The organism is uncultured Lacinutrix sp., from assembly GCF_947500605.1.
Classification (GTDB): Bacteria; Bacteroidota; Bacteroidia; order Flavobacteriales; family Flavobacteriaceae; genus Lacinutrix.
Map to the genome: position 1 here is coordinate 230,687 of NZ_CANMSJ010000001.1, position 57,671 is coordinate 288,357.

Below are 57,671 nucleotides of genomic sequence, written 5' to 3' on the forward strand. Positions count from 1 at the left end.
CTATTAATAAAACCACTACAGAGCTTATTACAGAACGTGTATTATTAGAAGCAAAACGATTAATTGTACATTCTAAAAAATCATTATCTATTACAGCTGAGACATTAGGATATAATGATTACGCACATTTTTCTAAATTATTTAAACAAAAGGTAGGAGTAACACCTTTAGATTTTAAGAAAAAATACGAGACTAATAGTTAACGTGTTTTATAATATTATTTATTACTTAAAATACTTTCCAAGGCGTAATACAATCTATTTTGAGCATTTTCTTGTGAGCCAAAAATAGATCGAAAAAGCTCACCTTTTTCAGAAATAAGCAACCATTGTGGTGTGCCTTCTGCATTAAATTGGTTATATACTTTATGTTGCTCGTCTATATAAATGGGAAACGGAACTTCTCCACTTGTAAAAATACTTTTAATGTTTTCTTTTGTGCCTTCTCTGTTTATAAAATCGGCATGGATGCCTGCAACTTGAATTGTTGGATACTCTTGTTGAAATTTATAAGCCAAAGGAATCGCACGACCCGTGCAACCTAAGCAATCGTTATTATAAATAATAAGTAATAGAATTTTATTTTTATAGGCTGCCATTAAGTCTACAGCAATACCATCTAAATTTTTAACCTGTATGTGTTGTATTGGTGTGTTCATTTTTGTCTTTTTTATTGGCTATTACTATTAGCAAATTTAAATGTAAAATTGAATGGTCTAACATTTTTTAAAATATTAATTAACTTAACTATTTTAGTTTCTTAAGGATAAAAAACGAAGTGCTCATAAATCGCGTATTTGAAAATTTATTTACAATGGCACGGAATATTAAAAATATAGCACTTAGGCTTATTTTCTTTTTTTGATGTAAAAACGTGTTGAAAACAATAGAAGTGTAGTGGCTTATTTTTTTATACCTTTAAAAACATTTTATGATTATTTCGATTACTATTGCCTAGAACATTTTATAAGATTTCGATTAAAATAGGTTCTATTATTATTCACTTTAAAAATAAAAAAATGAGAACGTATTTTATACTTGCTGTTTTATGTTTTAGTTCAATTATTGGTTTTGGTCAAAAACTAGAAATAGAAAGAGCGTCACCTTTTACTGCTGTTAAATGGGAAAATAATGAACCCATTGTTCAATTTGAAAATGAATGGTATCATTTTCAAAAATTGGATCATATTAATAAAAAAGAACTTTTAGATTATTGTAAAAAGGAGTTTGGAGATAAATGGCAAAAACGATTTTCTGAAGATTTAGTAGAAGTACTTACAGAAGGATTAAACTACAAACCTAATGTACAGGTTGCATTACAATTGTCTAAAGATGGTGTTACAAAAGAATTCACTGGATTTTTTACTTTAGAAAACAGACAACGTTCGCTTAAATATAATAGAAGCAAAGCTGTTTCTAAAACGAAACATTTATTACCTAAAAAATTAACAATAGTAGAAGCTATTGAAGATTTAAAAGCTTTCGAAAATATATTAGATAACAAATCGTCTTACGCACAACTTTCATCTTTTGATTATAAATCTGCTATTAAAGAATTAAAAGCTTCAATTGAAAATAGGAAAGGAGACATCGATATAAATGAATTTACTAACGCGATAAGTAAAATCATGTCGGAAATTGGAGATAGACATTCATCAATTAAAAATGAAGCCTTCCGTAAAGAAGATCATAAAACGTATAATTTAAGGCTTCCGTTTGGTGTTGCAGTTTTTGATGAACAAATTGTTGCAACAAAACAAGATGTAAATAATGAGAATTATAGTTACTATTATAATTCGTATCCCAATATAAAAAGCATAAATGGAATAACTATAGAAACAATAATAGATTCTTATAATTATAGAGACAAAAAAGCACCAAAGGATGCTAAAGTATATAGATCGAGTAGAGCAATTGAAAAATATGGTGAGCTATTATTTAAAAATAATATTGATTGTTTAGATAGTGTAAAAGTGGTTTTTAGTGATGGCATTACTGATAAAATTGAAGCCTTTAAATTAACCTCTGCTAAAAAAGGATACAATTCTAAGTTACTTAAAGCTAATTATAGTAATATGCTTAAGATGGAAAATGGAGATTTTAAAGGTTTAAGTAGAAAACTAGAAGACAATATTGGATATATTAATATTCCAAGAATGTACAATTATGATGAAATTGAAGGCTTAGAAAATGAAATAGAAAAAGCTCTTGAAAACCTATTGGATACTAAAGCTTTAATTATAGATGTTAGAAATAATCCCGGAGGTGGAAGAGCTATTATTCAAACTTTTGCAAATTATATTATACAAGAAAAACAGTCGCCTTGGGTTGCTAATGTTGCTTATTTAAGAACAGATAAAAAAGAAATTGAAGCTATAGAATCTATGAGTGCGCGTTATTTATATAGTTATAATTCTGAAAAATTAACAGACAACGACAGGCGAGCGATAGATGAGTTTAACAGAAGTTATAAACTTCAAAAAACGTTTGATGCTTCAAAATTCAGCAAACCATTTTATATGGTTTTACACAAAGGAAACAAAAGTTATACTAATCCAGTTTATACATTAGTTAATGAGAATAGTTTTAGTGCTGCATCTGTTTTTACTAGCGCATTTAAAAGTTTACCAAACGTAAAAATAGTTGGTGTAACAACCGATGGCTCTAGTGGTAACTCGAAAACAGCACATTTAAAATATTCTAACATACGTGTAAAAGTATCTACAATGTTATCGTTTCAAAGAAACGGAAAAACCTTAGATGGAAATGGTACTATACCAGATATTAGTATTCCTGCAAACGAATTACAAGTTTTAAAAGGTGTTGACAGTCAACTAAATAATTTAATTAAAATGATTAATAGAGGTTTGTAAAATTATCTTTTATTTAAACCAGCACCTCTATATTTTCTCCAACTTGTTCCTTGAGTACAAGGGCAATCGCTCATACCTTGTAAAAAGTCTATACCTATTGTAAGTGCATGTGTTCCAGAATTAAAACCAGATAAATCGTTAATTGTAATTTGGTAAGAGTAGCCTAAATAAAAACCTTTTTTCATAATTCCAGCCATTGGTCCAATATTTAAAGGTTTTAGCGCTTGGTCATTTAAAAAACGATACGATGCACCAATCCAATAATAATCTCCTGAACGATTAAATTTTCGATATTTAAAATTAATATCTGTACTAGAACGTCCATCGTTATTGTACCTCTGGTAAAATACAGAAGGTTCTATTTCTGTGTTTTTTGCCGTTTGAATTATGTAACCAGTATAGGCTTGATAGTTTAAAAGTTTACTAGGTTCTATTCCTGTAAAGTTATCAATATCTTTTTCTAAAATATTATTAGCGTTTAAACTTAAATAAAACATTTTATAGCGGTAGAGCAGACCCACATCAAAATTACTGTTATTAATCGAACGGTCGTCTGTAATGGTTGGATCTACAATTGGCATTTCTTCGGTACCTACAAAATCTTCAATATCAATTCTAAAACTATTAATATTATAAGAGAGACCAAAAGATAGATATTGCTGCGATTTATAATCTAAAACAATATGATGTGCAAAAGAGAATTTAACACCTTTTTGGCGAGTGTTTCCGTTCTTATCATTATAAAGAGAAACACCAACACCTGTTTGGTTTGCAATTCTAAAATCGGCATACAAAGCCTGATTATCTGGAGCGTTTTTTATGCCTACCCATTGTGTTAGTCCGTTAGCTCTAACTCTTAGGTTATCTCCAATTCCTGCGTAGGTTGGAGAAATAATAAAATCGTTATCTGCTAAATATTGTGTAAAAACAGGCAAGTTTAGTTCTTGCGCATAATTTAACGAAGTAATAAAAAGAACGATATATAGTGTGAATTTTTTCATGTGATTCGGTTTTTATAAATCTTTATTATTACCTGTAAAGTGTAAAATGTCCAACATATTCTTTGTCTAATAGTGAGCTATTCGTTTTCACTACGTACCAATAATCTCCTGTTGGTAATTCGGTTCCGTTATATCTACCATCCCAATATTGACCTACTTTGTAAGTAGCCACTTTACGACCATAGCGATCGAAAATATCGAAAGTTAAATTTGGAAAATCTTCAACACAACCTGGAGCCCAAGTATCTGTTATGCCATCTCCATTTGGTGAAAAGTAGTTAGACATACATGGACCTAATAACTCTATATTAATTTTTTCTTCTGCTTGACACCCATAACTATCTGTAACAATTATGGTATAAACTCCAGCTTCTGTAACTACATATTCGTTACTACTACCATAGTTAGTATTATTAAAAGTATAAGTATAATCTCCAGTACCACCTGTTGTTTGCGCTATAATCTCACCAGGTTCATCACCTTCGATTAAAATTAAACTTAGTGGTTGATAGTTTTCGATATTGAAAAATTCTGTGTACTGTACACAACCGTCTATATGGGAAACTTCTATAAAATGTTGAGCACCATTTGCACTATCAACATTTTGAAAGATATTACTAGTTTGAGAGCCAATACCATCTAAAGAATAAGTTAGTACACTTGTATCTGTAATACTTTCATCTACATAAACTGTAACAGTATTAGTAAGTACATCATTCTCGCATAAATATTCTATTTCAAAAGTAGGATTTATTCTTACCGATTCTGGGAAAGTTATATTCCATTGAGACTCACAACCAACAGCATCTGTAATATAAACTATGTGATCTCCACCGTTTAAGTCTGTAAAGTTAAATATTGTTTGTGTTGCTGTTCCAATAGTATAAGTTCCATTAAAATCGTCTAAGCTAACACTGTAAGGAAGACTTCCACCTGTTATATCTATACTAAAAGCACCATCAAGTTCTCCTTCACAAGTTTCAGCAAATAAAGAATCTGCTACAATTTGAATTAAAACAGGCTCTGGATCTACAATTGTAAATGAATCTGTATAATAACAACCTTGAGTATCTTGAGCAATAAACTGATAAGTACCAGCCGATAAGTTTTCGAAAACATTAGTTTCAAAGAACTGATTTAATTGTGGAGAGATAGCATATTTTATAATACCAGTTCCACCAGTAGCAGTAATTACTAAAACGCCATTATTGCTTCCGCTACAAGTAATATCTGTAGCTTCAAAATCAACTTGTAATGCATCACTAGGTTCTGTTATAGTAATTGTACTTGACTCTGTAATACAGTTATCACTTATTACATTAACTTGATAAGTACCAGCAAATAAATCTGTAAAACTAGCAGGACTATCTGTAGTTGTAGCAATAGTATTTCCAAGATTATCTTCTAAAGTATAAGTATAGTTACCTAAACCACCTTGAGCTGTAGCAACTATACTACCGTTATTATCTCCTGCACAATTAATAGTAGGATTATCACTTTGTAAATTAATAACTAATTCCGGAAGTGTATCGATAGTAATTTCATTAGAAACAATGGCGATACAACCATTGGCGTCTCTTACATAATACTCATAAGTTCCAGGAGTTACAGCAATTGTTGTAGAGGTATTAAAAGTTCCTAAAATATTAGCAAAATTACTTGTATCACTATAAGTATATATTCCTGTTCCTCCAGCAGCAGATAGTGTTAACTCGTAAGCTATTGGACAAGGCTGTGTACTAGAATTTACTAAACTTGCTTGTATTGGCGTAGGTTCGTTTATTATAATATTTACTGAAGTAGCTTCACAGTTATAACCATCGTTAATAGTTACAGAATAAGTTCCAGCAGCTAAATTATTAAAGACATTAGATGTCTGTGGTCCCGAATTAGTAACAGAAGGAGACGAACTATTTAATGTATAAGTATAATTACTACCTTGTCCGCCAGTTACATTACTAACAGTAATAGTAGCATCTTGATCTCCAAAACACAATAGTGTATTTGAACTAGCAGTGTAAGTTGCACTTATTGGCGTTGGTAATGCTAGAATTACAGTTTCTGAAACAATACAACCTTGTGCATCTCTAACGTTAACAGTGTAAGTACCTGCAGGTAGACCAGTAAATGTTCCATTTGTAGAGTAAGCTACAGTAGCATCTCCTGTTAATTCATATTCTATATTTCCCCAACCACCTGTTGCAACAGCATTAATAATACCTTGATTATTATCACAAGTTACGTTTGATGTTTCTGTAGCTGTAAGAGCTAGTGTTTCTGTAGGTCTTGTAATAGTGAAATTCTGACTTACTGTACAAAAAGGACTAGATGCTAACGTTGCATTGATAGTATAAGTTCCACCAACTAATCCTGTAATAGTAACAGGACCTGCATTGGCAGTTGTTCCTGAGTCTACTGTTGTACCAGAATTATCAACAATTGTATAGTTAAAAGGACCTGATTGATCTGGGTTTGTACTTGTAACAACCTCATCTACAAATGTTACATTAACACTACCATTGTTATCATCGAAACAAGTAACGTCGACAACAGAATCTACAATAAGGTTAAAAGTATTTGGATTGTTTACGTAGTGTACAGTTTCTAAAGTACAACCAGTATCTAAGTTTGTTACCGAAATAATATAGTTTCCAATATCTAATCCTGTAAATATTCCAGTTGTATTTGTTTCGCTGTAAATACCACCTGTTACGGTTCCACTTACATCTTCAACAGTATATTCTAAATTTGTAGCAGTACCACCTGTTGTAGTTGCTGTTACTGTAATGTCTTCTAAATTAGTACAAGTAATAGCATTATCTACAGTAGCATCTACAGTGTCTAAATCTATATATGGATTAATAGTTACTGCTGAAGCAGTTGTACCTAAACAACCATTATCATCGTATACATTTACAGTATAAGTTCCTCCATTTGCATCCGACTCTGTATAAACATTACTAGTACCAGACTGTACAACAGTTCCACTTTCTAAGAACTCATATATAGTATATGTTTCAGAACCTCCTGTAACACCGGTTACAGTAATTGATGCATAATTAATTGCATTAGTATCTGTAGTACAAATATATTGAGACACAGTAGGAGCAGAGACAACAATAATATTAGGCTCAGCTATTGTAATAGTATCTGTTGCAAAACAACCTCTACCAGAATTAACTTGTACTGTATAAGTACCAGCAGCCAATCCTGTAAATATATTTGAGTTTTGTGGTGCTACAATAATTGGAGCTGTAATTTCGTAAGTATAAATTGGATTATTATTACTAGCAGGTAAGTCTACGGTAATTGTACCATTAGATTCTCCATTACAAGAAACATCGTTACTTGTAGCAGTAAATGTTACTGGAGTTGCAGTGTCTAAAGTTACTGTTTCATCTTTAGTACATAATGTTGTTGTATCTGTAATAGTAACAGTATAAGTTCCTGATGGTACACCAGAGAATACATTTGCTGTTAATGTTATAGAACTAGGATTTGGGTTTATTGTATAAGTATAGTTTCCTGTTCCTCCATAACCTGTAACAGTAATTTCACCATCATCATCACTACAACTTGGTGATACAGCAGCTAGTGTTAATGCTACTGGATCTTCAATAATATAGGTTGTTGTATTTGTACAACCACTTGCATCTTGAACTGTTATGTTATATGTACCAGGAGCGTTTACTGTAAACGTTGGACTTGATTGAAAACCATTACCAATACTATATTCGAAAGGTGTAATACCTGTTGCAACATTAACTGTAAAAGAGTAATCGTTTGTTGCACTTGGACATTGAGAGCCGGTAACTGTTAATCCAGTTGGAATAGGATCTGTATCGATAGTTATTGTTAAAGGTGTTGAAATAACACAACTGTTAGTATCTTGTACATAAACATCCCATGTAGTTGATACTGCAGGATCCAGAACGGCTGTATTTGAACTAGAATATGTTCCTGCTGGTGTTCCGCTTACTACAAATGAATAACTGTAAGAACCGTTACCACCAGAAGCTGTAACGCTTACTTGAGCACCAGTATTACAATTAGCATTAATAAAAGGATTAGCGACTAAACTAAGTGGTGCAGATTGCTCTACATTTATAGCTGTGGTTGCTGTACATCCAGTTGCTTCATCTGTAACAACAATGGTTTGTGTACTTGCACCAGTTAATCCGGTAACAGTAATTGTTGAATTGGTTTGTCCCGTAACATCTGTACCACCATTAATAGAGTAACTGTATGTTCCTTCAAAATTAGCTACAGTAAATAATACTTCACCATTTGCACCTGGATTACATGTAACATCGCTTATTAATTGACCGTTAACATTTATGTTTTCAACATCATTTAAAACATATAATTCTTGGTAAGTACATCCATTAGCGTCTATAACTTGAAATGTATAACTATCTGCAGTAAGTCCTGTAAAAATACCATTTGTAGCACCTGTAGTGTTTGCTGTTGCAGATGCTGGCGCTATTATCTCATATGTTAATGTTGAAGAACCTCCCGTAGCAGTTAAAGTAATATCTGCTGTATTAACTAAACAAGTAATTGCAGTTGCAGAGAAATCTAAATCTGAAGGAGAATCTAATGGATTAACTGTTACAGATCCTGTAACCTCACATCCATTTGCATCTCTTACTGTATAATTAATAGTTTGTATGCTACCATTATTGTTAACAATATACGTGTTTGTTGTAGAAAAACCAGTACCATTAAAATCGTAATAGTATTCACCAGACGGAGTAGGTGTACCATCTTGACCTAATACAGTAATAAGTGTTTCAATATCACAAGTAGTAGTAGCTAAAACAGAATTTGTAGCAGTTAATGCTAAAGGTTCGCTTATTGTAATTGGTCCACTTGAGATAGTACAAGAATTAGCATCTATAACAGTTATAGTATAGGTTCCTTGAGATAACCCGTTAAACACATTAGAACTTTGTGGAGTTCCTGAGTCTAATTGATAAGCAAAAGGACCTGTTGAAGATGTTGTAGTTACTGTTATAGAACCATCACTACCACTATTACAGCTTACGTTAGTTTCTGCTGTAGTAAAAGTTGTAGTTGGAATTGGATCTAATACATAAGTTGTAGTAGAAGTACAACCTGAAGCATCTGTAACATTAAAAGTATATGAACCTGCTGTTGAAGTTGTATAAACATTCGAAGCCATTGTACTATATGTAGTACCACCATCTGTAGACACTTCATAAGAATAAGAAGTAGTGTTACCTCCCGTAGCTGTTAAAGTAATTTCAGCATCTGGTGTTACTGTACAATCTAAAGCACTTGTTAAAGCTGCATTTAATAATAATTGATCATTTACTATATACGGCGTTGAAGCTACACAACCATTTCCATCTTGAATATATAAAGTATACGTTCCTGGAGAAGATATAGTGAAATCTGGATTTGATACAAAAGTAGTTCCGTTAATACTGTAAAGCGGACTACCTATTGTAGTAGTACCACTAATAGTTACTGTTATTGGAGTGCCAACATAACAAGGTGCAGTTTGTGCATCTATTGTAGGTTCTGCATCTCTAATCAAGGTAACGTCAAAATCTCTAATACAACCGTAAGCATCTATGGCATAAACAGTATATCCATTTGCAGCTATAGTAAAAGTGTTAGGTGATGCCCAAGCAGTACTTGAAGCTAATGGTGCTGGATCGGTATCTAATAAAATTTGATATTGATAAGGTGCTGTACCATCACTTGCTATTGCAGTAATTACTCCTAAATCATTACAATTTTCATTTGAAGAAACAGAAGCTGTTAAGTTTAAAAGGAAAGCAGACTCTGTAATATTAAATGGAGAAGTACTTACAATACTACAACCAGTATTAGCACCTGAAGTTTCAGTAATTAAAACATAATAGTTTCCAAAAGGTAAAGGACCTAAGTTGGTAACAGGAAGAGAGCCTCCTGCAGGTACTGTTCCGTTACCATTTACACCTGTTGTTACTTGCGATAATGAATCAAATATTTCAAAATTAACGTCAATAGCACTAGTTTCTGGATTGTTTATAGTAAAAGAAACATTTCCATCTGCACTTCCTGTACAAGTAATATTATTCGAGCTTTCTGAACTTACAGTTAAAGTCGAATTTGTAGGAATAGGAGTGTCGGCTGTCTCAAAGTATGTACAACCTGTAAGAGAATCATAAACAATAAAAGTATAAGTAACACCAGTAGTTAAACCTGTAAAAGTTATTGAACCAGGTGATGTTTCTAATTGCCATGTTCCTCCTGGTGGAGGAGAAGGGATAGTACCATTATAGATATCAAAGTAAAAAGGCCCTGAACCAGCTAATGCTGTATTTACGGTAACAACAGCTTCTCCACCAATAGTACAGTCTGCAGTTGTGTTAATATTAATATCTAAATCATCTGGAGGAGAAGCTACCAATACATCTTGTATTAATACCGAACATCCATTAGTGTCCACAACATTAATTTGGTATAAACCAAAATCAACAACGTCGAAAGTAGTAGATGTGTCTCCAATGTTATTAAGTTCAACCTCATTATAACCATTTGTACCAGTTACAAAATAGTTGTAAGGTCCAGTACCACCTGAAACACTGTCAACAATTACAGATCCTTGAGATATACCGTTTGTAGTATCACAAGTAATTGGAACTGTTGAATGGTTAACAATAATTGCGTCTGGTTGTGCTATAATAATAGTTTCTACTTCAGTACAACCTCTTGCATCTGTTACAGTTATAGTGTAATTGCCTGCAGGTAATCCCGAAGTTTGAGAACCATAAGAAGTAGAAGTTGTTGTATTAAATATTTCAAAAACAAATGGTGCTTGACCAAGTGTTGTATCTGGTGTTATAGAAATAGCACCTGTCTCTTCTCCATTACAATTAATAAATCCAGTTTGGGTTACAGTAATATCAGGGCTTACTGCTGGAGTAATTTCTATAGGAGTTATTGTTGTAACTGTACAAGAATTAGCATCTGTAACCATAAATAAATAACTTCCTGAAGTATTAGTGTTTAATACATTAGTAGGCATGTTTGTATAAGTGGTACCACCATTAGTAGAATATGCATAAGTATAAGTAGTTGCATCTCCACCTGTAGCTGTTAAAGTTACTTGAGCTTCTTCTGGTAAAACACAAGTAATATCTTTATCTAAAATAGCAGAGAGCGTTAACTGCGGATTAACAGTTATGGTGTCTGTTACTTCACAACCGTTTCCATCTCTTACTGTTATAGTATATGTTCCTGTAGTTACTGTAAATGTATTACCTGTTTGGTAATTGGTTGCATCTATGCTGTACATTAAAGTAGCAACTCCTGTTGCAGTTGCAGTAATTGTAAAATTATTTCCTGTACCTGTACATTGGTTATCTACAGTTGCAGTAACAGTTGGTAAATTATCACTAAGAATAGTTATTGTATTCATGACAACACAACCATTACTATCCATAACATATACGTCGATTACTAACCCAAGAATACTTGTGTCTACAGTTGTTGAGGTACTATAATCTGTATTGGTTGGTGCAGGATTACCTGATGTTACATAAGCATAAGAGTAACCTCCAGATCCACCTGAAAGTGTTGGGAAACTGATATTAGAAATTGTAGTATTACAACTTACATTACTAGCGTTCGCTGAAAAAGTAATTTCTGTTATTGGATCGATAGTAATAGTTACAGAACTATTACAACCTGTAGTAGAGTCTACAACATTAAAAGTATATGTTCCAGTAGGTAAATTAGTTACTGTAACTTCATTATCCGTTTGAATTATTGATCCTGCAACAGGTGATAATGTATAAGTATAGTTTCCTAAACTACTAACATCTGTCATTGTAAAAGTAGCTGTTCCATTATCAGACCCAAAACATGTTTGATCAGTGTTTGTTTCTGCTACAGCAATATTAATAGCTGGAGCAATAGTATGTGAAGCACTAATAGAACAACCATTACTATCTGTAATTTCAAATGTATAATCACCAGGAGTTAAGCCCGTAAATATACCATTTGTAGCACCCGAAGTGTTTGTTGTTGCAGCTGTAGGAGCTGTTATCTCAAAAGTAAATGGTGCAATACCATTAGTAGGTGTTACTGTTACATCTGTAGTGGTGTTATTACAAGTAATTACATTAGAATCTGTAAAAGATATTCCTGTTAAAGGATTGAATGGAGGAACATCTATAGTTTCGTTAACAATACAACCATTTTCATCTCTTACTGAATAAGTAATTGTTTGTGTTGTAGTTGTATTTGTTACAGTTAATGTGTTTGTTGCTGTATAAGAAGTGTTACCATTAAAACTATAAGTATAAGTTCCGGTTCCACCAGTAGCAGTTACTGTAATATCTGTAGTTGTACTACAGTTTGTATTATTAGACAGTGTAGTGTTAGCAATAATCTGGGTTGGATTATTTAAAGTAATTGTATAAATAGGAGATAAACAATTATTGCTATCCTGTATTTGATATGTGTACTCTGTAGTTGTTGCAGTAGTTGTATTTGCATTTAATCCAGTATATAATGAAGTAGATGTAAAAGCACTACCATTAAAACTGAAAGTAAATCCTCCAGAACCACCTGCAGCAGATAATTGAATTTCTCCATTTGCATCATCAAAACAAAGTGGGTCTATGCCGTTAGCTGTTCCTGTTGGTGTTGAAATAGCATCAATAGTATTAACTTGAGATTCTGTAATACAACCTTGTGCATCTGTAACTTGAAATTGGTAAGTTCCAGCAGCTGTTGCTGTATAAGTAAAAGGTGTACCTGTAGTTCCTAAATCTGTATAGGCACTTCCGTTTTCAGAAACTGCGTAAGTAAATGGAGCAGAACCACCATTAATATTACCAGTAATTATAGCATCAGGAGAAGTTGTACAATCTAAATCCTTAGTTATTTCAGTAATTAACAATAGTTGAGGTTCTATAGTTTCAGAATCTAGAGTGACTTCACAGCCAAAAGCATCTCTTACAATTACAATGTATGCTCCAGGTGTTAGATTACTAAATATGTTACTATCTTGAAAAGCACCTCCATTTATATTGTATTGGTATGGTGTAACACCACCAGAAGCTGTAACTTCTATTGTCGATTCGTTTACTGTATCGTAACAGAAATCTGATGTTGTGCTGATTATTGCTGTAGGAGCAATAGGAGCATCTAAAGTAAGTGTTGTCGATGCTGTACAATTTGAAGCATCAGTTACTTCAACAGTATATGTACCAGCAGGAACGTTAGTTAAAACACCATTATTAAAATCTGTTACTGTAAAAGGAGAAACGGTATCAATTAATTGAAAAGAATAACCAGGTGTTCCTTCTGTTGCAGTTGCAGTTATTGTCGCTCCGTCTAAACAAGTTACTTCAGTATTAGTAATACTAATAGTTAATGGACCAGGAGTGTCTATGGTTTCTGTAAAAGAGAAAGTACAAGTATCAGCTGTATCGTCATAACGTACTTGAACATTATAAGTTGTATCTGTTAATCCTGTAATAGTATATGGAGACGTCATTTGAGTTACCCACGTTGTACCATTATCTATAGAATATTGAAAACCTAAAGTTGTGTCAAAATTTTGAACAGCAATTGTAATTTCGCCATCAGCAGCGCCAGAACAACTTACCATTGAAGTTCCTGTAATATCTGCTGTAAATGCATTTCCAGAATCAATAATAAATGGGAAATCTACTACAGTTGAACACGCAAGAGGAAGTTGAAATACTTTCAAATCATCTATAGCAACATCATTACCAGTAACTTGTTGAACATTAGATCTTAAAATGAATTTCAAACTTGTGTTTGCTCCTGGATCTAAAGTTATTGGAGTAGTAGGATATTCAATCCAATTTTCTGTTTTAGGAATATTTCCAGTATTATAGAAATCTATTTCTGTGCCTGAAGCATCTACTAGTGCCACTCTTAAATCAGGATCGAATTCACCAATACCAGTTCTAAGTAAATTCATTGCAGCAAATTCTACTTGTATTGGTTGATTAGGTATAATATCATTTATTTGCTTTTCGTATAAAACTTCTGAGGCTGGTATTGTTGCTCCAATATTAACAACCATATATCTTCCGTTTGGAGTTACAGGATTTGTAGCAGGAGTATAGTCTGTTGGGTTTACCCATGACCAAAAAGGAAATTCGATATTAGAAGTAACGGTATATTCTCCATCATCGATATTTGGAGTATTACCACATTGTGTTGCTGCTACCTGCTGTTCAAAACAGTAGTAGGTTGGGTTAATTCCTGGAGAGGTAGTGTCTACACCATAACCAAAAGTTTCGTAAAGTAAATTACTAAATGTAGGGACGGTTAATAATGTATATTCAACACTAATTGTATGCGAACCTGAAGGAACGTTTGTAAATGTTTCTGGATTTGTAGTATTAGGGTTAAGTGTACCATCTAGGTAATAATCATATTCATAAGAAGAACCACCATTGTTAGTTACAGTTACTGTTGCATTTCCAGAACCATCACAATTAAAAATAGTTTCACCTATTTCAATAGTTGGTGCAGGAGGTTCTTGGTCTAAAATAGTATCCTGCATAACAAAGATACAACCATTAGCATCACGTATATAAACGGTGTATGATCCGGGAAGTACATAAGCTTCATTTGATGTTGTCCAAGTTGCTTGATTATCGAAACTATATTCATAATAATTAGGAGCAGGAAATGGTGTTCCACCTTGAGGATTTGTAATTCTAATTACACCTTCTCCAGCAGGTCCACATCCTGCAAGTTCAGATATTCCAGCTGTAGCAGTTAAGGCCGCATCTGGCTGATTTACGGTAATTGCTTCTGCAGTTGTAAAACATTCAGAACCATCTAATGTATATTTTATTATTACTTGATAATCACCTCCACTTAAATTTGAAAAAGTAGAACTTGTTGTATAAGTAGTTCCATTATCAATGCTATATTCTAAAGTATAACCATTTGCGTTTGTAACATTTACTAAAATTTCTGCTGTAGTATCATTATAACATAAAACATCTGTATGTGTAATGTTATACTCTGGAGCCGGATTATTTTCTATTAAAATAGTTGTTTCTGCTATACAGTTATTAGAGTCTACTACAGTAATATTATAAGTTCCTCCAGTTGTAACTATTATTTCTGGAACAGTTTGAAAATCTGTTGTACTATTAACAAAATAGAAGTAAGGAGGTGTTCCTCCTTGTGGATAAACAGTTATTTCTCCTTCTGTACAAGTTAGTGGATTTGTAATAGCCGCAGTTACTGTTAATAATGGAGGTTCAATAATGGTAACATCTTCGGTATAAATACAACCATTTTCGGTTTCTACAGTAGCTGTATAAGTTCCAGGATTTAAGTTTTCGAAAGCATAAGTGTTTTCTAAAATTGGACCAACACTGTTTATTACTGTACCATTTTCTGATAAAGTATAAGAATATTGAGGATCTACATCGTTAGCTGCTAATTGTATACTTCCTTTATCTCCATAACAAAGAGGTTGTGTAATAACTGAAGATACTGTGAAATCGCGTTCCCTAATTTGAACATTTAGTACGGAAAATACACATGGATTTGTAGGAACATTAATTTGCCTTATATAAACATTATAAATTCCCGGAGTATTTACAGTAAATACATTACTGGCTTGGTAATTTATATCGTCTAGACTATATTCATAACCGGAAGGAACATTGTTAACTGTTATACTTCCTGGTGTTGTACAAATAATATCTGTAGCAACTACTGTTGGATTTAATAAGTTTTGATAGACGTTGAAATAGAATTGAACAAAACAACCTCCAGAATAATTGATAGTTAGTCTAAATTGTCCAGAAGTATTGGCTAAAAAATTTGGTCCTATTGCTACTTGATTCCAAACACAAGCATTATCCTCATTAGCACAATCTGTATTGGAGACAGCATCACAACTTGATTCGTCTAATTGTTCCCATATAATAGATGCTGCACCAGCAATATTTGTTTGTATATCTCTAGAATCATTAGCACCACATAAAAAGATATTTGGTAATAATTTACCATCATTAGGACAAGATACAACCTCGTCTGCATAAGGAATAACAGGATTTTCTATGTTTCCACCAAAAAGCTCAACAATAAATTCTTGAGATATAGATTGGCAAGGAGCAATTGCCGTATTAAAAACGTAATAAGTGCCTGTTGCAGTAACAGTAACTGTCTGGTTAGTTCCTATTACAGGAGTTCCTGTTTCACTTGTAGACCAAGAGTAAGTATCGTAGCCATCTGCTGCAGTTAATTCTAAACTAGAACCACAGAGTATTTCGTTTTGAGAAAATTCGCAATCTAAATCTGCTAGGAAATTAGTAGCCTGAGGTGTTAGTAAACATCCTGTATTACTATTTAAACTTGGGTCATCTGTAATTTGAAATGAAGGATTAAAGAAACCACTATAAGTAGCAAAAGCTTGATTATTAATTATATTAGAACAAGCATCGGCCAATTCGTTACAATTGTCTACAACTTGTACTTCTATTCGAATTTCATATAAAGGATCATTTTCTTCGACTAAATAGTTTTCAATATCAAAAACAATTTCTCTTGTTATAACGTTGTAACTAGCTACTGTTACACCAGGAGGAAGCACTAAGTCTGTTGGGTAATTAAAGATAATATTAACAGGTAAAATATCTTTAATTTGAAAATTGGTTGCATTATCATTTCCTATATTTTGAAAACCAATAACATAATTTAATGAAGAACCTAAGCCTACGGTTTGTCCGCCAATATCATTACCAGCATCGTCTTCTACTATTTTAGTAAGTACAATATCAGGCTCAATTATTTCTACAGCAAAAGCGAAAAAATATTGAAAATAAGTATCTCCACTTGTTTCTAAACGTACTGTCGCTGAGGTTGCATCATTAGCAATTACAGAGTTTGCGGGATTAGGAATAACCATAACACCTGTATCGAATCCTAATGTATTTGTACTGTTCGGGATTCTATTGTTAACAGGTAATGCGTTTAACTGTGTTACAGAACTGTTGAAAAAATTATTTACAGGACGATCTGTAGCAGATAAATTAACACCGTTTAATAGTAATTGATCTCCTGTAATTGCGCTATCTCCTTCTAATGTTGCAAATGCAAAATTAGCTCTTACTGGAGCAGGAGCAGGAACGGTTCTAAATCCGTTAATAGGAATGTCTGCAGTTGGGTTTTGCGAGGCACTTATTGCACTAAAACCATCAAAACTTGTAATTGATTTCCCTGGTAATGTAGGATCTTCGTATACAACAAAAAGTGACCAACCCGCAGATTGACCAGTTCCATTATATGGTGTGAAATTTGCTGTTTCACCTTCTCCAGATGATACGTTTGCAACGGTATAAGTTCCTAAATCTGTTACAGAACCAAAAGCCGTAACAATATCTGTTACATCTGCATAACATGCATAAGAAAAACTATTCCCACCATCTACAGAGTTACCGTTAGCATCGTAAATAATTGTACCTTGAATATCATTATATCCTCCTACGGGACCTTTAAATTTTACATTTGTTATCGATTCTGTTCCTGGATTAACAGCTCCCCAATACAAACCAGCGTATTTTATACGATAGCAATCTGGATTAGGTATCAGTAAATCTGCACTAGAAGAACTAAATGTTGTGTTATCACCATCAATATCAATATAGTTCATTTCCACATTATGGTTATAAGCCGAATTGTTATTAAAAGCATTGTTATTTGGTCCAAGAATATTGTTACCAATAAGAACAATATCACCCTTTAAATCATCATCGAATCTGGGAATAAATGGTTCGAAGTTTTGGGCATAAGAAGTGAAGCCTAAAGATAGTATTAATACTATGAGGGCGATTTTAGAAAAAGTAGGTTTTTCCATGATATTTTATTTTTATTCCAGTTCTATTATCAGCTTAGGCGATTCTGATAATAAAAAGTACAATTAATTAATTTTCTATTTTTACTATTGACATGTTAATATTATATATTTGATTTCCCTTAGCGTTTAGGGCATTGTTAGCGTCTTGTATATTGTCGAATTTAGCGTAGTAGATGTAATATTTACTAGAATTAATATCGTAGAAAAAATTAACATCTGTAAAACCAGATTGGACAACCTTTGTTAAAAAGGCATTACGTTTATTTACATCACTATGTACAGCTAATACTAAATAGTATCCACTTTCTACATTTTTAACGTTCTCTAAAATTTGAATATTATCACTTTGTTCTTCTCCAAAATCGAAATCATCTACCGTTAATGGATCTGCACTTTTAACCGTATTCTCTATTATACGTTTTAATGCATCTCTATCTTGTGTATAACGCTCGTCTTCATTATCGAAGGCAGCACGTTTAATTCTTCTTCTGCGTTCAAACTCTGTAGAAACATTAATATCCTCTAGTTTTCTATCTAATTTGTTTTTAGCTTTTATAGCTTCCTTTTGTTCAGACTCTAAGCGTTTTATAGTTTTTTTGTAGTAAAGTTCAACATTATCTAACATTATAACACCAGATTCTTTACTATCTTCTTCTAACTTCTTTAAAGCTTTAATTTCTTCGTTTCTAGTTTTAATAACCTTTTCTAAATCAGATTTAATTGCATTTAAAGCATTGTTTTCTTCACTTATACTTTTAAAAGGTTTTGGTTTAACGGTAATACCTTGTTCACTTAAATCGTTTTCTTCTTTTAAATCTTGAAGATCTTTATTTTTAATTTCTACTATATCATCAAATCTTTGTAGCAATTCACTTTGAGTTGTTTTAGATTTTTCAGTTTGTTTAGTAATACTAAGTATTGCTTCTCCAAGTTTATCAGTAGGTGTAAATTCTTGTTCTTGTTTAGCTTTTTGTTCAGCTAATAGTGCTGCTTGAGCATCAGCATCTTCTTTAGCTTTTTGCTCTGCTAATAGTGCTGCTTGAGCATCAGCATCTTCTTTAGCTTTTTGCTCTGCTAATAGTGCTGCTTGAGCATCAGCTTCTTGTTTAGCTTTTTGTTCTGCTAATAGTGCTATTTGAGCATCAGCTTCTTCTTTAGCCTTTTGTTCTGCTAATAGTGCCGCTTGAGCATCAGCATCTTCTTTAGCTTTTTGTTCTGCTAATAGTGTAGCTTGAGCATCAGCTTCTTCTTTAGCTTTTTGTTCTGCTAATAGTATTGCTTGAGCATCAGCTTCTTCTTTAGCTTTTTGTTCAGCTAATAGTGCTGCTTGAGCATCAGCTTCTTCTTTAGCTTTTTGTTCAGCTAATAGTGCTGCTTGAGCATCAGCTTCATCTTTAGCCTTTTGTTCTGCTAATAGTGTAGCTTGAGCATCTGCATCTTCTTTAGCTTTTTGTTCTGCTAATAGTATTGCTTGAGCATCAGCTTCTTCTTTAGCCTTTTGTTCAGCCAATAGTGCTGCTTGAGCATCAGCTTCTTCTTTAGCTTTTTGTTCAGCTAATAGTATTGCTTGAGCATCAGCTTCCTCTTTAGCCTTTTGTTCAGCTAATAGTGTCGCTTGAGCATCAGCATCTTCTTTAGCTTTTTGTTCAGAGACTACTTTTTTATCGTTTTGAATTCTTGTTATTTTCTTCTTCTTACGTTTTCTATTATTTCCTGAAATTAGACTACTAACTTCGTCACCACCGCTATATCTATAGTTTTCGGTGTTTTTAAATCTATAAGCTAATGAAATTTCATGAGAGGTTTCAAATAATGATAAATCACCTATTGCTTTTTCAAAATTATATTCAATAGCAATTTGAGGAGAAATATTAAGACCTAAACCAGCAGATGCACCATAAATAGAGTTATAGCCAGCTTGTGCCCAAATACCTTTAGGAATGGTAAGCATTATTATGGCTGAAACAATAGTTTCGTCTTTTTTAAATTCTGATTTTACTAAAGTTGTAAATTTACTTTCGTCGAAAAAACCTCTTGACGTTAAGTATCCTGTATACATAATATGGCCTTGTACGCCTTGTTCAGGATTATCTTCGACAACGTTAGAAGATTGAAAATTATAAGCGACTATGTTTTTTAGAGAGACACCAAAATCAAAAAAGCCAGTTCCATAATTAATACCAGGATTTACAGTAGCTAAAAAGTTTTCTGGAACATTTTCAATAGAAAGGTCATCGAAATTTGTAATTAGACTTCCTGTATTTAATCCGCTTTTATAAGCTCCTATATTAAGTCCGAAAGTAAGGTTGCTGTCTCTAGCTAATCTTATATTGTAAGCAAAATTTAAAACACCACCAAAAGTGGTTAATACACCATAGTTTTGTTGAAAAACTCCAACTCCGGCACCTATATTTTCTCCAAAACGTCCCGAATAACTCGCTAAATAAGTAGTAGGAGCATCGTCAAACTGTACCCATTCTCGTTTATTAGAAACACTTATGTATTTGTTTTGTTCGCGTACAAAACTAAAGGTTGGATTTATATTAAAACGGTTAAATGTTATTGAATTTCTTATAGGAAGGTTAAACGCAACAACACCATCATTCTCTTGAGAATAAAACATCTGAATTGAACAGAAGCATAATACTAAAACAAGAAGTTGTTTTTTCATATTATTTTATTGTTGTTATTGAGCCTTTTAGCACTTGATTATCAGAGGTCGTAATTACATAGTAAAAGACCTGATTTACGCTAGTGAGATTTAAATTGTTTTCAGGAAAATTATTTTGGTAATCGTTAGTTTGTAAAACGACTATTCCGCGATTGTTTAATATTGTTATTTTTGTATTAGATCCTGTTACATACTTTGTAGGTAATACCCAAGTATCGTTTACATTATCGCCATTAGGACTAATAAGGTTTGGTATTTTTTCTACATCAGGAAAAGGATCGTATGCTTCTATAATTTCAAATAAGAATGTTCTAGAAGCCGTACAGCCTGAAGTTTCAGTAACAATAACTTTATAATTCCCAAAATCTGTGGCTTCAAAATTGTCATCAATAGCATCAGAAATTAAAACATTATCTAAATACCATTCAAATTGCGGATTGTTGGCAGTATTAGAAATGATTACCGATAGAAAGTCTCCTTCTTCAATAGTATTTGTTTCATCTACATTAATAGAAGCTTCAAAAAGTTCACTTTGTAATATAATAGTTCCGGAAGCTGAACAGTTTCCTAAGTCTACTTGAACGGCATAAGTACCAGACTCTATTGTTTCATACATTTGATTGGTTGCGTTAGGAATACTAACTCCATCTTTAAACCATTGATAGCTGTTTCCACTAATTGTACTTAAAACTGTTGCACCTTGATCTGGACAAAAAACAGGTCCTAAACTTGATGATATACCAGCATCTGCTTCACCAGAGCTAACAGAACTAATAGTTACACGATTAGAAAAAGAGTTAGATGTACAGGTACCATAATTAGTCTCTACAAAATAAGTACCTTCTTGATTAACAGTAAGTGATGAGCCTTCAGACACAAAAACAGAAGTTGTAGGACTCGTTTCTTTATACCATTTATAGGTAAGTGACGGATAGTTTAATGGAGAATCGTTATTACCAGAGCCTGGATTATCTATTGTTAGCAAATAGCTACCACCAATACAATAGACTCCAGTTGAAACTAAGTTGTTTATTGTAAAAGGTGAATCTTGTATTTTATAATAAGCTGGAAAAGAAATAGAACTAGTGCTAGTAGCAGCAGGAGCGCTACTTTTTATACGAATTTTATAATTCTCGCCAGCAGTGTTGTCTGGTAGTGAAAAATCTAGTGTTGCAGGAGAAGTGGTAACACTTCCTGCATTAGATGCAAATACTGTAGTTGGGTTTGAAAAATCGCCATTAGCATCTGATAGTTCAATAGAAAATTGATTAGATGAATTTAATCCGCTTTCTGGTGAAAAAACAAAAGTAGTAGAGTAGGTGTTAAAAGCGTCACTTGCGCATGCTTGAGTAAAACCTAAATTAGGAGTTCCTATTACTATTTGTGAATTTACTTTTTGTAAGGATACAAGAATTAAAAAACAGAGTAATAAAAATGGTTTGTATATTGAGTTGCTGGTTTGCATTTGGTTGGTTGGTTGTAATCTTTTGTCCTAATAGCCTATTGTTTTTGTTTAATATGGGAATTTTGCCTTTTAAGTTTTATTTAAAAGGTGGTGTTTTAGTATTTATCTATTCGTTTCTAGATGCAACAATGCGATTAATTCTTAATCTGTAGTCTGGACGACTAGAACTTTTGGCATCTATAAAAGTTTCAGAATCAGGACCTTTTGAGTATACATTGTTAAAAGAACTACTACCATACCAATTTTCTAAATCGTCATTATTGTTACGATATTTGGTAAAAATGTTTCCATTACAATTATTAAAATAATTACGAGTAAATACTAGTTTATTAAGATTATCATTATTTATTTTAATAGTGTTATCCAATATTACAGCTGGATTAAAACCAGAAATCACACTTTTATCTATTGTAAAAGAAACTTCATCTCCAATATAAATTGCCTCGTTTACTAAGCCAATTTTAATATCGTAATCTAAATCGCTACTAATATTAATTAATGTAAGGTTACTAGCTTCTACTGTTGTTGCTGTTTTGGTTAGGTCTGTACTTTCTAATGAATCATGATTTAATACATATAAACATCTTGATGACTCTGCTTTAGATACGTAAGGAGATTTAATAGCTAAAGAATTTGTTATTTTACATTGAGCACCATAGTTTACATTATAATCGTTACTACTCGATTTGTAAGACACAAATTTGTTTAAAGTAACTTCTCCACCATAAACAGCTACCGAGTTACCTTCGCAAAAGGTTATCATAACATTTTCAAAAGATGTTTCGCTACCAACACCAGCTAAGGTAAGAGCATTAAAATAACCATGGTTTTTGGTTCTTTTTCCAGCATACTCTATTCTAACGTAGTTTAAAATACCCGAATTACTTTCTGGATTATCACCACCATAACTAATGTTTTTGTTATCGTTTGCATTTAAACCGTAATTTAAAATAGTATTGCTATCGGTTGTATTAGTTGGTGCGTTTCCTAATATAAAAAGGCCTCCCCAATCTCCAGGTTTTTTTAAACTTCGGTTTGAAGTAAAAATAATTGGATCTGTACTTTTACCTTCTGCAATTATTGTTGATCCATTGCTTATAGTAAGAGAGCCTTTAGTTTTAAAGTCTCCCATTATTACTGTTCCTGGTTCAATTACTAATGTTGTACTATCTGTAACAAAAACATCGCCAAGTAATAGGTAAGTATCGCTTTTATATAACTTTGTATCTTTAGTTATAGCTCCACTAAGTATTTGGGTTGGTTTTGCGTATTTAGCTTTATTTGGTTTAAAATCGGTCCAATGATCTAGCCAATTTTTAAAACCTATAATTCCTTTTTCTTGTTGAGCGAACGTACTACTTAACGTAACAAATAAAAGTAGAGTGGTTAGTGTAATTTTTTTCATGAAGCTTAAATTTATTTATAGATTATTGAGGTAATAATTTACTCTTCAAATATATGAGTAATTCACGTTAAGTGCAAATAATATCGATAAAATGCATGCAATAATATGGTTTGTATATTTTTTCTTACATATTTAGCAAGATTAAAACAAATGGATGAGTTTATTACTAGTAACAAATTGATAATAAATCTTATATGGTAAAAAAAACAAAAAGTCCCTAATAAATTAGTAAGGACTTTTTTAATAATTATAAATTAAATAATTACTATTCTGCTTTAAAATCGTTGTAGGTGTGAAGTGATTTTAATGTTTCTTCATAAAATAATATAGCAGCTATAAGATCTCTAGAATCTGAATATGGTAATATTGATTTCTGAAATTCTACTGTACTATCAAAATATTCAGTAGATGCTTGAAGATTTGCTTCTAATGCTTTTATATTTTCTTTTGTTTCAGGAATTCCTAAAGAAGCCATAGTAACATTAGGCTTAGTTGCAAATGCAATATTTGGTAAAATATTTACAATCACTTCAATACGTTGTATATATAAGGTAAGTAAATCTCCTTTTGAAAAATTTCTCAATTCATCAAGAGTATGGTATTTACTAATGCTTACTTTTCCATCAATTAATTTAAGAGACTTTTTCTTGTTTTGTGCGAAACCTATACTAAGTGTCATAAAAAAAATAAGAGTAAGGAGTGTAGTTTTTGCTTTCATTTTTGGCTATTAATTATATAAATATTTAACAAATCTATATAAATAAATGAAAAAAACAACTCATTTGCGACTTTTTTTTAAAGATTTTCATCAAGATAAAATGTATTTTTATCAGATAAAAGGTATATACATTGGATAAAAAGCGTATTTGTTCGTTAAAATGCTGGTTGAGAAATTTTAAATATTTAGCGATAAAGAGGTTCTAAATTTAAATATTTAGAGCATTAATAAGTATTTTATTATTTTTAGTGGTGTAATTAATATGTGGAGATAGTTCTAGTTTTTAATATTACTATTCTAAAAAAGAAGTTTATTTCTTTAATAAAAAAAGGTTGCCCAAATTGGACAACCTTTTTTATACTATATAATAGTGGCTATAATTATTTTAAACTTTCTAATAGTTTTTCTGCTACTAACTCAGACGATGCTGGATTCTGTCCAGTAATTAAATTACCATCTTGAATAGCGTAAGCTGCCCAGTCTTCTTTTTTAGAATAGATTCCTCCATTTTCGTTTAACATGTCTTCTACTAAAAATGGTACAACATCTGTTAATCCAACAGCTGCTTCTTCAGTATTAGTAAATCCTGTTACTTTTTTACCTTTTACTAGAGGTGTTCCATCTGCATTTTTAACACCTTTTAAAGCTGCAGGTGCATGACATACAAATGCTACTGGTTTATCTTGTGTGTTAAATTTTTCGATTAATGCAATAGAAGTAACATCGTTTGCTAAATCCCATAATGGTCCGTGACCACCTGGATAGAATACTGCATCAAAATCGTCAGCATTCATATTGGATAATTTATTAGTGTTTGCAATTTTAGATTTAGCATCTGCATCTTTATTAAAACGCTCTGTTGCTTCTGTAGCTGCATCTGGAGAATCGCTACTTGGATCTATTGGTGCAGCACCTCCATTTGGAGTAGCGATAGTAATATCAGCACCTTTGTCTAATAATGAGTAATATGGACTAGCAAATTCTTCAACCCAAAATCCTGTTTTTTTTCCTGTATCTCCTAATTTATCGTGAGATGTTAATACAAATAATACTTTCATATCTTTTTCTTTTTTTAATTCTGTTTTTATTTCTGAAACGTTTTCAGAAACTGTTTCGCTTTTTGTGTCTTTACAACTTGATGCTGTAACGATGGTAAGCGTTAATGCTAATGTTTTAATTAAATTCATTTAAATAATGGTCAATCTTTTTTGACTACTTACATCAGTTTTGAATACAGTCGAAAACCTAAACACTTATGCTTTTATAGCATATAGACTGTACCCAATGTTACAATTGTTATAAGATACTCTTTTTAACTTTAATTACTTTTGCCATTCTGAGTGCAATCGAAAACCCTTAAAAATTTTGCCTTTATAGCAATTCGACCACACTCATTGTGACATTTTATAATTAGTAAGCCATTTTTACTATTTTTTCAACCTTGTCTGGAGATAATGTTTGGTGTTCACCTAAACCTGTCCAACCACGATCTGTAAAACGTTTTGAGATTTCCTCAGCAGTTCCTTCGTAATCTTTAGTATAGTCTGATAGTTTAGTATCTATACCTAATTCATGGAAAAAATCTACAGTTTTTTCAATTGCAGCATAGGCTTTATCATCTATACTACCTTCTGTAATGTTCCAAACACGTTCACCGTATTGTGCTAATTTTTCTTTTTTATCTTCAAAATTAAACTTGTAATGACTTGGTGCAATTACAGCTAATGTACGTGCATGATCAATACCAAATAAAGCAGTTAACTCATGACCAATAGCGTGTACAGCCCAATCACCAGGAACTCCTTTTTGTATTAATCCGTTTAATGCCATTGTACAACTCCACATAAAGTTAGATGCCGCCTTATAATCTGTAGGATCTTTTATAACAGTTGGTGCAACTTCTACTAAAGTTTGTAAAATGCTTTCTGCAAAACGATCTTGTAATATGGCTCCAATTGGATACGTCATGTATTGCTCTAAGACGTGCGTAAAAGCATCTGTTAAACCATTTGCTAATTGACGTTGTGGAATAGAAGTAATTACTTGAGGATCTAAAATTGAAAATTCAGGAAATAAACCAGGTCCGCCCATAGCCAATTTTTCTTTAGTTTCTGCTCTAGTGATTACTGCTCCAGAATTCATTTCAGATCCTGTAGCTGGTAATGTTAAAACAGTTCCAAAAGGCATTCCTTTTTCAGTTCTAATATTTTTAGTTAAAATATCCCAAGGTGTATCACCATCAAATAAAGCTGCGGCAGATAAAAATTTAGTGCCATCAATTACAGAACCACCTCCAACGGCTAATAAATAGGTAATGTTTTGGTCTTTAATTACTTTTAAAGCTTCTATTAGTACTGAGTACTCTGGATTTGCAGGAATACCACCAAACTCAACAACTTCAACATTTGCTAGTGCCGTTTTTACTTGGTCGTAAATTCCGTTTTTCTTAATACTTCCTCCACCGTAAAGTAATAATACTTTAGCATCTTGAGGTATTTCTTCTTTTACTTTTTCTATTGTATCCTTTCCAAAAATAATTTTGGTTGGGTTTTTAAAATCAAAATTGTTCATCTTCTTTTCTTTTTTAAATTATTAAAATCTAAATTTTCACTATCATTTTTCCTTTGTTTTTACCTTCGAATAAATCGATAAAAGCAGTTGGAATATTATCGAAACCTTCAACTATAGTTTCTGTGTATTTTAATTTACCTTCAGCTAACCAACCTGATAATTGTTGCATCGCTTCTGGAAATTTATCAGCATAATTAGAGACTATAAATCCTTGCATTAAAGCACTGTTTTTTACCAAGAAAGGCTGTACACTTACACCTGTTGGTGTTTCAGTATCATTATAAACAGAAATTGCACCGCAAATAATTATTCTAGCAAAATGGTTTATATTGAATAAAACGGCATCAGAAATTGGTCCGCCAACATTATCAAAATAAACATCGACACCGTTTGGAGCTAGTCTTTTTATGTCGGCATTTATATCCTTACTTGTATTGTAATTAATACCAGCATCGAAACCAAACTTGTCTTTAAGCATGTCGATTTTCTCATCGGTTCCAGCAATACCTATAACATGAAGTCCTAAGATTTTTGCTATTTGACCAACAACACTACCAACAGCGCCAGCAGCACCAGAAACAACAATAGTTTCTCCTGCTTTAGGTTTACCAATTTGCGTTAAACCTAAGTATGCTGTTAATCCTGTCATCCCTAAAACACCTAAATAAGTACTTAAAGGCGCTTTAGAACCGTCTACTTTATTTAAGCCTTCGCCATTAGATACTTGTTGTGTAGACCAGTTTAGCATACCGGCAACAAAATCTCCCTCAGTAAATTTTTCATTTTTTGAAGCAACAACCTTCGCAACAACTCCAGATTGTACTGGCTCATTTAATTGAAAAGGAGGGACGTAAGATTTTGCATCGCTCATTCTTCCTCTTAAATAAGGATCTACAGAAACATAAGCAGCTTCTAAAAGAATTTCTCCTTCAGAAATTGAAAGTTCTTTATCTTCAGTAACAAATTCGAAATTTGAAACTGTAGGTTTTCCTACTGGTCTATTATTTAATAAAATTGTCTTCATTTTAATTGTTTTTAGTCTATTACAGTTACTAATTCTTCCATAGGTTTTCTAACCTTTACAAGATTTACTAACCAATCTGCATCTTCTTTTCTATAACCAATTGGTAGCATTACAGCACTACGTAATCCTTTTTCGCGTAATCCTAATATTTCATCTACAGCGTCTGGTTCAAAACCTTCTAAAGGAGTTGCATCAACACCTTCAAAAGCAGCAGCAGTTAAAGCTTCGGTAAAAGCAATGTATGCTTGTTTTGCAGCGTGGTTAAAGTTTTCTTCTGGATCTTTTTGTGGGTACATACCTAATAACATTTGGCGGTAATTTTCCCATCCTTCGTTTTCAAATCCACGAATTTCGTTTGTTAAATCGAACATATGGTTAATACGCTCTGGTGTGTAAGTATCCCAAGCAGCAAATACAAGTAGGTGAGAACAGTCTGTAATTACAGTTTGGTTCCAAGCTACAGGTTTAATTTGTTCTTTTATATCTTGATTTTTTACTACAAAAATCTCAAAAGGCTGTAAACCACTAGAAGTTGGAGCTAAACGAGCAGCTTCTAAAATACGTTCTACTTTATCTTCTGCAACTTTTTCGCCATTCATAGCTTTTGCTGCATATCTCCACTTTAATTTTTCTAATAATTCCATATATTTTTTTATTTATTTTTTGTTATTCTTTTTATGTCGTTTGAAGTAATAATGTCGTCAACATAGCTAGTGCTATTTGCTAAATTTATCATGGCTTGAGCCATGTTTTCAGGTTCTGTTATTTTGTATTGCTTAAGACTACCTATAAATAAAGGTTGAATGATTTTGAAAATGGTTAATCCTATTTTTTCTAGTGTACGCTGTTCTTCTCGTTCACCACCAATTAAAGATGGTCTAAAAATAAAGGTGTTTTTAATGTTCTGTTTTTTAACATCACGTTCCATTTCTCCTTTTGTTTTGTTATAAAATACAGCGCTATTTGCGTTTGCACCTAATGCTGAAACCACTAGAAATGTATTAATATTATTTTCCTTTGAAAGCTTTGCAGCGGTTATAGGAATCCCATAATCAATTTGTTTGTACTTCTCTTTATCGGGTGTTTTTGATTTGGTTGTACCAATACAGCAGTATACTTCGTCTGCTTTAAAATCTTCTTTAAATTGTTCTAATTCTAAAAGGTTTCCAATAAACTGTGAGACTTTACTAGGTAAGTTTTCAATTTTTGAACGCGAAAATAATTTGATGCTTTCATATCTATCATCTTCAATTAGTTTTTTAAGTAATATATTACCAGTTAATCCAGTTGCTCCTAATATTATTGCTGTTTTCTTCATATTATTTACAAACTTTTATACTGCTCCAAGCAGATTGATATGCTTCTTCTAAATGCGTTACATCTAATTGAAAAGAACCACGTTTTTGTGCTATCATTAAAAATGATAACGGATTTATTGAATATGCATATAATAGATAATCTGACATTGGTTTAATAATGCCTTCCTTCCTACCACGAGTCCAAAGGTCGAGTAGTGGTTGTAAGTGTTTAATACCTTGTTGCCTACTAAGTTCATCAATCATTGGTGTATTATCACACTGTGCTAAAAACATTGCGTTTTCACATTCTTTAAGTTTAAAGTCTGCTATACGTTTCCAAATAAGTTCAAATCCTTTTTCAACTGGCAAATTTGTATCAAAATCCTTAAAAGCATATTTTGTGTATTCTGCTTTAACATCTATATAAGTTTGATTTACTAAATCTTGTTTGTTTTCAAAATATAAATAAATAGTAGCAGGAGAGACATTTGCCATCTTTGCTATTTTACTCATGGGTGTAGCATGAAAACCATTATTATTAACCAACTCGATAGTTGCTTTAACTAATGCGTTTCTTTTGTCTATGCTTTTTTGAAGTTTTGCCATTAAATTGATAATTATCGTACAAAGATATGTAAAAATGAACGTTCATTCTTTTTTTTAACAAAAGTTTAATTTACTTATTAAAAGCAAACTTGTTATAAGCCTAAAATTTTTCTATTTATCGAAGAGTCTTTAGTAGAAAAGATAAATTTTAACATAATTTTAAAAATTGCTTAAGTCGTAATTAATCTCTTAAAAGCTAATATTTTAAGCATGAAAAATGTAGAAAAATAAAGAATTGACAAATTAATTAGCTTAGTTGTGATAAATCTTCAAAACAGATATTTGTCATTTATTTTAAGATGATTAAATTTCATTAGATATAAGTCAATTCTTACTTATTTATGTTGTTATTTTGCACTCCTTTTTAAAAAAATCACACAAATGATTATTAAAAGGGAGAAAATTATTTAATACATTTTTTAAATTTATGAAACATTATTACAAGATTTTTACATTTACGTTATTATTAACTTTATGTACCCAATTGTCTTTCTCTCAGGAGGATAATTCTAACCGTTGGTCTTTTGAAGCCGGTTTAAGTGCAGTAGACCTTTATCCTGTTGGAGAAAATACTCCACAAGGTGACTATTTTGATGAGTTTTTTAACCTTAACGACCATTATAACATTGGTTATTATGTAGGTGCTACAAGAAACTTTACTAAAAATTTATCTTTATCTGCAAGAGGTACAGTAAATGAAATTAGTAAATGGGGAGATTTAGGTAAAGCTGATGAAAGTGTGTTAGTTGATAACCTTAAATATTATGGACTTGATGCTATGGTAAACTATAGTTTTGGTCAAGGTAAATTACAACCTTTTATTGCAGTAGGTGGTGGTTATACTTGGATTGAAGAAGGACCATTTAATACTTTCTCTAAAACGTCTAATAGTTTAGTTGGTGCAGGTACAGCAAATGGATCTGTAGGAGTTAAGTACTGGGTTAGTGATAAGTTTGGAGTTAATTTACAAACGACTTACAAGCACTCATTCGAAGATTACTTACCTAAACATTGGAATCATAACTTAGGTCTTGTTTACAAATTAAACAAAGAGGAACAAGAAGGAGTAGAAGCTAAAAAAGTAACTTCTACACCAAGCCGTTGGTCTTTTGAAGCAGGTTTAAGTGCTGTAGATGTTTATCCTGTTGGAGAAGATTTACCACAAGGAGATTATTTTGATGAGTATTTCAATTTAAACGATCATTATAACATTGGTTATTATGTTGGTGTTACAAGAGAATTAACAAACAGTTTATCTATAACTGCAAAAGGTACCGTTAACGAACTTAGTAAATGGGGAGATTTAGGTAAAGCTGATGAAAGTGTATTAGTTGATAACCTTAAGTATTATGGACTTGATGGTATGGTAAACTATAGCTTTGGTCAAGGAAAATTACAACCTTTTATTGCTGTAGGTGGTGGTTATACTTGGATTGAAGAAGGACCATACAACACATTCTCTAGTACTTCAAACAGTTTAGTAGGAGCAGGTACTGTAAATGGTTCTGTAGGAGCTAAATACTGGTTTAATGATAAAGTTGGTGTAAATCTACAAACAACATACAAGCACTCTTTCGAGGATTACTTACCAAAACATTGGAATCACAACTTAGGTTTAGTATATAAAATAGGAAGTGAAAAAGAAGAAAAAGTTTCTAACGATAGAGATGGTGATACAGTACCTAATGAATTCGATTTATGTCCAGATACTTTTGGTTTAGTTAGCCTTGGAGGTTGCCCAGATACAGATGGTGATGGAGTTACTGATAAAGATGATTTATGTCCTGAAGTAAAAGGTTTAGTTGAGTTTGGTGGATGTCCTGATACAGATGGAGATGGTTTTCCAGATAACAAAGATAATTGTCCTAAAGTAAAAGGAACAGATAATGGTTGTCCAGTAAAAGTTGTTGAGCCTGCACCAGTTGCAGTTGTTATACCATCAGTTGTAGGACAAAGAAAAGTATACTTTAACTATGATAGCTCTAAGCTTGATGAAAATGCTAAATCTATATTAGATGATATTGCTAAGAACATAAAAGCAGATAAATCTAACTTTAGTATTTCGATTCAAGGTCATGCAGATAGTAGAGGAAGTGATAACTATAACTATAACCTTTCTTTAGTTAGAGCACAAGCTATTAAAGATTACCTTACTTCTAAAAACATAGCAAATAGCTTAATTTCTATTTCTGGTAAAGGAGAAACTGAACCTGTAGCCCCTAATAATACAGAGGCTGGAAGAGCAGCAAACAGAAGAGTAGAGTTAACTATTGACATTACTGCTAAGTAAATTCTAATTTACTTTTTATAAATTGTGCTATCATATTTAATATGGTAGCACTTTTTTTTGTTTATTTTTTTTGTAAAAACTTAAGTGTTTAATATGAATAGAGGCTGCGTTACGAGTAAATAAAGGCCTTAGGAACTATGTAATTACTTGTTTTTTAACACGTTGTTAAAATTGGTTAAAAAAGTTAAAACTAATATAAAGAAGAAATTTAGAAATAGAAAAAGGTATTTATTTGTTGTAATCAACTAAAACAATTTACAATGAAAAAATTATTACTTATTACAGCTATTTCCATTTTTGGATTAACAAAAGCACAAGCTCAAGATGTTGAATTTGGTGCTAAAATTGGAGCAAATTTTTCATCTATTTATGGTGATACAACTGATGATATTGATATGATAACCAGTGTTATTAATTTTGGTGTTTATTCTGAAATATTATTAAGTAAAAAGTTCTCTTTTCAACCAGAAATCATGTACTCTATACAAGGTTTTAGTGTTGGAGATGATATTGTAGCATTAAACTATTTAACCTTACCGTTAATGGGAAAATATTATGTAACTAAAAGTTTAAGTCTTGAGGCTGGACCACAGATTGGTTTTTTACTATCTGCCAAAAATGAAGATATTGATGTAAAAGACAGTTTTAAGTTTATAGATTATGGTGTTAATATTGGATTAGGATATAAACTAGAAAACGGACTAAATTTTGGAGCGAGATATAATTTTGGATTATCTAATATTAATGATGTTCAAGGTTCATCAGATAAGTTTAGAAATGGTGTAGCACAATTAACTATTGGTTATTCCTTTTTGTAGAAAATAACATAGAGTATAAATCAATTTAAAAAGCCTGTACAGTTAATTAACTGTACAGGTTTTTTTTTGTAAAACCAGTAAAATTTAATTAACAAATAATTACATTAAACATATACCGCGTTATGTAACTTTGTGTAAGTAAAAACAACCGTATTAAACTTAATATTACAATTGATTACTGCTAGTTATGGATAAGAAACAAACATTATATTCTATTTTAGATCTTGCTTTAGTATCAAAAGATCATTCACTTAAACAAACTTATAATAACGCTTTAGAATTAGCGCAACAAGCTGAAAGCTTTGGTTACACACGCTATTGGTTGGCAGAACACCATAACTCGGCAAATATTGCTAGTAGCGCAACATCGGTTTTAATAGGTTATGTTGCTCAAGGAACTAAAACATTACGTATAGGTTCAGGTGGTATTATGTTGCCAAATCATTCACCATTAATAGTTGCAGAACAGTTTGGTACGTTAGGTTCTCTATATCCTAATAGAATAGATTTAGGCTTAGGTAGAGCGCCAGGAACAGATAGAGAAACGGCTCAAGCGATAAGATCGGATTTTATGGAAGCTGCACATTCTTTTCCTAATGAATTAGATAAAATACAAACCTATTTTTCTACAGGTAATGCTACTTCTAGAGTTAGAGCAACTGTAGCAGAAGGCGTAGAGGTGCCAATTTATATTTTAGGTTCTAGTACAGATAGTGCACATTTGGCAGCAAAAAAAGGATTGCCTTATGCTTTTGCAAGTCATTTTGCAACAACGCATTTATGGAATGCTTTAGATATTTACCGTAAAGAATTTAAACCATCAAGTGTTTTACAAAAACCTTATGTAATTGCTGGTGTAAATATTATTATAGCAGATACAGATGAAGAAGCCCAGCGCTTATCAACATCGTTAATTAGAATGATTGTTGGTATATTTACAGGAAAACGCGATTTTGTGCAACCTGCAATAGACATGACGGATGAGCTAAAAGAGATTATGCAAAATCCGCAAGTGCATCAAATGTTAAAGTATTCTTTTATAGGAAGTAAAGCAACAGTAAAAGCACAAGTAAAAGCGTTTATGGATCAAACGCAAGCCGATGAACTTATTGCTGTAACTAATATTTATGATATAAAAGACAGAATACGATCTTACAAATTGTTTGCAGAAATAATGAAGGAGTTAAATTAATTTACTACTCAAAAGTATGACGCTGCTCTTGCGTAGAGGATGCGTTTAGTAGTTTGTTAAAAGTTTTTATACTATCAAAATCTTGAGTTATTGCTTTAGAAACTGCAATACCAGAGATTTCTGCTTTTAATAAGTCAGGAACATCTTCTAGAGTTATGCCTCCAAAACCAAGAATTGGCTTAGGCGTTTTTAATACATTTGTAATTGCTGTATAACCTTTTATGCCCAGAGCAGGACTTAAATCATTGTTTGTAACGTCGCTTTTAAACGGGCCTAAATTAATATAATCAATTTCTTTATCTAATAGTGCTTCGCAATCGGCTAAAGTGTTTGCGGCACCTCCAATACTTTGCCAAGAGAACAAGTGCTTTCTTACAAGAGTAGGACAGGAGTCTGTTTTTTCTAAATACACACCATCTGCATTAATCTCTTTTGCTACTTTATAAAAACCACTAATTATTAATCTAGTTTGGTAATGGGTTGTAATTTTTATTGCTTCCTTAGCGATTTTTAATACCTTTTTTTCTGAAGCATTTTCCATACCAAGTCTCACCAATTCTGCACCAGAAGTACATGCCTTTTGTATGTTTTCTAATATTGCTTTTGGTGAATCGCCTTCGGCTATATAATGTAATTTTGGTATAATCATGTTTTAGTATCTTGTTATTGGTAATTCCTTTTAGGTGTTGTTTTTTTTGTAAAATTATTTAAAATGAAGTTTCATTTTCTTGAAAACAGCTACGGGTGTATCGCTTTTCCATATACCTCCCAAAACACCAACTCCATTATAGCCTAATGTATCGAATGCAGGTAAATTATCTACTGTAACACCTCCCATACCAATAATTGTTTTATCAATAGCATTAACATTAAAACCACGACCATTATAACCTTCTTTAGATATAGAAGAAAATACAGGACTTAATAAGTGATAATCAAATTCAAAATAGCAATCTTCAAGGTCTTTTGGCTCATGAAAGGACGAACTTATAGTTTTTCCAAAAAGATTAAGATTTTTAAAGTAACGACCCGGATTATCTATATTATCAATTCTTTTTTGTTCTTGAAAATGAATACCTTTTAAGTTAAAGTCGTTAACTAACTCATGGTGATAGTGCACAACTATTTTATTATGATATTGTTTATCTATTTTGTTTAAATAATCGCAATGTGCTTGGTAATCTTTATCAGGCTTTCTTAAATGATAGTATTCTAAGCCTTCTTGAAATAACTGATTAAGAATCTCTATTTCGTTTGGGATATCATTTTCGGGTGCTATTATAACTATCATTATTTAATACTTTTCTTATTTTGCAAAGATACCTCAGATTCTTCATATTTAGAGACTAGTTAAGGCAGAATATTGTAATAAAGAAGATGCTTGTAGTAGCTTTTCTTTGTTTAGCTAAGAATAAATATTAAAAAAACTTTTTCTTAATATTCTCTGGCTTTATAACTTTAGTTTTTACAATAAAGTACATAAACAGATAAATAGCCATCATGTGGCAAATAATAATAAGCACAGTAAAAGTTCTGCTAAAGTGTAAGAATTCATTAATTGAGACTAATACAACTTGAAAAAAAGTAAAAAGACCAGAAGCAAGTAAAATAGGGCTATTTTTATAGTTGTCATTTAAATAAACAATAGCAAATGTAATAGTGTAAACTATTAAACTTAATGCACATAAAAAGACAAAAAACAAATGATTATTTGGTATAGAATTGACTAATAATTTTAAAATAGAATATAAAATATAAGAAATTAAAACAATGCTAATTATTACCGAAATAGATGGTAAAGATCTTAATTTGCCTGCATGTAAGTATTTTTTAAGACTAAAAGCACAGCATATTAAATATATTGAAGTTAATGTTGCAATCGCACCAAAACAGTCTTCAAAGCAGTAAAAGGATAATATATCCGATGCTAACGTTGCTAGTAAAGCACATATAAAAACTGGGTTAGCCTTTTTTTTAGTAAGGTATATGTATTTAAAAAGAAGAGTACTAATTACAATAGGTAATACAAATATTAATTTCGTTTTACCAAAAACAATACTTACAATAATTGCCGCCAAAAAAGAAACGTATAGTATAACATCTATAACATTCGTAATTTTAAAAAAAGGAGTGTTTATAGATTTTTTTACCTTCATTAGTGGCTTTTTTCCATTACTATCAAATCAAATATATCAATTAGTTTTTTAAAAATGAATAGAATTTAATTAATATCAGTTATAAAGAATAACCCTAAATAACAGGGCTATAAGTTTTATAAATAGAAAGTTACGCAAAAAAAAACATTTAATTGTAGAATAATTTAGTAAACTGAAAGATAGAAACACAAATTAAGAGCGCTCCAATAATTCTATTAATTCGTGTGGTAATGTTTTTCATTTTTGTTTTTAGGATGTGGCTAAATTTTCCATAACCATAAAGTGTGACTACTTTTCCAAAAAATACGCCATTTAAAAACAAAATTAATAAAAGTAAATCGATGTCTGTATTTAAATAAAGCATCTTTTTGTTTAAAAAAGAAATGACTAATATCCAATAAATTAACACGGTTGGATTAATTAAACCGAGTATAAAACCCAACATTCGTTTAGAGATATTATGTCTTTTTTTTATAATAATACATTCTTCGTTTTCATCTTTCACACATTCTTTTCTGCCTAAAACAAGAACAATACCAACAGTTAATAATATAAAAGCAATTGTGTATTGTAGCCAAACATTTGTACTTATAAAATTTTCAATTTGCACATTAAAGAGAATAGCAATAGAAACTAAAATTAATTCTGCTAATGCTGCTGTGTAAACAATTTTTAAAGCATTCTGAATATTCTCTTTTATTGTCGTGTTAATTACGGCAACATTTGTTGTTCCTAGTGGTAAGGCTCCAATTATGGCTGTAATTAGACCTAGTAAAAAGTAAATTAATACATTCATGTGTTATCTAGCTTTCGAATATGTGTAAATAGGTCGTTGTTAAATGAATTAGCTTTCAAATAATAAATCCATTAAATACACGTATTTCTATCAAGCCTTGTTGCTAGAAGAGCAAGCACCTCTTTTTAGTAACATATACTCTCCATTATTTTTAAACTCACGTATTGAAGTTCCAGCGTAGCGTTTGAAGGTTTTAGATAAATGACTAACATCTGTAAATCCTAACTCGTCAGCAATTTGAGTTAATGTAAAATCGGAGTTTAGTAGTCTTATTTCTACTAATTTGAGCTTCGCTTTAATAATGTATTCACGTAAAGGCATATTAACTTGTTTTTTAAAAAACTCGCTAACATAAGTTGGAGACATCATAAAGACATCGGACAGATTTTCGACTTTAAGCAACTCTGTTTTATCAATATTTTCATTAATATAAGTTAGCATTTTTGTAATTCTATCATCCGAATTATTTTTAGGTAATTCAAAATAGCTTCCTTTTTTTATGTTCCTAATTAGTATTTCAAGAATGCTAGTCATTAGGCTTGTCACAAGGTTTATAGACGATTCTCCGTAGTTTCTAGATTCTTGTAAAATCATACTTATTAAGCTTTCTAGATGGTTTCTATCTACATCATTCTTAATAATATCTCCTGGTAATTGGTTGTAATTTGATAAGATATAAGAGGCTTCTTTAAACCATTCATTTCTATCAATAGTAATGCGATTTATGTTTTTAAAGAATGAATCTGTAAATTTAAGAAACACAAATTGTGTAGGTTGCGCTATTGTAAATGAGTGGCATTTTAAAGGTGGTAACAAAAAGATGCTGCCTTTATTATAGGCGTGCTCGTTGTAGTTAATACATTGCGTTCCTGTACCATTTTTAACTAAAACCAATTCAAAAAAGTTGTTTTTAACAGGGCGTTGTTTCCAATCTATTAATTCTATTTCTTGTATTTCGAAAGGTTTAAAAGCTTCAATTACTTGCATTTTTGTCTGATTGTTTACAATTTCTATTCAAATTTAGAAAAAAAAGAAATAACAGCCTGGTTTTTTATACTCATAACCTTTATTTATACATTAATATCCATTTAAAGTACATTAAAAGGGTTCAGTTCAATCATACCTTTGTATTGTATTTGAGACTAATCTTAAATCCATTTAAATATTTTACTCATGAAAAAATCGTATTTAACAATTGTTGCAAGAATTTTAGTAAAAGAGGAGCATAGAGCGTTTGTAAAAACAGAACTATTAAAACTTTTAGATGTGACTAGAGCAGAGGAAGGTAATATAAGTTATGATCTACATCAGGATAATGATAATCCAAACTTCTTTATATTTCATGAAAAATGGGTGAATCGTGAGTTATGGCAAAAACATATGGGTAATAAATATTTAGCGCACTATTTAAAAGTAACAGAAGGTAAGGTTGACGAGTTTATTTTAAATGAAATGACAGAAACAGTAAATTAGAAAACCATACAGTTATAAATTATTTAATAGGGATTAGGATTTAAATTCTAATCCCTATTTTTGAATAAATCAAAACAGCTTTAATGTTTAAACACCTTCAAAAACACTCCATTTTATCAATATCAGTAAGTATCATATTTGCGTGTACATTGGTTGTGTTTTTTGCTACCGAAGCTAGTTATAATGCTATTGAAAGTGCTTCATTATGGGTGCGTAACTATTTTGGATATTTTTATCTGTATTTAGGTTTTGGTTGTGTTTTGGCACTTTTGTTAATTGCGTTTTCAAAATATGGACGAATAAAACTAGGAAAGCCATCGTCTAAACCAGAATACTCTTTATGGTCTTGGACGGCTATGCTTTATAGTGCAGGAATGGGATCTGGTATTTTGTTAAGAGCAGTACAAGAACCTGTTTTTATGCAACAAAATCCGCCTTTTACTTCTGGTTTATCTGCGCAAACCGTCGCTTTAGAGTTTACGTTTTACCAATGGGGACTTACAGCGTGGGCTTTTTATGGCCTTTTTGCAGTAATTGTTGGGTACGCCTTACATGTTAAGAAAAAGAGGGTGAGAATAAGCGCAACTATAGAAGACGATATTAAAAGCAAGACCTTAAAAAACAGTGTAGATGTTATAACTATTATAACGACTGTTTTTGGTTTGGTGGCTGCAATCGGATTAGGAACAACCCAGATTAATGGTGGTTTAAATCATATTTCAAATCAAGATTTTGGACTAATAACTACAATTTTGCTATGTGTGTTTATTTCTACTGTGGCTTGTTATTCTGCTTGGCAAGGTGTTAATAAAGGGATTAAAATATTCTCGAACCTAAATATCATTGTCACTTTTGCCATCTTGTTGTTTATCTTTTTTACTAGTGATGTAAAACAAATTTTAATAGCATTTTTCACATCTACATATCATTATATAATCGATTTTGTGCCCATGAGTTTAGCGCTTGGCGATTATAATCCTGGTTTAGAATTCTTAACCGGTTGGACATTTTACTATTGGGCCTTTTGGTTAGCATGGGCACCATTTACAGGTATATTTATTGCGCGTATTTCTAAAGGTCGTACCATTAGACAACTGCTATTGGGTGTTTTAATTATTCCGTCTTTGGGGACTTTTTTCTGGTTTTCCGTTTTCGGAACCTCTGCCTTTCAATTAATAGAACAATGGGGAACTTATAATAATGAATTTAGCAACGTGTTTTCTTCCATTTTTGTATTCTTTGAACATTATCCGTTTGCGACATTTTTAAATATAACTTCAATTATATTATTGATCAGCTTTTTAATTACTTCTGTAGATTCGGCAGTATTTGTATTAAGTATGTTTACAGATAAAGGCGCTAAAAATCCAAGTAAAGTACATCGTGTTATCTGGTCTGTTTTTATTTTATTAGCTACAATAGCTTTAGTATTGTTGGGTAATATTAAGGCAGATATCAATGTTTTAGAAGCAGTACAACGTTTACTGATAATCACGTCGTTACCGTTCGCTTTCTTTATTATAATTATGTTGATTCTTTTTGTTAAAGACCTAAGGAAAAACAAAGCAATACCTAGTAAAATAGAGCAGTAATTACTGTAAGTTTTTAGTCCTATTTTCGATTAATATATAAACAATAAAAGTATGGATGTGTTTAATCAACCTAACTTATTTTCTACAGATCAAGTCGTAAAAACAGTATTTGATTTACCAGGTGCAGATGTTACTTTATTCGAAAATTTCTTCAGCATAGAAGAAAGTAATGCCTTATATACAAGCCTATTAAATGATACAACTTGGGAGCAGGACCAAATGGCTATTTATGGTAAGCAAATAGATTTACCTAGACTTACAGCATGGTATGGTGATACGGATTTAGAAGTTGCTTATGTTGGAAAAACAACAAAGTTACGTCCTTGGACTGCAGAATTAATTAAAATCAAGGAACGTATAGAGCAGGAGGTCGATATCAAGTTTACACGCTGCTTACTTAATTATTATCGCGACGGAAAGGATAGTGTAGATTGGCATCAAGATTATGAAGTCGGTAAACGTAAAAACACGGTAATTGGATCGGTAACTTTAGGAGCCACACGACCGTTTCAGTTAAAACACGCCACACGCAAAGATTTAAAACGTATCGAAATTCCGTTAGCCCACGGTAGCATGTTAATAATGCAGGGTGCTACACAAGAAAACTGGAAACACAAAATCCCTAAAACAGTAAAACCTATTCTACCAAGAATTAACTTAACCTTTAGATGGGTTCAGTAATGTTTTTTGGTATTAATAAAGGATTACGATGGTTTTAAAAGTATAAATGGTTGGCTATAGTTGGGTTATTTCATAAAAATTAAGAAATATTTATGTTTTTTAAAGTCTAAAACCTCCATTTATACCTAATTCACCTTTGTTTATACTTCAATTTACCTGTGCACTGGTTTTATCTTTGTATCAAATTTAAAACTAATCATTAAAACATATAAAATGAATACACCAAACATAGCAAAAGAAGATATATTAAACGCTTTTAATTTTAGACATGCAACGAAGGAATTTGATGCCACTAAAAAGGTTTCAGATGAGGACATGAAATTCATCCTAGAAACAGCACATTTATCACCAAGTTCATTTGGTTTCGAGCCTTGGCATTTTATCGTAGTTCAGGATAAAGAATTACGTGAGTTATTAAAACCTGTAGCTTGGGGAGCACCTTTAAAATTGGATACTGCTAGTCATTTTGTATTAGGTTTAAGTATGAAAGCACCTATGGTTAAACATGATTCAGAATATATTATGCACATGATGAAGGATGTAAAACAATTACCACAAGTGGTTATTGATATGTATTCTACATTTTATAGAGAGTTTCAAGAGCGTGATTTCGATTTAGATACAGACAAAAAGTTATTCGATTGGTCTTCTAAACAAACCTACATTGCTTTAGGAAATATGATGACAGCTGCTGCTTTAACAGGAATTGATTCTTGTCCAATTGAAGGATTTCATCAAGAAAAAGCAGAAGCGTTATTAAAAGAAAAATTCGGCGTAGATACAGATAAATACGGTTTGTCATTTATGGTTGCTTTTGGTTACAGAAAATCAGATCCAGAATTCGGAAAATCAAGACGTAATTTTGAAGATATCGTAACATTCAAGTAAGCAATTCCATCTAAAAAACACAAAAAATGAAAGCTATAGGATATAAAGAGAATCTTCCAATTGAAGATGTTAACTCGCTACAAGACATAGAATTAAACACGCCAAAAGCTGCTGGAAGAGATATTTTAGTAGAAATAAAAGCCATTTCTGTAAACCCTGCAGATTACAAAGTACGTGCAGGAATGCCAGTAGAAGGTGACGATTGGAAAGTTATTGGATGGGATGCTACCGGAATTGTAAAAGAAATTGGAGAGGATGTCTCTTTATTTAAAGTTGGTGACGAAGTTTGGTATGCAGGAGATTTTACACGTCAAGGAAGTTATGCACAATACCAAGTTGTAGACGAACGTATTGTTGGTAAAAAACCTTCAAGTTTATCTTTTCCTGAAGCTGCTGCTTTACCATTAACATCGCTTACTGCTTACGAACTATTGTTTGATAGATTACAGGTTTCTAAAGACGATGCTAGCAAATCTATTTTAGTTATTGGTGCTGCTGGAGGTGTTGGCTCTATATTAGTGCAATTAGCTAAAAAGCTAACAAAACTGAATATTATTGGTACGGCTTCTCGCGAAGAAACTACAGATTGGTTAAAAGAATTGGGTGCAGATGCTGTAATAAATCACAGAAATAAATTAAGTGAAGAGTTTGAGAAATACAATTTAGCTGCACCAGATTATATTGTGAGTTTAAATGCAACCGAACAGCATGCAGATGAGATTGTTAAAGTAATAAAACCACAAGGAAGATTTGGTTTTATTGACGATCCAAAAACGTTTAATGTGATGCCTTTTAAATTAAAATCGGTTTCAACACATTGGGAATTTATGTTCACACGATCTATGTTTCAAACCGAAGATATGATAGAACAGCACCATATTTTAAATGAAGTCTCTAGTTTAATTGACAACGGAACGATTAAAACCACTTTAGGTGAAAACTTTGGAGTTATTAATGCAGAAAACCTTCGTAAAGCACATGCATTCCTGGAAACAGGAAAAGCAAAAGGTAAAATTGTTTTAGAAGGATTTTAGTTTAATAGCGAACTGAAATTTTAATTACATCGTCACTTCGAGTGAATTTTGAGGTACGAGACATTAGTGTCGAGAAGTTTATTAACTCTAATGGTTCTCGAGACAAAATTCTAGAAGAGAATTTCACTCGAACGGACAAAAAAAAATATAAAAAATGAATTTGAAATCCATTATGGCTGCATTAGCAGTAACAGTACTGTTTGTTGGTAATACTGCAAATGCGCAAGTAACAACCAAAGATTCTATAGCCACTTCAAAAGTGCAACATTTCAATTTTGACGACATGGAATCAGAAACTATTGGAGAAGGAATCAAACGTAAATGGTTTCATGGTGAAAAAGGACAGATGACCATTTTTAATTTAGAAAAAGACGCTCATATTCCTTGGCACCAACATCCAAACGAACAGATTACTTATATCATGTCTGGTAAAGTAAAAATCAAAACCATTATTGATGGTAAAGAAACGTTTGTAGAAGTTGGAGCAGGAGAAGTAATTGTGTTTCCAGAAAATGTACCGCATGAGTTTTGGGCTTTAGAAGAAACAGTAGATTTAGATGTACATGTTCCTGTCCGTGAAGATTGGTTATCCAAAGAATTACCAGAGTATTTAAAAAAGAGCAAGTAAAACTTTAAAATAACGTCACTTCTAGTGAATTTTGAGACACGAGAAATTAGTATCGAGAAGTTTGGGTAACGAAAAAGTTCTTGATACAAAATTCTGAAAAAGAATTTCACTCGAACTGACGTCATAATTATATTCAAGATGAAAAATATTAGTTTCTTATTAATTTTAATCACATCTGTTATGTCCATAAAAGGACAAAACACAGTAGGTGAAACCGAAGTTTTTGCAACTACAGCGCAAGCAGTTGGTAATATTACGTTTACTGATAGTGGCGATTTAGTGTATAGTCATCATCCTTTTTTCTCACCAGAAAATAGAGTGATGATCATGGATGCCAAAACAAAAACAAGCAAACCGTTTCCTAATAAAGCCTGGAATACGCCACGAACTACAGACGATAATTATCTAAGTAATGTGTTAGGTATTAGAAACGATGAAAACGGAATTGTTTGGATGCTAGATATGGCGCAACGTGATAATGTAACGCCTAAAATAGTGGGTTGGAACACAAAAACTAATCAGCTAGAACGTATTTATTATTTACCAAAATCGTCAGTACCAAAGCATGCACAACCAAATGATATGGTTGTAGATACTAAAAACGGTTATTTTATAATTGCAGATGAAGGTATTGGAAATGGAGGAGATGGTACAAATGCTGCATTTATTATTGTAGACATGAAAACGGGTAAAACACGTCGTTTATTAGAAGGTACACGCACAACATTACCAGAAAACACACCAACAGTAATTAACGGTAAACATTTAGCGGTTAACGGTAAAGATTTGTTGGTAGGAAATGATGGTATTACTGCCGATGCTAATTTTGAATACATTTATTATGGTCCGTTAAACGGAACTAAAATTTACAGAATTAAAACGTTAGATTTAGTAAATGAAGCACTAACAGAAGAAGCATTAGATAGTAAAATTGAAACCTATTCCGAAAAACCAAACAACGGCGGAATGAGTATCGATACAGCAGGCAATATTTATTTAACAGCTTTAGAAACCAATAGTGTTGCTGTAGTTTTGGCAAAAGATAAAAGTGTAAAAACCATGGTGAAAGATTCTAACATGGTTTGGCCAGATGGTGTAAGCTACAATCATGTAGACGGTTATATGTATGTGTCCGCTGCCCAGGTAAACAAAGGTGCTGCGTTTAATGATGGTAAAGATTTATCTACAAAACCATTTTACATTTTCAGGTTTAAGCCTATTACAACAGGTGTTTCTTTTAGATAATTTATGAATTGATTAATAGTTGAATCCCTTTTATTATTATTATTATTAAATAAGAAGAGAAGCCACTGTTTAAGTGGCTTTTTCTATTTACAAAATGTTTAACTTAAGAAAAAGCAAATTATGCCAAGAACTATCATCGAGAATATTGTTATTGCAGAATATAAAAAGCAAACCTTTTTTGACTTTTGTAAGTATACTACCATTCGTTTTTTTGAAATTGTTTATTTTGAAGAAGGCACAGGAACTATAAAGATTAATGGAAAAATGGTGAACTATACCTCAAATAGTGTGTTCGTTTTTGTTCCAGATGATATTTACATTGTTAATCCGGAAACACCAACATCTACGGTTGCTATCAAATTTTTAAAGAGTTTTTTCAGAAATACGAATACGCAAAACGATACTCTTCCTGTTAACGATTGGTTTCGTAAAATTGAAGGTATTTTAAATAGCGAAAGTCACCAACTACGTGAAATGCAGTTTGAAACAGAATCAGACAAACTACATTTAGTGTCTTTAATTAAAATGGTTTCTACTGAAAATTTGAAAAAACAATCCTATGATCTATTCATCATTCAAAATTCATTATCAGTTATTCTTCATTTGATTGCTAGAAACATTCAGTTTTTAAATACCGATAGGACTGCCAAGGTTGTGGAGTCTTCAAAAATTCAGCAAATCATAAATTTTATTCATACAAATATTTATAATTCAGATTTGTTATCTACTAGAAGTCTTGCAGAAGAATTTCATATGGCAGATAATTATATGAGCGAGTATTTTAAAAAGCATACAGACATTAGCCTAAAAAAGTACATCATTAATTATAAATTGAAGTTAGTAGAAACACGACTTAAATATACAGATTTACAATTCTCAGAAATAGCAATCGAACTCGGTTTTACAGATTCTAGTCATTTAAATAAAACTTTTTTAGCCTATATAGGCATTACTATTGGTGCTTTTAAGGCTGCTTTAGCCTAAGTTTTTACTAATAACCTTGTTTTTTACTAATAGTGCTTTGTTTTATACCAAATTAAACCTTGGTTCCTCCTGTAAATTTGCAGTGTAATTAAAACACAACACTAATAATTTAAAACATAACACCATGAAAACAACAGGATTTAAAACATTTAAAGTAGCAGTAAAAGAAGGACAAGCTTGGGTAACTTTTGATAACCCACCAGTAAATATTCAGGATATTCCAATGATCAAAGAGTTGGATGATTTAGCAGCATCTTTAGAAGAGGACAGAAGTATTAAAGTAGTCGTTTTTCAATCTGCTCATCCAGAAATTTTCATAGCGCATGCAGATACTAATTTCTTAAAAGATATGTCTACAACAGCTGTAGCTAGAGAAGATATTGAGTTATTAGACTTACAAAAAGTATTACAACGTATTAGTAAATTACCGCAAATTACCGTTAGTAAAATAGAAGGTTTTGCTAGAGGAGGAGGTCATGAGTTTGCATTAGCTACAGATATGCGATTTGCAGCAAGAGGTAAAGCAGTATTTATGCAAATGGAAGTTGGTATGGGAATTTTACCTTGTGGTGGTGGATCATCTAGAATGGCACGTCAAATTGGTTTAGGTAGAGCTTTAGAAGTTATTTTATCTGCAAAAGATTTTGATGCTGACCAAGCAGAAGCTTACGGACTTATAAATAGAGCTTTAGATGCGGATAAAATTGGCGATTTTGTGGAAGATTTAGTAAATAGAATGTCACAATTTAATTCCGATGCTATCGAAGCTGCAAAACGTACTGTTTATGCATCTATTGATTTACCAATAGAAGATGCTTTAAAAGAGGAAGCCTACTGGTTATACCAAGCAACAAGTAAGTCGCCAGCAATCAAACGTTTTACGTTAGCTGATGATACCGGATTTCAAAATGATATGGAAAACCAAAGAAACTTCGAGACTTTATTAATGGGATTACAAGGTGTAAACTAAAAACTAGAAATTATGAACACAGCACAAAATAAACAAACGATACTTGATTTTTTCGAACGTTTTTCTGCAGGTGATGCTGCAAGCGCTTTAACTTATTTAGATACAGATGCAACATGGCAATCTATGGGAATTAAAGGAGATCTACCAGTTTCAGGAACCATGGATAAAAACGGAATTGGAGAACTTATAAAAATGGTAAAATCTGCTATTCCAAAGGGATTAGAATTAACACCAGTGGGTTGGACTGCAGAAGGAGATAGGGTAGCTGCCGAATTCATTTCCTACGGAAAATTAACCAATGGAAGAGAATATAATAATCCGTATCATTTTTTATTTCAATTTTCTGATGGTAAGATCCTTAGAATAAAAGAATACATGGACACATTACACGTAAAATCAATATTTGTAGACTAATAAAATTTAGTATAAATGCCTCTTGTATAGGAGGCATTTTTTCAATTTAATATCACATTATGAAACTTAATAATAACATAGCTTGGACGGTAGATGGCAAAATAATAAACAAAACCAAATACAAGGAAGCCATGGAAAAAATAACAGCAGCTACATTTAAAGAAGAAGGTTCGCTTAATCACGAATGGTATGTAGCAGAAGATCTGGAAAGCATTCATATTTATGAACGTTACCAAGATGCAGATGCCGCTTTGGCACATTTAAAAGTATGGTCTCAATTTGCAACTCTGTTTTTAGAAGGCGCAACAATGGATAGCTTTAAAGTTTATGGGAATGTAACTCCAGAATTAAAAAGCGCAGTATCTGGCGCAACTAGTATTATGAGTCGTTACGGCGGATTTGTAAAATAATTTCAATAAAATAAAACCTTGAAATATACCTAAACAACCGTTTTTACTACAAAAAAAATAGTACTATCTAAGACTACCTTTGTAGTCAGATTAATTGTTGTTTAAGTATAAATAAGGCGATTAATTAATAGATAAACAGAAATACATAAAAACCAAAATATCCTATTGCGACAGTTTTTGGTAAAAAAATATAAAAACAATGACAAATAAAAATATATTAGAAGAAGCTCGTGCGCTTACTTTACCTTCTCGTGAAGCCTCGTTAAATCGTGAAGCTTCAGTTTCACACTTTTGGAACAATAACCAGAAAATATTGGAAGATGCTTGGGCAGAATGGGAAATTGAAAACAAAGACAATTTACTAGTTCCTAATGAATCACTGCTTGATCCACGCTTACAAAAGGCCATTAAAGAAGCATGGGAAAATCCAGAAAAAGAATCTGCTGTTGCCGATTTATGGGAAGAAATTAGTCCTGGTGTTTATGTTGCTCAGTTTTTTAACCCAGAACGCTTAGCAGATTTTCGCAAATATTTAGAAGCTGTAGTAAATTCAAAAATTCCTAAACGAGCACCATACGGAATACAATTGAATCGTTATGGAATTATGCTTGATCCACGCTCAGAAGGCTATCTTGCAGCACCGAATTTTCAGGCATTTTATAACGATATTATGGACCGTTATATGCGTCCGATTGCACGTTTGTTATTGGGGACTTATGGTTATGACAACCAAACATTTGGTTTTTCTATTCAGTACAATCCAGATAAAGACAAGGATTTAAATGGTCACACAGATGCTTCTGCTGCCACTTTGAATATCAACATTAACTTACCCGATGAAGCATTTACAGGCTCGCAAGTTGATTTTTATGATAAAACCACAGGAAAAACAGTGCAAACTACGTTTGAATCAGGTAAAGCAATAATTCACAGAGGTGATGTAGCACACGCTACGCACCCAATTATTAGTGGGCAACGTAGTAACTTGGTAGTGTGGTTATATGGAGACCGTATGCAAATTCCAAGAGGTGGAGCAAGTAGCTACGGTAGTGTCGATAACTCAGAATCTAAAGCGGTTACATCTGAAATTATTAGTGCTCGTGAGCGTTGGAGTGTGCCAAAGAGTACCAAAGATACCTTTGCACCTTTTTAAAAGGATTAGAAAACGTTTATCTTGCTTTAGGCAATGATTATATGGAAAAATAGCTACTGGACTATTTATTAGAATTTTATAATAAGATTCAAAAAAAACAAGAAAATGTCACCTTGAGCGCAGTCGAAAGGTTTTATAGTTCGCATCTGAACTCAAGGTGATACTTCAATAAAAAAATAAAAAATAATGAGTAAAACAATAATAGTAACAGGAAGTACAGACGGCATTGGAAAGTTAACTGCTTTTAGTTTAGCCGAAAAAGGACATACGGTTTATGTACATGGAAGAAATGCAGTAAAGGTAGACGCGGTTGTTTCAGAAATAAAAACAACAACAAATAATCAGAATATTTATGGTTTAGTTGCTGATTTTTCGGATTTAGAAGCTGTTTCAAAATTAGCAGCACAGATTATAAAGGACATTCCTAAAATAGATATACTAATCAATAATGCAGGGATTTTTAAAACGAAAGACGTTCATAATAAAAACGGATTAGATATCAGAATGATGGTAAATTATTTAGCACCCTATGTGTTGACAAATGCCATATTAGAAAACATAAAGCAATCTGAAGCACCAAGAATTATTAATTTAAGTTCTGCTGCACAAGCACCAGTTTCTGAAGCTGTTTTAATAGGGAAGGAGCAAGACTCTGCAAATAGCACCTATGCGCAAAGTAAATTAGCATTGACGATGTGGAGTTTTAATCTAGCAAAACAAGAGCCAAAAATTACGGTTATAGCAGTTAATCCAGGGTCGTTATTAAATACAAAAATGGCTAATGAAGCCTATGGTCAACATTGGTCTCCAGCAGAAAAAGGAGTGGATATCTTATTAGATTTGACATTGTTTAATGATTATAAAAATGATTCAGGAAAGTATTTTGACAATGATAAAGGTGATCCAAAAGGATACTTTTCTCCAGCGCATCCTGATGCTTATGATGCTTTAAAACTTGAAAAATTACTAAATATAACAAATGAATTAGTAGAAGATAAAATAGCTTAAATTTCTAGTATTCTTAATTTTATAAAAATATATTTTATAGAAATGCTATAATTAATTTGGTAATTAATTGTAGCATTTCTTATATTAAACAACAACATAAAAAAGCACAAAAATAAATCATAATTGGTTTGGTTAAAAAGAAGTAATTCAAGTTCTTTCCAGATTAATAATTTAACACTAAATGGAGAACATTACAACATTTGCAATCACAGTATTTACGGCCTTTTTTGCTATTACGAACCCAATATCAAACATGACTGTTTTTGTATCTTTAACACAAGGTGCAGACAAAAAAACGAAAAGAGAGATTAACAAAAAAGCCAATTTGATTGCTTTTGTAATTGTTACAGTTTTTATTTTATTAGGTAAATATATTTTTGAGTTATTTAATATCAGTATTCCTGCTTTTAAGATTACTGGAGGTATTCTAATATTTTTTATTGGTTTCGATATGCTGCAATCTAAACAGTCTAATGTAAAAAGCTTAAATAATGTTCATGTCGACGAAGATATAGCAGTCTCTCCATTGGCTATTCCAATTTTAGCTGGTCCGGGAACTATTGTAACCGCTATGAATTTTGTATCTAATGCAGCTCCATTACAAATGTTTTTGGTAATAGCTATTTTCGGGTCCATGAGTTTAATTACTTATTTTACTTTTAAATTAAGTGATTTTATTGTGGGATTAGTTGGTCACAATGTAATTTCTGTAATCGGTAAAATTATGGGATTAATAATTGCTATTATTGGTACAGGTATGATTATACAAGGTATTAAAATTTCTTTCGATTTAATAGCTGGATAACACCAGGCTATTTAACGAGTAAAAGTTGTTTTTTAAATTCAATAATCCAGTTTTAACAGATATGTACTAATGAAAAAAATACTAGTCTTATTTTCTCATCCAAAATTTGAAAAATCGAGAGCAAATACAGCATTGGTAAATCATATAAAAGACATTGAAGGTGTAACATTTCATGATTTATACGAACGCTATCCAGATTTCCATATAGACGTTTCAGCAGAAAAAGAACTATTAAATGCACATGATATTATTATCTGGCATCATCCATTCTATTGGTATAGTTGTCCGCCATTAATGAAACAGTGGATTGATATGGTGTTAGAATTTGGTTGGGCTTATGGACCAAATGGAAATGCACTACAAAATAAAACATGTTTAAATGTTATTACTACTGGAGGTTCTAGAAAAGTTTATTGCTCAGAAGGAAGTAATAGTTTTACTGTTCGTCAATTTTTAAGACCATTCGAGCAAACTGCTAACTTATGTGGTATGGAATATTTACCGCCATTTGCAGTAATGGAAACACATAAATTAAGTGATAGCGATTTAAGGAGTTATGCTATTCAATATGGCGATTTAATTACTTTACTTAAAGAAAACCTTTCCAATAATGATTGTGAAGGATTTTCATTTATAAACGATATTCCGAAACTAAATACACAATAATTTTATGACTGGAAGTATACTTTTTGAAGCCATAGTCTTTTTATTAGGTGCAATTATTTGTGTATCTATTGCCAAAAAATTAGGCTTAAGTTCTGTAATTGGCTATCTGTTAGCAGGTGTATTAATAGGGCCTTACGTCTTAGGGTTTATTGGAAAAGAAGGTGAAGATATTTTACACTTTGCAGAATTTGGAGTGGTAGTAATGCTATTTTTAATTGGCTTAGAAATCGAACCAAAGAATTTTTGGAACATGCGAAAAACCATACTTGGTATGGGAGGATTGCAGGTAGGAGGAACCATGTTGCTTTCCTATATTCTATTTGCTTTATTAGGTTTCGATTGGAAAGTAGCCTTAGTAATCTCAATGGCTGTGGCACTATCTTCTACAGCAATTGCCATGCAAACTATAAAAGAAAAAGGCTTGATGAATACTACGTTCGGTACGTCTTCTTTTTCCATTTTATTGTTTCAAGATATTATTGTCATTTTTATGTTAGGTTTTATTCCACTTTTATCTAATGCAGATGATAATGCTTCCGCGGAAAAACATAGTGAACATGCAAATTTATTAGAAACGCTACCTATTGGATTTCAGACTTTAGCCATTCTTTTATCTGTAGTTTTAATCATTGTAGCTGGCCGTTATTTAATTGTTCCAATGCTACGAAAAGTAGCTAAAACAGGTGTTAGAGAATTATTAATTGCTGCTGCTTTATTAATTGTTTTCAGTATTTCATTTTTAATGGAATATGTAGGAATAAGTCCTGCATTAGGAGCTTTTTTAGGTGGAGTAGTACTTTCAAATAGTGAATTTAAACACGAGTTAGAAAGCACTTTAGAGCCTTTTAAAAATTTACTTTTAGGATTGTTTTTTATGGCTGTTGGCGCCTCTATTAACTTTATTGTTATAGCAAATAGTCCCTTAAAAATAGGAGGTGTTTTAATAGCTATTGTTGTTATTAAAGCTCTTGTTTTATTTATCGCTGGTCATGTTTTTAAATTAAAACTAGATCAAAAATTACTACTAACATTCAGTTTAGCGCAAATTGGAGAATTTGCTTTTGTATTATTATCTTTTGCATTTGGTCTTAATATTTTGTCTCAAGATCAAATGGATATGATGCTTGTAATTACAGCATTAAGTATGTCGCTTACACCAATTATTGGTATCATTAATGAACGTTTCATTCTTCCAAAAATAGGTACTAAAGAATCTATAAAACGACCAACGGATCATATTGCAAAATCTCAAAAAATTATATTAGTTGGTTTTGGGCATTTTGGAAGTACTATAGGTCGCTTTTTACGTTCTCATGGTGTAGAAGCAACCATTTTAGATCATGATTCTAACCGTGTCGATTTTCTACGTAAAATGGGATTCGAAGTGTACTATGGAGATGCTACTCGTCTCGATTTATTAGAATCTGCAGGAATTGCAGAAGCTAAAATAATTATTTGTGCTACTAATAAAATAAGTGTTTCTAAAGCTATTAGTAAAATAGTGAAAGAGAAATATCCTCATGTAGAAATGATGATTCGTACTAAAAACCGTTATGATGCTTATGAACTACTTAATCTAGGTCACGAAAACATTTACCGCGAATCTCTAGAAACCTCATTAACTTTAGCTAAGGATGTATTGAGTAGAATGGGTTTCAGAAAATACACACTTAACAGGCAAGTGCAGAATTTTATTAAGTATGATGAAGACAGTTTAAGGCGTCTAGCATCAGAGCCTAAACGAGAAGATGACTACATTTTTAAAGCCAGAAAAGAGTTAGAGCAACAAGAGAAATTTTTAAACGAAGATTTTAAAAGAGGTATTGTAGATTTCGATAGCCATTGGGATAGTGAGCATATTAGAAAAGTTTTAGAAAAAACGAAAGAAGAATAAAATTAGTAATGGAGAAAAACATTCCACATATTGAGTTTGATTCTTCAAAACCAGATAATAGTGGTATTGAAATATTAACTATTAAAAGTCTTTTTGATAGAAAAAATGAGATAGCGCATAACCCAGAAAAAGCACATCAATTAGCCTTTAATATGATTGTGTTTTATACTGCTGGACAAAGTAAACATTTAGTAGATTTTGTATGGCACGAGGTAAAACAAAACACTATTATCCACTTATCTAAAGGCCAAATAAATGCGTTTCAATTCAACGAAGAATTACAAGGTTATATAATATTATTTACCGAAGACTATTTAAAAAAGCATATTAATACATTACCAAAAAATGAATTGATTAGGCTGTTTAATGCACATTTATTCTCTCCAATTATTCAAGCTTCTCAAAAGTCTAACGTATTAAATTATATAGAATTATTTTATGAAGAGTATTCTAATATTGAGGAAGATTACAATCAGGAAAACACATACAGAGCCTTGTATTCTATTATTTTTTCTAAATTAGAACGGTTAAAAGAATACCAAACCATTCATTTAAAAAAGTCTGATAAATTAAATAGGTTTTTAGAGTTTAAATCGCTTTTAGAAAAGAACTATATTAAAAGTAAAAATGCAGACTTTTATGCCAATAAGCTAAACATCACTTATAAACACTTAAATACTATTTGTAAAGACATAGTTAGTGTTACTGCAAAACAGTTTATAGATGCGTTTGTTATTCTTGAAGCCAAACGTTTGCTTCTAAATTCTGAAATAAAAAGTACAGAATTAGCCTATTCTTTGGGCTTTGAAGAACCTACCAATTTTGTAAAGTACTTTAAAAAGCATACAAAATTCACCCCAAACAGCTTCAAAAAAGACTATATTTAATATAGTTAGGTTCGATATTTACCATTTTTAAAACCATTTTCACCTTTAATAAACTGTGTTGCAAAAGTAACTTTGTTTTAAAATTCAATAATTAAAGTTCCTAAGTAAATAATAAAACCATTTACGGACTTGACTAATAGCAGAAAAGGTTATCAATTTGGTAGCCTTTTTATATTAAACAAATCATTTTAAAATACTTATAAATATGTCAGACGTAAGAACATGCCCAACTTGTGGCGCAAAAGCAAAGTATAAAGAAAAAGAAAACATTATAACATTTACAGCGGTCCAGGATCAAGATGCTTTTAAAAAAATTGGTCAGTTAAAAAAAGCTATGGATAAGTTTAAAGCAAAAGCTGAAGCTTTAGAAAAAGAGTTGTTGGAGTTAAAATTAAAACAATAAAATAAATTCTAAAAAGTATATAATGAGTTTACTTGAATCCTTATTAAAAAAGGTAGTGCTAGATGAAGCCATCATTGTAATAAAAGAAAAAATTTCAGAGTCTGTTTATAGAATAAGACTTAAAAGCGAAAGTATAAAAAAAGTAGAATTTACTTCTGGATATTTTTTGCGTTTAGGTATTGGAATTGGTAATGAAAATGTTGCTTTTAAAGATAAAGTAAGAAGTTACAGCGTTTGGAATATTAACCAAGCAGAAGGATGGTTAGACCTTGCAATAGCTACAGAAAGTAATGGCATTGGATCTAAATGGGTTATAAATTGCAACGTAGGAGAACACGTTTATTTTAAATGGAAAAAAGGAAATTTTTTATTAGATAATTCTGCAGACAGTTATTTAATGGTAGGTGATTTATCGTCATTATCTCATTTATATATTTTAAATCGTAATTTAACAGGGAGTAAACATGTGGAAAGCATTATCTATAGCAAAAACACGAGTGATTTTTTTAATGATGTAGATGGTTTAAGACCTTTTAATTTTTATAATTTAGAACAAAATTCAATTTCTGAAATTTTAAATTTAGTTAAAGAAACTCTACCAAAACTAAAGGGCAAAAAAAAGGTTTACATCGCTGGTGATAGTCGAGTTTGTATTGCTTTAAATCAATACTTTAGGAAAGAGTTAAGTTGGGATACCAAACAAATAAAGACAAAACCATTTTGGAATCCTGATAAAAAAGGATTAGAATAAACCCATAATTAATAATTAAATCATGAAAATAGCAGTCACATCGGTAAGTGGTAATTTAGGATCTGCAATAGCTAAGCAATTAATCCAAGAAGTGGGAAAAGACAATGTAATAGGTATTGCAAGGACACCAGAAAAAGCTAAACATCTTGGTATAGAAATAAGAAAAGGCGACTATAATAGTAGAGAACAGTTTAATAATGCTTTAGTAGGAATAGAAAAATTAGTCTTAATTTCAGGAATGGATGCACCAGAAAAACGTATTCAACAGCATAGAAATGTTATAGAAGCAGCAAAAGCGAATGGTGTAAAAAAGATAGTATATACTAGTATTGTTGGAGATGAAGAAAAAACGGCTTTTAGTCCAATTGTTAAAAGTAATCGCCAAACAGAAAAACACATTCAAAATTCAGGATTAGATTGGGTAATTGGTAGAAATGGAATTTATATTGAACCAGATTTAGAGTATATTGAAACTTATAAAAAATTAGGAGAGATTAAAAACTGTGCTGGAGATGGTAAATGTACATATACTAGCCGAAACGAATTAGGGTATGCTTATGCAAAAATGCTAACCGAAGAGAAGCATAGTAAAAAGGTTTATAACTTGGTTGGAGAACCTATTACTCAAGCAAAATTAGCCGATTACATTAACCAGATATATAATACTAAACTTGTTTTTAATTCTGTTTCTGTTGAAGAATATACAAACGAGAGAAAAACAGAATTGGGAGATTTTATAGGTACAGTTATTGCAGGTATTTACGAAGGTATTTTAAATGGTGTTTATAATGTGAATTCAGATTATGAAAAGGCTGCAGGCCGATTACATAAATCTACATTACAGATTATAGAAGAAATAAAACAAGCTTAAAAGAGTTGATATTTTGGATTTAGAAAAAAACAAAAAAAACGCAATTGCATTTTACAAAACAGCATATTTAGGGAACCCAAAAAAAGCTGTGGAATTGTATGCAGGCGAAAATTATAAGCAACACAATCCTATGGTTGCAGATGGAAAACAAGCATTTATAGATTATTTTGATCGTATGCATAAAGAATTTCCAGAAAAGTCTATCGATTTTGTAAGAATTGTAGCAGAGAACGACTTAGTATCTTTGCACACACATCAAATTTGGCCAGATAATGATCAATACGTTACAATGGATTTTTTTAAATTTGATAATAATGGTAAAATCATAGAGCATTGGGATAGCATACAGCAAATACCAAAAACATCTATGCACAATAACACGATGTATTAAAAATATATGAATATTACAACACATTTTAAACAGGTAAGAGTGCAAACGGTATCGTTTTGTAGTCATTTAAATGTCGAAGACTATTCAATTCAAGTGGTTGCTTTTGCAAGTCCAGCAAAATGGCATTTAGCACACACGACCTGGTTTTTCGAAGAGTTTATTTTAAAACCTTTTCTGCCTAATTATAAAGTGTTTAACGATACTTATGGCTTCCTATTTAATAGTTATTACAATACTTTAGGTACTCGTATATTACAATCTAATAGAGGTAATATGTCTAGACCTGTTACTAGTGAAGTATTAGATTATAGAAGTTATGTAGATGAAAATGTTTTAAAATTATTAGCTCAAAACTCTAGTAAGGAATTAACAGATTTAATTACTTTAGGATTAAACCACGAGCAACAACATCAAGAATTATTGGTTACAGATGTTAAATATATGTTTGGTCACAATCCATTATTTCCGGTTTATAAAAAGGATGAGAACCTTTTAAAAAATCATAATCAATCTAAAGAAACCTTTCAAATAAAGGAAGGCGTTTATGAGATTGGCTATAAAGGAAACGACTTTTGTTACGATAACGAGTTAGGTGTACACAAGGTGTTTATAGCCGATTTTGAAATAAATAATTTTTTAGTTACCAACGGAGATTACATTGAATTTATGGAAGCTGGAGGTTATTCAGATTTTAATTTATGGTTAGATGAAGGTTGGTCTTGGGTAAATAAAACCCAGGTAAATGCACCTTTATATTGGTTTAAAATTGACGAAGAATGGCATTATTACACTTTAGCCGGTTTGCAGCCCGTAGATAAAGACGCTATATTAGGTCATATTAATTTTTATGAAGCCAATGCTTACGCAGAATGGAAAGGTATGCGATTACCAACAGAATTTGAATGGGAAGTCGCTTCAAAAACTCTTAATTGGGGAAAACGATGGGAATGGACTGCAAGTGCATACCTTCCTTATCCAAACTTTGAGAAAGCAAATGGAGCAGTAGGCGAGTATAACGGAAAGTTTATGAGCAACAAAATGGTATTACGTGGTGCATCTGTTGCAACATCGCACAACCATAGTAGAAATACATATAGAAATTTTTTCAGTCCTTTAGAGCGCTGGCAATACACCGGAATTAGATTAGTAAAATAATACATGATAGAACAATTTAAGGAAGCGGTAAACAACGGTTTAAGCGCAAAACATAAAAATTTACCATCAAAATATTTTTACGATAAAAAAGGAGATGCCCTTTTTGTAGAAATTATGGGTTTACCAGAATATTACCTCACCAGAGCAGAACATGATATTTTTAAAAACCAAACTTCTAATATTATAGCATCTTTAAAATTAGAGAAAGACACCTATTTTGAGTTGATAGAATTAGGTGCTGGAGATGGTACAAAAACCAAAGAACTACTTAAATTGTTAAGTAAAGAAGGTTATAATTTTGATTATTTACCTGTCGATATTTCTCAAAATGCCTTAGATAATCTTGAAAACAATTTAAAAACAGAATTACCTTCTGTTTCAGTTAAAACAAAACAAGGTGATTATTTCGAGGTTTTAGAATCTTTAAAGCATAGTAAGCATCCCAAAGTAATATTGTTTTTAGGTTCTAATATTGGTAACATGAATGATGCTATTGCATCAATATTTATGCAAAACTTAAGCACAAATCTAAACTTAGGAGATAAACTGTTTTTAGGAGTAGATTTAATAAAACCTGAAGCTATAGTTTTACCTGCATAC

46 protein-coding genes (2 of these 46 running past the window's edge) are annotated in these 57,671 nt (G+C 31.7%); 28 read left to right on the plus strand and 18 right to left on the minus strand.

Annotation, left to right across the window (positions count from 1 at the left end; translation table 11 throughout):
- On the plus strand, positions 1-203 hold the 3' end of the coding sequence (locus Q0935_RS01110) for a helix-turn-helix transcriptional regulator (RefSeq protein ID WP_299381642.1). 682 nt of this gene lie to the left of the window's left edge; only the last 203 of its 885 coding nucleotides appear in the window; the start codon falls outside the window, past its left edge; its stop codon occupies positions 201-203.
- A gap of 14 nt (positions 204-217) precedes the next feature.
- Here Q0935_RS01110 and Q0935_RS01115 read toward each other — a convergent pair whose 3' ends face one another.
- Positions 218-658 carry a redoxin domain-containing protein gene (locus Q0935_RS01115; RefSeq protein WP_299381644.1) on the minus strand — a complete coding sequence of 147 codons (441 nt, stop codon included), beginning with the start codon at positions 656-658 and terminating at the stop codon, positions 218-220.
- Between the two features lie 360 nt (positions 659-1,018).
- Between Q0935_RS01115 and Q0935_RS01120 the strand changes: the two genes are divergently transcribed.
- Positions 1,019-2,872 carry a S41 family peptidase gene (locus Q0935_RS01120; RefSeq protein ID WP_299381647.1) on the plus strand — a complete coding sequence of 618 codons (1,854 nt, stop codon included), beginning with the start codon at positions 1,019-1,021 and terminating at the stop codon, positions 2,870-2,872.
- A 2-nt stretch (positions 2,873-2,874) separates the two neighbouring features.
- On the opposite strand, the gene Q0935_RS01125 is transcribed toward Q0935_RS01120, so the two are convergent.
- From Q0935_RS01125 to Q0935_RS01180, 12 genes are all read right to left on the minus strand, one after another.
- Positions 2,875-3,873 (minus strand): type IX secretion system membrane protein PorP/SprF, encoded by a 999-nt coding sequence (locus Q0935_RS01125; protein WP_299381650.1) that lies wholly within the window; start codon positions 3,871-3,873, stop codon positions 2,875-2,877.
- Between the two features lie 28 nt (positions 3,874-3,901).
- Entirely contained in the window at positions 3,902-17,758 is a 13,857-nt protein-coding gene (locus Q0935_RS01130) for a T9SS type B sorting domain-containing protein (protein WP_299381653.1), read from the minus strand.
- A gap of 67 nt (positions 17,759-17,825) precedes the next feature.
- A complete protein-coding gene (locus tag Q0935_RS01135) occupies positions 17,826-20,429 on the minus strand; it encodes a PorP/SprF family type IX secretion system membrane protein (protein ID WP_299381656.1) in 2,604 nt (867 codons plus the stop codon).
- Between the two features lies 1 nt (position 20,430).
- Positions 20,431-21,894, minus strand: coding sequence for a gliding motility-associated C-terminal domain-containing protein (locus Q0935_RS01140; RefSeq protein WP_299381660.1), 1,464 nt, complete (start codon positions 21,892-21,894; stop codon positions 20,431-20,433).
- Positions 21,895-22,000: 106 nt separating this feature from the next.
- Entirely contained in the window at positions 22,001-23,299 is a 1,299-nt protein-coding gene (locus Q0935_RS01145) for a hypothetical protein (protein WP_299381663.1), read from the minus strand.
- A 265-nt stretch (positions 23,300-23,564) separates the two neighbouring features.
- Positions 23,565-24,017 carry a hypothetical protein gene (locus Q0935_RS01150; RefSeq protein ID WP_299381666.1) on the minus strand — a complete coding sequence of 151 codons (453 nt, stop codon included), beginning with the start codon at positions 24,015-24,017 and terminating at the stop codon, positions 23,565-23,567.
- Between the two features lie 380 nt (positions 24,018-24,397).
- Positions 24,398-25,204, minus strand: a complete 807-nt coding sequence (locus Q0935_RS01155) for a type 1 glutamine amidotransferase domain-containing protein (protein WP_299381669.1) — start codon at positions 25,202-25,204, stop codon at positions 24,398-24,400.
- 223 nt (positions 25,205-25,427) lie between these two features.
- Positions 25,428-26,588 carry an iron-containing alcohol dehydrogenase gene (locus Q0935_RS01160; protein ID WP_299381672.1) on the minus strand — a complete coding sequence of 387 codons (1,161 nt, stop codon included), beginning with the start codon at positions 26,586-26,588 and terminating at the stop codon, positions 25,428-25,430.
- Between the two features lie 28 nt (positions 26,589-26,616).
- A complete protein-coding gene (locus tag Q0935_RS01165; RefSeq protein WP_299381675.1) occupies positions 26,617-27,612 on the minus strand; it encodes an NADP-dependent oxidoreductase in 996 nt (331 codons plus the stop codon).
- A gap of 11 nt (positions 27,613-27,623) precedes the next feature.
- Complete coding sequence (locus Q0935_RS01170) at positions 27,624-28,256, minus strand: NAD(P)H-dependent oxidoreductase (RefSeq protein WP_299381678.1); 633 nt, start codon at positions 28,254-28,256, stop codon at positions 27,624-27,626.
- Positions 28,257-28,264: 8 nt separating this feature from the next.
- Positions 28,265-28,930 (minus strand): NAD(P)H-binding protein, encoded by a 666-nt coding sequence (locus Q0935_RS01175; protein WP_299247909.1) that lies wholly within the window; start codon positions 28,928-28,930, stop codon positions 28,265-28,267.
- A 1-nt stretch (position 28,931) separates the two neighbouring features.
- Complete coding sequence (locus tag Q0935_RS01180; protein WP_299247906.1) at positions 28,932-29,516, minus strand: TetR/AcrR family transcriptional regulator; 585 nt, start codon at positions 29,514-29,516, stop codon at positions 28,932-28,934.
- 427 nt (positions 29,517-29,943) lie between these two features.
- Here Q0935_RS01180 and Q0935_RS01185 point away from each other — a divergent pair, with 427 nt between their 5' ends.
- The 3 genes from Q0935_RS01185 (at position 29,944) to Q0935_RS01195 (ending at position 33,816) form a co-directional block, all read left to right on the plus strand.
- Positions 29,944-31,806, plus strand: coding sequence for an OmpA family protein (locus Q0935_RS01185; protein ID WP_299381681.1), 1,863 nt, complete (start codon positions 29,944-29,946; stop codon positions 31,804-31,806).
- A gap of 260 nt (positions 31,807-32,066) precedes the next feature.
- A complete protein-coding gene (locus tag Q0935_RS01190; RefSeq protein ID WP_299381684.1) occupies positions 32,067-32,624 on the plus strand; it encodes a porin family protein in 558 nt (185 codons plus the stop codon).
- Between the two features lie 187 nt (positions 32,625-32,811).
- On the plus strand, positions 32,812-33,816 hold the full coding sequence (locus tag Q0935_RS01195; protein ID WP_299381687.1) for an LLM class flavin-dependent oxidoreductase: 1,005 nt from the start codon (positions 32,812-32,814) through the stop codon (positions 33,814-33,816).
- A gap of 4 nt (positions 33,817-33,820) precedes the next feature.
- Here the strand turns inward: Q0935_RS01195 and Q0935_RS01200 are convergent, their stop codons facing one another.
- From Q0935_RS01200 to Q0935_RS01220, 5 genes are all read right to left on the minus strand, one after another.
- Positions 33,821-34,465, minus strand: a complete 645-nt coding sequence (locus tag Q0935_RS01200; RefSeq protein WP_299381690.1) for a thiamine phosphate synthase — start codon at positions 34,463-34,465, stop codon at positions 33,821-33,823.
- 54 nt (positions 34,466-34,519) lie between these two features.
- Positions 34,520-35,107: a thiamine phosphate synthase gene (locus Q0935_RS01205; protein WP_299381692.1), complete on the minus strand. Its 588-nt coding sequence runs from the start codon at positions 35,105-35,107 to the stop codon at positions 34,520-34,522.
- Positions 35,108-35,234: 127 nt separating this feature from the next.
- Positions 35,235-35,972 carry a hypothetical protein gene (locus Q0935_RS01210; protein ID WP_299381694.1) on the minus strand — a complete coding sequence of 246 codons (738 nt, stop codon included), beginning with the start codon at positions 35,970-35,972 and terminating at the stop codon, positions 35,235-35,237.
- A gap of 148 nt (positions 35,973-36,120) precedes the next feature.
- Positions 36,121-36,768: a LysE family transporter gene (locus Q0935_RS01215; RefSeq protein WP_299247887.1), complete on the minus strand. Its 648-nt coding sequence runs from the start codon at positions 36,766-36,768 to the stop codon at positions 36,121-36,123.
- 90 nt (positions 36,769-36,858) lie between these two features.
- Positions 36,859-37,755, minus strand: a complete 897-nt coding sequence (locus Q0935_RS01220) for an AraC family transcriptional regulator (RefSeq protein ID WP_299381695.1) — start codon at positions 37,753-37,755, stop codon at positions 36,859-36,861.
- 186 nt (positions 37,756-37,941) lie between these two features.
- On the opposite strand from Q0935_RS01220, the gene Q0935_RS01225 reads away from it, so the two are divergent.
- The 23 genes from Q0935_RS01225 to Q0935_RS01335 form a co-directional block, all read left to right on the plus strand.
- Positions 37,942-38,241 carry a putative quinol monooxygenase gene (locus tag Q0935_RS01225; RefSeq protein WP_299247882.1) on the plus strand — a complete coding sequence of 100 codons (300 nt, stop codon included), beginning with the start codon at positions 37,942-37,944 and terminating at the stop codon, positions 38,239-38,241.
- An 83-nt stretch (positions 38,242-38,324) separates the two neighbouring features.
- Positions 38,325-39,833 carry a BCCT family transporter gene (locus tag Q0935_RS01230; protein ID WP_299381697.1) on the plus strand — a complete coding sequence of 503 codons (1,509 nt, stop codon included), beginning with the start codon at positions 38,325-38,327 and terminating at the stop codon, positions 39,831-39,833.
- A gap of 51 nt (positions 39,834-39,884) precedes the next feature.
- Entirely contained in the window at positions 39,885-40,514 is a 630-nt protein-coding gene (locus Q0935_RS01235; RefSeq protein ID WP_299381699.1) for an alpha-ketoglutarate-dependent dioxygenase AlkB, read from the plus strand.
- A 213-nt stretch (positions 40,515-40,727) separates the two neighbouring features.
- Complete coding sequence (locus tag Q0935_RS01240) at positions 40,728-41,402, plus strand: NAD(P)H-dependent oxidoreductase (protein ID WP_299381701.1); 675 nt, start codon at positions 40,728-40,730, stop codon at positions 41,400-41,402.
- Between the two features lie 26 nt (positions 41,403-41,428).
- Positions 41,429-42,436 carry a zinc-binding alcohol dehydrogenase family protein gene (locus Q0935_RS01245; protein ID WP_299381703.1) on the plus strand — a complete coding sequence of 336 codons (1,008 nt, stop codon included), beginning with the start codon at positions 41,429-41,431 and terminating at the stop codon, positions 42,434-42,436.
- A gap of 154 nt (positions 42,437-42,590) precedes the next feature.
- Positions 42,591-43,064 carry a cupin domain-containing protein gene (locus Q0935_RS01250; protein ID WP_299247863.1) on the plus strand — a complete coding sequence of 158 codons (474 nt, stop codon included), beginning with the start codon at positions 42,591-42,593 and terminating at the stop codon, positions 43,062-43,064.
- A gap of 138 nt (positions 43,065-43,202) precedes the next feature.
- Positions 43,203-44,309 (plus strand): L-dopachrome tautomerase-related protein, encoded by a 1,107-nt coding sequence (locus Q0935_RS01255; RefSeq protein ID WP_299381704.1) that lies wholly within the window; start codon positions 43,203-43,205, stop codon positions 44,307-44,309.
- A 120-nt stretch (positions 44,310-44,429) separates the two neighbouring features.
- Positions 44,430-45,293, plus strand: a complete 864-nt coding sequence (locus tag Q0935_RS01260) for an AraC family transcriptional regulator (RefSeq protein ID WP_299381706.1) — start codon at positions 44,430-44,432, stop codon at positions 45,291-45,293.
- A gap of 124 nt (positions 45,294-45,417) precedes the next feature.
- Positions 45,418-46,263 (plus strand): enoyl-CoA hydratase/isomerase family protein, encoded by an 846-nt coding sequence (locus Q0935_RS01265; RefSeq protein WP_299381708.1) that lies wholly within the window; start codon positions 45,418-45,420, stop codon positions 46,261-46,263.
- A gap of 12 nt (positions 46,264-46,275) precedes the next feature.
- Positions 46,276-46,677: a nuclear transport factor 2 family protein gene (locus tag Q0935_RS01270; RefSeq protein ID WP_299381710.1), complete on the plus strand. Its 402-nt coding sequence runs from the start codon at positions 46,276-46,278 to the stop codon at positions 46,675-46,677.
- A 59-nt stretch (positions 46,678-46,736) separates the two neighbouring features.
- Positions 46,737-47,087, plus strand: a complete 351-nt coding sequence (locus Q0935_RS01275) for an antibiotic biosynthesis monooxygenase (RefSeq protein WP_282031410.1) — start codon at positions 46,737-46,739, stop codon at positions 47,085-47,087.
- Between the two features lie 199 nt (positions 47,088-47,286).
- Positions 47,287-48,240, plus strand: a complete 954-nt coding sequence (locus Q0935_RS01280; RefSeq protein WP_299381712.1) for a 2OG-Fe(II) oxygenase — start codon at positions 47,287-47,289, stop codon at positions 48,238-48,240.
- A gap of 186 nt (positions 48,241-48,426) precedes the next feature.
- A complete protein-coding gene (locus Q0935_RS01285; RefSeq protein WP_299381714.1) occupies positions 48,427-49,248 on the plus strand; it encodes an SDR family NAD(P)-dependent oxidoreductase in 822 nt (273 codons plus the stop codon).
- A 181-nt stretch (positions 49,249-49,429) separates the two neighbouring features.
- Positions 49,430-50,053, plus strand: a complete 624-nt coding sequence (locus Q0935_RS01290; protein WP_299247852.1) for a MarC family protein — start codon at positions 49,430-49,432, stop codon at positions 50,051-50,053.
- A gap of 69 nt (positions 50,054-50,122) precedes the next feature.
- The gene (locus Q0935_RS01295) at positions 50,123-50,719 is read left to right on the plus strand and encodes an NAD(P)H-dependent oxidoreductase (protein ID WP_299381716.1); all 597 of its coding nucleotides are present in this window, start codon (positions 50,123-50,125) and stop codon (positions 50,717-50,719) included.
- Between the two features lie 4 nt (positions 50,720-50,723).
- A complete protein-coding gene (locus tag Q0935_RS01300; protein ID WP_299381718.1) occupies positions 50,724-52,613 on the plus strand; it encodes a monovalent cation:proton antiporter-2 (CPA2) family protein in 1,890 nt (629 codons plus the stop codon).
- Between the two features lie 8 nt (positions 52,614-52,621).
- Positions 52,622-53,500, plus strand: coding sequence for an AraC family transcriptional regulator (locus Q0935_RS01305; protein ID WP_299381720.1), 879 nt, complete (start codon positions 52,622-52,624; stop codon positions 53,498-53,500).
- Positions 53,501-53,705: 205 nt separating this feature from the next.
- Positions 53,706-53,903, plus strand: a complete 198-nt coding sequence (locus tag Q0935_RS01310) for a hypothetical protein (protein ID WP_299381722.1) — start codon at positions 53,706-53,708, stop codon at positions 53,901-53,903.
- 22 nt (positions 53,904-53,925) lie between these two features.
- The gene (locus tag Q0935_RS01315; protein WP_299381723.1) at positions 53,926-54,654 is read left to right on the plus strand and encodes an FAD-binding oxidoreductase; all 729 of its coding nucleotides are present in this window, start codon (positions 53,926-53,928) and stop codon (positions 54,652-54,654) included.
- A gap of 22 nt (positions 54,655-54,676) precedes the next feature.
- The gene (locus Q0935_RS01320; protein ID WP_299381725.1) at positions 54,677-55,525 is read left to right on the plus strand and encodes an SDR family oxidoreductase; all 849 of its coding nucleotides are present in this window, start codon (positions 54,677-54,679) and stop codon (positions 55,523-55,525) included.
- A gap of 13 nt (positions 55,526-55,538) precedes the next feature.
- A complete protein-coding gene (locus Q0935_RS01325; protein WP_299381727.1) occupies positions 55,539-55,916 on the plus strand; it encodes an ester cyclase in 378 nt (125 codons plus the stop codon).
- 6 nt (positions 55,917-55,922) lie between these two features.
- Complete coding sequence (egtB, locus tag Q0935_RS01330; protein ID WP_299381729.1) at positions 55,923-57,071, plus strand: ergothioneine biosynthesis protein EgtB; 1,149 nt, start codon at positions 55,923-55,925, stop codon at positions 57,069-57,071.
- Between the two features lie 3 nt (positions 57,072-57,074).
- Positions 57,075-57,671, plus strand: partial view of an L-histidine N(alpha)-methyltransferase gene (locus tag Q0935_RS01335; RefSeq protein ID WP_299381731.1) — the 5' portion only. 351 nt of this gene lie beyond the right edge of the window; the window shows 597 of its 948 coding nt (coding positions 1-597); it begins with the start codon at positions 57,075-57,077; its stop codon lies beyond the right edge, outside the window.

Bases quoted from the DNA above. Each gene is read 5' to 3' on its own strand.
- Q0935_RS01115 (WP_299381644.1), bottom strand. From the start codon at position 658: ATGAACACACCAATACAACACATACAGGTTAAAAATTTAGATGGTATT.
- Q0935_RS01120 (WP_299381647.1), top strand. From the start codon at position 1,019: ATGAGAACGTATTTTATACTTGCTGTTTTATGTTTTAGTTCAATTATT.
- Q0935_RS01125 (WP_299381650.1), bottom strand. From the start codon at position 3,873: ATGAAAAAATTCACACTATATATCGTTCTTTTTATTACTTCGTTAAAT.
- Q0935_RS01130 (WP_299381653.1), bottom strand. From the start codon at position 17,758: ATGGAAAAACCTACTTTTTCTAAAATCGCCCTCATAGTATTAATACTA.
- Q0935_RS01135 (WP_299381656.1), bottom strand. From the start codon at position 20,429: ATGAAAAAACAACTTCTTGTTTTAGTATTATGCTTCTGTTCAATTCAG.
- Q0935_RS01140 (WP_299381660.1), bottom strand. From the start codon at position 21,894: ATGCAAACCAGCAACTCAATATACAAACCATTTTTATTACTCTGTTTT.
- Q0935_RS01145 (WP_299381663.1), bottom strand. From the start codon at position 23,299: ATGAAAAAAATTACACTAACCACTCTACTTTTATTTGTTACGTTAAGT.
- Q0935_RS01150 (WP_299381666.1), bottom strand. From the start codon at position 24,017: ATGAAAGCAAAAACTACACTCCTTACTCTTATTTTTTTTATGACACTT.
- Q0935_RS01155 (WP_299381669.1), bottom strand. From the start codon at position 25,204: ATGAATTTAATTAAAACATTAGCATTAACGCTTACCATCGTTACAGCA.
- Q0935_RS01160 (WP_299381672.1), bottom strand. From the start codon at position 26,588: ATGAACAATTTTGATTTTAAAAACCCAACCAAAATTATTTTTGGAAAG.
- Q0935_RS01165 (WP_299381675.1), bottom strand. From the start codon at position 27,612: ATGAAGACAATTTTATTAAATAATAGACCAGTAGGAAAACCTACAGTT.
- Q0935_RS01170 (WP_299381678.1), bottom strand. From the start codon at position 28,256: ATGGAATTATTAGAAAAATTAAAGTGGAGATATGCAGCAAAAGCTATG.
- Q0935_RS01175 (WP_299247909.1), bottom strand. From the start codon at position 28,930: ATGAAGAAAACAGCAATAATATTAGGAGCAACTGGATTAACTGGTAAT.
- Q0935_RS01180 (WP_299247906.1), bottom strand. From the start codon at position 29,516: ATGGCAAAACTTCAAAAAAGCATAGACAAAAGAAACGCATTAGTTAAA.
- Q0935_RS01185 (WP_299381681.1), top strand. From the start codon at position 29,944: ATGAAACATTATTACAAGATTTTTACATTTACGTTATTATTAACTTTA.
- Q0935_RS01190 (WP_299381684.1), top strand. From the start codon at position 32,067: ATGAAAAAATTATTACTTATTACAGCTATTTCCATTTTTGGATTAACA.
- Q0935_RS01195 (WP_299381687.1), top strand. From the start codon at position 32,812: ATGGATAAGAAACAAACATTATATTCTATTTTAGATCTTGCTTTAGTA.
- Q0935_RS01200 (WP_299381690.1), bottom strand. From the start codon at position 34,465: ATGATTATACCAAAATTACATTATATAGCCGAAGGCGATTCACCAAAA.
- Q0935_RS01205 (WP_299381692.1), bottom strand. From the start codon at position 35,107: ATGATAGTTATAATAGCACCCGAAAATGATATCCCAAACGAAATAGAG.
- Q0935_RS01210 (WP_299381694.1), bottom strand. From the start codon at position 35,972: ATGAAGGTAAAAAAATCTATAAACACTCCTTTTTTTAAAATTACGAAT.
- Q0935_RS01215 (WP_299247887.1), bottom strand. From the start codon at position 36,768: ATGAATGTATTAATTTACTTTTTACTAGGTCTAATTACAGCCATAATT.
- Q0935_RS01220 (WP_299381695.1), bottom strand. From the start codon at position 37,755: ATGCAAGTAATTGAAGCTTTTAAACCTTTCGAAATACAAGAAATAGAA.
- Q0935_RS01225 (WP_299247882.1), top strand. From the start codon at position 37,942: ATGAAAAAATCGTATTTAACAATTGTTGCAAGAATTTTAGTAAAAGAG.
- Q0935_RS01230 (WP_299381697.1), top strand. From the start codon at position 38,325: ATGTTTAAACACCTTCAAAAACACTCCATTTTATCAATATCAGTAAGT.
- Q0935_RS01235 (WP_299381699.1), top strand. From the start codon at position 39,885: ATGGATGTGTTTAATCAACCTAACTTATTTTCTACAGATCAAGTCGTA.
- Q0935_RS01240 (WP_299381701.1), top strand. From the start codon at position 40,728: ATGAATACACCAAACATAGCAAAAGAAGATATATTAAACGCTTTTAAT.
- Q0935_RS01245 (WP_299381703.1), top strand. From the start codon at position 41,429: ATGAAAGCTATAGGATATAAAGAGAATCTTCCAATTGAAGATGTTAAC.
- Q0935_RS01250 (WP_299247863.1), top strand. From the start codon at position 42,591: ATGAATTTGAAATCCATTATGGCTGCATTAGCAGTAACAGTACTGTTT.
- Q0935_RS01255 (WP_299381704.1), top strand. From the start codon at position 43,203: ATGAAAAATATTAGTTTCTTATTAATTTTAATCACATCTGTTATGTCC.
- Q0935_RS01260 (WP_299381706.1), top strand. From the start codon at position 44,430: ATGCCAAGAACTATCATCGAGAATATTGTTATTGCAGAATATAAAAAG.
- Q0935_RS01265 (WP_299381708.1), top strand. From the start codon at position 45,418: ATGAAAACAACAGGATTTAAAACATTTAAAGTAGCAGTAAAAGAAGGA.
- Q0935_RS01270 (WP_299381710.1), top strand. From the start codon at position 46,276: ATGAACACAGCACAAAATAAACAAACGATACTTGATTTTTTCGAACGT.
- Q0935_RS01275 (WP_282031410.1), top strand. From the start codon at position 46,737: ATGAAACTTAATAATAACATAGCTTGGACGGTAGATGGCAAAATAATA.
- Q0935_RS01280 (WP_299381712.1), top strand. From the start codon at position 47,287: ATGACAAATAAAAATATATTAGAAGAAGCTCGTGCGCTTACTTTACCT.
- Q0935_RS01285 (WP_299381714.1), top strand. From the start codon at position 48,427: ATGAGTAAAACAATAATAGTAACAGGAAGTACAGACGGCATTGGAAAG.
- Q0935_RS01290 (WP_299247852.1), top strand. From the start codon at position 49,430: ATGGAGAACATTACAACATTTGCAATCACAGTATTTACGGCCTTTTTT.
- Q0935_RS01295 (WP_299381716.1), top strand. From the start codon at position 50,123: ATGAAAAAAATACTAGTCTTATTTTCTCATCCAAAATTTGAAAAATCG.
- Q0935_RS01300 (WP_299381718.1), top strand. From the start codon at position 50,724: ATGACTGGAAGTATACTTTTTGAAGCCATAGTCTTTTTATTAGGTGCA.
- Q0935_RS01305 (WP_299381720.1), top strand. From the start codon at position 52,622: ATGGAGAAAAACATTCCACATATTGAGTTTGATTCTTCAAAACCAGAT.
- Q0935_RS01310 (WP_299381722.1), top strand. From the start codon at position 53,706: ATGTCAGACGTAAGAACATGCCCAACTTGTGGCGCAAAAGCAAAGTAT.
- Q0935_RS01315 (WP_299381723.1), top strand. From the start codon at position 53,926: ATGAGTTTACTTGAATCCTTATTAAAAAAGGTAGTGCTAGATGAAGCC.
- Q0935_RS01320 (WP_299381725.1), top strand. From the start codon at position 54,677: ATGAAAATAGCAGTCACATCGGTAAGTGGTAATTTAGGATCTGCAATA.
- egtB (WP_299381729.1), top strand. From the start codon at position 55,923: ATGAATATTACAACACATTTTAAACAGGTAAGAGTGCAAACGGTATCG.